55 protein-coding genes and 1 pseudogene (2 of these 56 cut by a window edge) are annotated in these 55,354 nt (G+C 70.2%); 19 read left to right on the plus strand and 37 right to left on the minus strand.

Features of this window, described 5'->3' with window-relative positions; genetic code table 11:
* A protein-coding gene (locus AB0K15_RS36350; RefSeq protein WP_364061189.1) for an aminotransferase class I/II-fold pyridoxal phosphate-dependent enzyme crosses the window boundary here: on the minus strand, positions 1 to 573 show its 5' portion. It extends 2,826 nt beyond the left edge of the window; only the first 573 of its 3,399 coding nucleotides appear in the window; it begins with the start codon at positions 571 to 573; the stop codon falls past the left edge of the window.
* Between the two features lie 109 nt (positions 574 to 682).
* Positions 683 to 1,624 carry an NAD-dependent epimerase/dehydratase family protein gene (locus tag AB0K15_RS36355; RefSeq protein ID WP_364061192.1) on the minus strand — a complete coding sequence of 314 codons (942 nt, stop codon included), beginning with the start codon at positions 1,622 to 1,624 and terminating at the stop codon, positions 683 to 685.
* Positions 1,625 to 1,909: 285 nt separating this feature from the next.
* On the opposite strand from AB0K15_RS36355, the gene AB0K15_RS36360 reads away from it, so the two are divergent.
* Entirely contained in the window at positions 1,910 to 2,620 is a 711-nt protein-coding gene (locus AB0K15_RS36360; RefSeq protein WP_364061195.1) for a TetR-like C-terminal domain-containing protein, read from the plus strand.
* A gap of 134 nt (positions 2,621 to 2,754) precedes the next feature.
* Positions 2,755 to 3,888 (plus strand): MAB_1171c family putative transporter, encoded by a 1,134-nt coding sequence (locus AB0K15_RS36365; protein ID WP_364061198.1) that lies wholly within the window; start codon positions 2,755 to 2,757, stop codon positions 3,886 to 3,888.
* A gap of 27 nt (positions 3,889 to 3,915) precedes the next feature.
* On the opposite strand, the gene AB0K15_RS36370 is transcribed toward AB0K15_RS36365, so the two are convergent.
* The 16 genes from AB0K15_RS36370 to AB0K15_RS36445 all read right to left on the minus strand — a co-directional run bounded on the left by AB0K15_RS36370 (position 3,916) and on the right by AB0K15_RS36445 (position 17,640).
* Positions 3,916 to 4,563 carry a DUF998 domain-containing protein gene (locus AB0K15_RS36370; protein ID WP_364061201.1) on the minus strand — a complete coding sequence of 216 codons (648 nt, stop codon included), beginning with the start codon at positions 4,561 to 4,563 and terminating at the stop codon, positions 3,916 to 3,918.
* A 53-nt stretch (positions 4,564 to 4,616) separates the two neighbouring features.
* Positions 4,617 to 4,946: a thioredoxin gene (trxA, locus tag AB0K15_RS36375; RefSeq protein WP_364061204.1), complete on the minus strand. Its 330-nt coding sequence runs from the start codon at positions 4,944 to 4,946 to the stop codon at positions 4,617 to 4,619.
* On the minus strand, positions 4,943 to 5,326 hold the full coding sequence (locus AB0K15_RS36380) for a MerR family transcriptional regulator (RefSeq protein ID WP_364061207.1): 384 nt from the start codon (positions 5,324 to 5,326) through the stop codon (positions 4,943 to 4,945). The genes trxA and AB0K15_RS36380 overlap by 4 nt, the downstream gene beginning before the upstream one ends.
* Positions 5,327 to 5,368: 42 nt before the next feature.
* Positions 5,369 to 6,556 (minus strand): FAD-dependent monooxygenase, encoded by a 1,188-nt coding sequence (locus tag AB0K15_RS36385; RefSeq protein WP_364061210.1) that lies wholly within the window; start codon positions 6,554 to 6,556, stop codon positions 5,369 to 5,371.
* Positions 6,557 to 6,656: 100 nt separating this feature from the next.
* A complete protein-coding gene (locus tag AB0K15_RS36390) occupies positions 6,657 to 7,307 on the minus strand; it encodes a TetR/AcrR family transcriptional regulator C-terminal domain-containing protein (protein ID WP_364061213.1) in 651 nt (216 codons plus the stop codon).
* 10 nt (positions 7,308 to 7,317) lie between these two features.
* Complete coding sequence (locus AB0K15_RS36395) at positions 7,318 to 7,800, minus strand: MarR family winged helix-turn-helix transcriptional regulator (protein WP_364061216.1); 483 nt, start codon at positions 7,798 to 7,800, stop codon at positions 7,318 to 7,320.
* A 40-nt stretch (positions 7,801 to 7,840) separates the two neighbouring features.
* On the minus strand, positions 7,841 to 8,185 hold the full coding sequence (locus AB0K15_RS36400) for a hypothetical protein (protein ID WP_364061219.1): 345 nt from the start codon (positions 8,183 to 8,185) through the stop codon (positions 7,841 to 7,843).
* Entirely contained in the window at positions 8,182 to 9,633 is a 1,452-nt protein-coding gene (locus AB0K15_RS36405) for an AMP-binding protein (RefSeq protein WP_364061222.1), read from the minus strand. Before AB0K15_RS36405 ends, AB0K15_RS36400 begins: the two co-directional genes overlap by 4 nt.
* Before the next feature lie 141 nt (positions 9,634 to 9,774).
* Complete coding sequence (locus AB0K15_RS36410; protein WP_364061225.1) at positions 9,775 to 10,251, minus strand: MarR family transcriptional regulator; 477 nt, start codon at positions 10,249 to 10,251, stop codon at positions 9,775 to 9,777.
* Between the two features lie 27 nt (positions 10,252 to 10,278).
* Positions 10,279 to 12,114 (minus strand): asparagine synthase (glutamine-hydrolyzing), encoded by a 1,836-nt coding sequence (asnB, locus tag AB0K15_RS36415; protein ID WP_364061228.1) that lies wholly within the window; start codon positions 12,112 to 12,114, stop codon positions 10,279 to 10,281.
* A 163-nt stretch (positions 12,115 to 12,277) separates the two neighbouring features.
* On the minus strand, positions 12,278 to 12,868 hold the full coding sequence (locus AB0K15_RS36420) for a TetR/AcrR family transcriptional regulator (RefSeq protein WP_360594985.1): 591 nt from the start codon (positions 12,866 to 12,868) through the stop codon (positions 12,278 to 12,280).
* 22 nt (positions 12,869 to 12,890) lie between these two features.
* On the minus strand, positions 12,891 to 14,195 hold the full coding sequence (locus AB0K15_RS36425; protein ID WP_364061231.1) for an ABC transporter substrate-binding protein: 1,305 nt from the start codon (positions 14,193 to 14,195) through the stop codon (positions 12,891 to 12,893).
* Positions 14,192 to 15,262 carry a branched-chain amino acid ABC transporter permease gene (locus AB0K15_RS36430; RefSeq protein WP_364061234.1) on the minus strand — a complete coding sequence of 357 codons (1,071 nt, stop codon included), beginning with the start codon at positions 15,260 to 15,262 and terminating at the stop codon, positions 14,192 to 14,194. Before AB0K15_RS36430 ends, AB0K15_RS36425 begins: the two co-directional genes overlap by 4 nt.
* The gene (locus tag AB0K15_RS36435; RefSeq protein WP_364061237.1) at positions 15,259 to 16,137 is read right to left on the minus strand and encodes a branched-chain amino acid ABC transporter permease; all 879 of its coding nucleotides are present in this window, start codon (positions 16,135 to 16,137) and stop codon (positions 15,259 to 15,261) included. The genes AB0K15_RS36430 and AB0K15_RS36435 overlap by 4 nt, the downstream gene beginning before the upstream one ends.
* Positions 16,137 to 16,844: an ABC transporter ATP-binding protein gene (locus AB0K15_RS36440; RefSeq protein ID WP_364061240.1), complete on the minus strand. Its 708-nt coding sequence runs from the start codon at positions 16,842 to 16,844 to the stop codon at positions 16,137 to 16,139. Before AB0K15_RS36440 ends, AB0K15_RS36435 begins: the two co-directional genes overlap by 1 nt.
* The gene (locus AB0K15_RS36445) at positions 16,837 to 17,640 is read right to left on the minus strand and encodes an ABC transporter ATP-binding protein (protein WP_364061243.1); all 804 of its coding nucleotides are present in this window, start codon (positions 17,638 to 17,640) and stop codon (positions 16,837 to 16,839) included. The genes AB0K15_RS36440 and AB0K15_RS36445 overlap by 8 nt, the downstream gene beginning before the upstream one ends.
* A 242-nt stretch (positions 17,641 to 17,882) precedes the next feature.
* Here AB0K15_RS36445 and AB0K15_RS36450 point away from each other — a divergent pair, with 242 nt between their 5' ends.
* Positions 17,883 to 19,985: a DUF6351 family protein gene (locus AB0K15_RS36450; protein ID WP_364061246.1), complete on the plus strand. Its 2,103-nt coding sequence runs from the start codon at positions 17,883 to 17,885 to the stop codon at positions 19,983 to 19,985.
* Positions 19,986 to 20,034: 49 nt separating this feature from the next.
* Here the strand turns inward: AB0K15_RS36450 and AB0K15_RS36455 are convergent, their stop codons facing one another.
* Together AB0K15_RS36455 and AB0K15_RS36460 are read right to left on the minus strand one after the other, a co-directional pair.
* Positions 20,035 to 21,117 carry a 5-aminoimidazole-4-carboxamide ribonucleotide transformylase gene (locus tag AB0K15_RS36455; RefSeq protein WP_364061249.1) on the minus strand — a complete coding sequence of 361 codons (1,083 nt, stop codon included), beginning with the start codon at positions 21,115 to 21,117 and terminating at the stop codon, positions 20,035 to 20,037.
* A gap of 222 nt (positions 21,118 to 21,339) precedes the next feature.
* Positions 21,340 to 22,869 carry an alpha/beta hydrolase domain-containing protein gene (locus AB0K15_RS36460; protein WP_364061252.1) on the minus strand — a complete coding sequence of 510 codons (1,530 nt, stop codon included), beginning with the start codon at positions 22,867 to 22,869 and terminating at the stop codon, positions 21,340 to 21,342.
* A gap of 264 nt (positions 22,870 to 23,133) precedes the next feature.
* On the opposite strand from AB0K15_RS36460, the gene AB0K15_RS36465 reads away from it, so the two are divergent.
* Positions 23,134 to 24,594: an alpha/beta hydrolase gene (locus AB0K15_RS36465; protein ID WP_364061255.1), complete on the plus strand. Its 1,461-nt coding sequence runs from the start codon at positions 23,134 to 23,136 to the stop codon at positions 24,592 to 24,594.
* A gap of 50 nt (positions 24,595 to 24,644) precedes the next feature.
* On the opposite strand, the gene AB0K15_RS36470 is transcribed toward AB0K15_RS36465, so the two are convergent.
* From AB0K15_RS36470 to AB0K15_RS36485, 4 genes are all read right to left on the minus strand, one after another.
* Positions 24,645 to 25,052, minus strand: coding sequence for a YbjN domain-containing protein (locus AB0K15_RS36470; RefSeq protein WP_220243591.1), 408 nt, complete (start codon positions 25,050 to 25,052; stop codon positions 24,645 to 24,647).
* Positions 25,053 to 25,136: 84 nt separating this feature from the next.
* A complete protein-coding gene (locus AB0K15_RS36475; RefSeq protein WP_364061260.1) occupies positions 25,137 to 25,679 on the minus strand; it encodes a dihydrofolate reductase family protein in 543 nt (180 codons plus the stop codon).
* Between the two features lie 232 nt (positions 25,680 to 25,911).
* Entirely contained in the window at positions 25,912 to 27,300 is a 1,389-nt protein-coding gene (locus AB0K15_RS36480; RefSeq protein WP_364061263.1) for an aspartate aminotransferase family protein, read from the minus strand.
* Between the two features lie 178 nt (positions 27,301 to 27,478).
* Complete coding sequence (locus AB0K15_RS36485; RefSeq protein ID WP_364061389.1) at positions 27,479 to 27,976, minus strand: Lrp/AsnC family transcriptional regulator; 498 nt, start codon at positions 27,974 to 27,976, stop codon at positions 27,479 to 27,481.
* 166 nt (positions 27,977 to 28,142) lie between these two features.
* Here AB0K15_RS36485 and AB0K15_RS36490 point away from each other — a divergent pair, with 166 nt between their 5' ends.
* A complete protein-coding gene (locus AB0K15_RS36490; protein ID WP_364061266.1) occupies positions 28,143 to 29,510 on the plus strand; it encodes an APC family permease in 1,368 nt (455 codons plus the stop codon).
* Here the strand turns inward: AB0K15_RS36490 and AB0K15_RS36495 are convergent.
* The 6 genes and pseudogenes from AB0K15_RS36495 to rho form a co-directional block, all read right to left on the minus strand.
* Positions 29,416 to 29,985, minus strand: a complete 570-nt coding sequence (locus AB0K15_RS36495) for an FAD-binding protein (protein ID WP_364061269.1) — start codon at positions 29,983 to 29,985, stop codon at positions 29,416 to 29,418. The two genes, AB0K15_RS36490 and AB0K15_RS36495, sit on opposite strands and share 95 nt — an antisense overlap.
* Before the next feature lies 1 nt (position 29,986).
* Positions 29,987 to 30,445, minus strand: a pseudogene (locus AB0K15_RS36500) (LLM class flavin-dependent oxidoreductase); the annotation flags it as partial.
* A 55-nt stretch (positions 30,446 to 30,500) separates the two neighbouring features.
* Positions 30,501 to 30,800 (minus strand): LLM class flavin-dependent oxidoreductase, encoded by a 300-nt coding sequence (locus tag AB0K15_RS36505; RefSeq protein ID WP_364061392.1) that lies wholly within the window; start codon positions 30,798 to 30,800, stop codon positions 30,501 to 30,503.
* A 19-nt stretch (positions 30,801 to 30,819) separates the two neighbouring features.
* Entirely contained in the window at positions 30,820 to 31,104 is a 285-nt protein-coding gene (locus AB0K15_RS36510; protein ID WP_364061272.1) for a hypothetical protein, read from the minus strand.
* Complete coding sequence (locus AB0K15_RS36515; RefSeq protein ID WP_364061275.1) at positions 31,101 to 31,328, minus strand: hypothetical protein; 228 nt, start codon at positions 31,326 to 31,328, stop codon at positions 31,101 to 31,103. The genes AB0K15_RS36510 and AB0K15_RS36515 overlap by 4 nt, the downstream gene beginning before the upstream one ends.
* A 9-nt stretch (positions 31,329 to 31,337) precedes the next feature.
* Positions 31,338 to 32,405, minus strand: coding sequence for a transcription termination factor Rho (gene rho, locus AB0K15_RS36520; RefSeq protein ID WP_364061278.1), 1,068 nt, complete (start codon positions 32,403 to 32,405; stop codon positions 31,338 to 31,340).
* Between the two features lie 208 nt (positions 32,406 to 32,613).
* Between rho and AB0K15_RS36525 the strand changes: the two genes are divergently transcribed.
* Both AB0K15_RS36525 and yidC read left to right on the plus strand, forming a co-directional pair.
* On the plus strand, positions 32,614 to 32,901 hold the full coding sequence (locus tag AB0K15_RS36525) for a DUF6412 domain-containing protein (RefSeq protein WP_364061281.1): 288 nt from the start codon (positions 32,614 to 32,616) through the stop codon (positions 32,899 to 32,901).
* An 81-nt stretch (positions 32,902 to 32,982) separates the two neighbouring features.
* A complete protein-coding gene (gene yidC, locus AB0K15_RS36530) occupies positions 32,983 to 33,648 on the plus strand; it encodes a membrane protein insertase YidC (RefSeq protein ID WP_364061284.1) in 666 nt (221 codons plus the stop codon).
* A 3-nt stretch (positions 33,649 to 33,651) separates the two neighbouring features.
* Here the strand turns inward: yidC and AB0K15_RS36535 are convergent, their stop codons facing one another.
* On the minus strand, positions 33,652 to 35,667 hold the full coding sequence (locus AB0K15_RS36535) for a glycogen debranching N-terminal domain-containing protein (protein WP_364061287.1): 2,016 nt from the start codon (positions 35,665 to 35,667) through the stop codon (positions 33,652 to 33,654).
* 174 nt (positions 35,668 to 35,841) lie between these two features.
* Between AB0K15_RS36535 and AB0K15_RS36540 the strand changes: the two genes are divergently transcribed.
* Genes AB0K15_RS36540 through AB0K15_RS36555 form a run of 4 tightly spaced genes read left to right on the plus strand, consistent with a single transcriptional unit; the run spans position 35,842 to position 40,046 of the window.
* Positions 35,842 to 36,843, plus strand: a complete 1,002-nt coding sequence (locus tag AB0K15_RS36540; RefSeq protein ID WP_364061290.1) for a LacI family DNA-binding transcriptional regulator — start codon at positions 35,842 to 35,844, stop codon at positions 36,841 to 36,843.
* A gap of 38 nt (positions 36,844 to 36,881) precedes the next feature.
* Complete coding sequence (locus AB0K15_RS36545) at positions 36,882 to 38,123, plus strand: sugar ABC transporter substrate-binding protein (protein WP_364061293.1); 1,242 nt, start codon at positions 36,882 to 36,884, stop codon at positions 38,121 to 38,123.
* Positions 38,124 to 38,130: 7 nt separating this feature from the next.
* Positions 38,131 to 39,222 carry a sugar ABC transporter permease gene (locus AB0K15_RS36550; protein WP_364061296.1) on the plus strand — a complete coding sequence of 364 codons (1,092 nt, stop codon included), beginning with the start codon at positions 38,131 to 38,133 and terminating at the stop codon, positions 39,220 to 39,222.
* Entirely contained in the window at positions 39,219 to 40,046 is an 828-nt protein-coding gene (locus tag AB0K15_RS36555) for a carbohydrate ABC transporter permease (protein ID WP_364061299.1), read from the plus strand. The genes AB0K15_RS36550 and AB0K15_RS36555 overlap by 4 nt, the downstream gene beginning before the upstream one ends.
* Before the next feature lie 15 nt (positions 40,047 to 40,061).
* Here AB0K15_RS36555 and AB0K15_RS36560 read toward each other — a convergent pair whose 3' ends face one another.
* The gene (locus tag AB0K15_RS36560) at positions 40,062 to 40,829 is read right to left on the minus strand and encodes a metalloregulator ArsR/SmtB family transcription factor (RefSeq protein WP_364061302.1); all 768 of its coding nucleotides are present in this window, start codon (positions 40,827 to 40,829) and stop codon (positions 40,062 to 40,064) included.
* Between the two features lie 56 nt (positions 40,830 to 40,885).
* Between AB0K15_RS36560 and AB0K15_RS36565 the strand changes: the two genes are divergently transcribed.
* Positions 40,886 to 41,377, plus strand: a complete 492-nt coding sequence (locus AB0K15_RS36565; RefSeq protein WP_364061305.1) for a hypothetical protein — start codon at positions 40,886 to 40,888, stop codon at positions 41,375 to 41,377.
* Here AB0K15_RS36565 and AB0K15_RS36570 read toward each other — a convergent pair.
* Both AB0K15_RS36570 and AB0K15_RS36575 read right to left on the minus strand, forming a co-directional pair.
* Positions 41,259 to 42,722 carry a M81 family metallopeptidase gene (locus tag AB0K15_RS36570; protein ID WP_364061308.1) on the minus strand — a complete coding sequence of 488 codons (1,464 nt, stop codon included), beginning with the start codon at positions 42,720 to 42,722 and terminating at the stop codon, positions 41,259 to 41,261. The genes AB0K15_RS36565 and AB0K15_RS36570 overlap by 119 nt on opposite strands.
* A complete protein-coding gene (locus AB0K15_RS36575; protein WP_364061311.1) occupies positions 42,719 to 43,867 on the minus strand; it encodes an ROK family protein in 1,149 nt (382 codons plus the stop codon). The genes AB0K15_RS36570 and AB0K15_RS36575 overlap by 4 nt, the downstream gene beginning before the upstream one ends.
* Positions 43,868 to 44,029: 162 nt before the next feature.
* Here AB0K15_RS36575 and AB0K15_RS36580 point away from each other — a divergent pair, with 162 nt between their 5' ends.
* Genes AB0K15_RS36580 through AB0K15_RS36600 form a run of 5 tightly spaced genes read left to right on the plus strand, consistent with a single transcriptional unit; the run spans position 44,030 to position 50,141 of the window.
* The gene (locus AB0K15_RS36580; RefSeq protein WP_364061314.1) at positions 44,030 to 45,841 is read left to right on the plus strand and encodes a peptide ABC transporter substrate-binding protein; all 1,812 of its coding nucleotides are present in this window, start codon (positions 44,030 to 44,032) and stop codon (positions 45,839 to 45,841) included.
* A gap of 4 nt (positions 45,842 to 45,845) precedes the next feature.
* On the plus strand, positions 45,846 to 46,805 hold the full coding sequence (locus tag AB0K15_RS36585; protein WP_364061317.1) for an ABC transporter permease: 960 nt from the start codon (positions 45,846 to 45,848) through the stop codon (positions 46,803 to 46,805).
* Positions 46,802 to 47,632, plus strand: coding sequence for an ABC transporter permease (locus AB0K15_RS36590; protein WP_364061320.1), 831 nt, complete (start codon positions 46,802 to 46,804; stop codon positions 47,630 to 47,632). Before AB0K15_RS36585 ends, AB0K15_RS36590 begins: the two co-directional genes overlap by 4 nt.
* Entirely contained in the window at positions 47,629 to 49,254 is a 1,626-nt protein-coding gene (locus tag AB0K15_RS36595; protein WP_364061323.1) for an ABC transporter ATP-binding protein, read from the plus strand. Before AB0K15_RS36590 ends, AB0K15_RS36595 begins: the two co-directional genes overlap by 4 nt.
* Positions 49,251 to 50,141 carry an ROK family protein gene (locus AB0K15_RS36600; RefSeq protein WP_364061326.1) on the plus strand — a complete coding sequence of 297 codons (891 nt, stop codon included), beginning with the start codon at positions 49,251 to 49,253 and terminating at the stop codon, positions 50,139 to 50,141. The genes AB0K15_RS36595 and AB0K15_RS36600 overlap by 4 nt, the downstream gene beginning before the upstream one ends.
* Here the strand turns inward: AB0K15_RS36600 and AB0K15_RS36605 are convergent.
* Positions 50,138 to 50,887: an MBL fold metallo-hydrolase gene (locus tag AB0K15_RS36605; RefSeq protein WP_364061328.1), complete on the minus strand. Its 750-nt coding sequence runs from the start codon at positions 50,885 to 50,887 to the stop codon at positions 50,138 to 50,140. The genes AB0K15_RS36600 and AB0K15_RS36605 overlap by 4 nt on opposite strands.
* An 86-nt stretch (positions 50,888 to 50,973) precedes the next feature.
* On the opposite strand from AB0K15_RS36605, the gene AB0K15_RS36610 reads away from it, so the two are divergent.
* Entirely contained in the window at positions 50,974 to 51,927 is a 954-nt protein-coding gene (locus AB0K15_RS36610; protein WP_364061331.1) for a helix-turn-helix domain-containing protein, read from the plus strand.
* Here the strand turns inward: AB0K15_RS36610 and AB0K15_RS36615 are convergent.
* On the minus strand, positions 51,905 to 53,950 hold the full coding sequence (locus tag AB0K15_RS36615; protein WP_364061334.1) for a glycoside hydrolase family 2 TIM barrel-domain containing protein: 2,046 nt from the start codon (positions 53,948 to 53,950) through the stop codon (positions 51,905 to 51,907). The genes AB0K15_RS36610 and AB0K15_RS36615 overlap by 23 nt on opposite strands.
* Positions 53,951 to 54,380: 430 nt before the next feature.
* On the opposite strand from AB0K15_RS36615, the gene AB0K15_RS36620 reads away from it, so the two are divergent.
* The gene (locus AB0K15_RS36620; protein WP_364061337.1) at positions 54,381 to 55,313 is read left to right on the plus strand and encodes an MBL fold metallo-hydrolase; all 933 of its coding nucleotides are present in this window, start codon (positions 54,381 to 54,383) and stop codon (positions 55,311 to 55,313) included.
* Between the two features lie 34 nt (positions 55,314 to 55,347).
* On the opposite strand, the gene AB0K15_RS36625 is transcribed toward AB0K15_RS36620, so the two are convergent.
* Positions 55,348 to 55,354, minus strand: the 3' portion of a protein-coding gene (locus AB0K15_RS36625) for a hypothetical protein (protein ID WP_364061340.1). 266 nt of this gene lie beyond the right edge of the window; 7 of the gene's 273 nt are visible here — the last part of the coding sequence; its start codon lies beyond the right edge, outside the window; it ends in the stop codon at positions 55,348 to 55,350.

Here is a 55,354-nt window from a genome sequence, read left to right on the forward strand (position 1 = left end):
GCTCGGGCCCATGTTGAGCAGCAGCCCGGCCATGGCCGTGGCGTGCAGGCCGCCGACGGCCGAACCCGCCTCGGCCAGCTCGGCACCCGCCGAGCGGCCGAACTCGCCGCCCGCGAGCTGCCGCAGGCGAAGGTGAAGCGTGCTCATCTCGCGGTAACCGCTGTCGGACAGCGACATGATCACCGACGTGTCTTCGCGCTCGAAGCCGCCAGCCTCCCAGCCGGCGTCCTGCAGCGCTTCGCGGGTGAGGTCGACCAGCAGCCGGTGCTGCGGGTCGAGCGACTTCGCGCGGCGCGGCGGGATGCCGTAGTGCCCGGCGTCGAAGTGGCCCACGTCGTCGAGCAGCGCCATCTTGTCGGAGTACGCGGCCGAGGTGTCCCGGAAATCGTCGTGGTAGAACGAGTCCCGGCGCCACCTCGAATCCGGGACGGTCCTGAACTGAGGTTTCGGCTCGCTGAGCAGATCCCAGTACTCGTTCACGTTCCGAGCGCCGGGAAAACGGCACCCGATACCGACAATAGCGATGTCCGGTCGATTTCCGATTTTGTGCGCAGCAGATCCCCAAGACGCCATGACAGAACTTCCTCGCGCCGATCGCCCACCCAGTAGGTGAGAGATTGCCCCGTGGCGATCGGATTTTCAAGAGCGTCCAGGAATTCGTGCGAAAATCCCCGACCGCGGGTCAACCCTCGGTAGCCGACCGATCACGCCACCAGTTGATCGTCGCCGCCGCCTGCTCGCGGAGCGGGGTGGCTTCCTCGCCCGAGAATTCCGTGAAGGCACGGGAATCCACCACGAACGGACGGTCGAACTGGTAGCGCACCTCCTGCAGTTCTCGCAGCAAGGGTGAAACAGCGGCGGCCAGTCGCAGCAACGGCGCCGGAAGCCGTTGTACGCCGACCGGCGGCACACTCGCCGCTTCGCACAGCACGCCGACCATCACGCGCGACGACCGAGCCGGCAGCGTCGGCACGTGCCAGGCGCGGCCCCACGCCTTCTCCTCCGCGGCGACGCGCACCAGCGTGCGCGCGACATCCGGGATGTAGGTCCAGCTGTGCGGCGCGTCCGGGTCGCCCATCACCTGGACCTTGCGCCCCTTGAGCACCGCCGGCACCACGCGCGAGCCCAGGTGCCCGCCGTCGGTCACGCCCGGGCCGAAGAAGTCCGACGCCCGCACCTCGGCAGCGCGAATCCGGCCCTGCTCGTGCAGATCGTGCAGCTGCTTCCACAGCTGCACGCGCACGCGGCCCTTGGGTCCCGTCGCCTCGAGCGGCAGGTCCTCGGTGATCGGACCTTCGACGGGCCCGTAGCCGTACAGGTTCCCCAGTGCCACGAGCACGGCGCCGGTCGCCTCGGCCGCCGCGGCGGTGGCGTCGGCCAGCGGCGGCCAGTCGCGCGTCCACCGGTGGTACGGCGGGCTCGCGCACTGGTAAATCGCGTCAGCACCTTCGGCTGCGGCGGTCAGCGCGGCGCTGTCGGTGGCGTCGAGCACTACGTGTTCGAGCCCCGGCTCCTCGGGCCGCGATGACCTGCCGATCACCTTCACCCGCTCGCCCCGTTCGGCGAGCAGCCTCGCCGTCGCCGCCCCCGCCGGGCCGAACCCGATCACCACGTGAAGACTCATGCGCCACACCATAGTCAGCCCGGTGAGCGGGATTCGCTTTTCAGGTATCCGTAACTCCGGGTTCACCGCGAACTTCTTCGGACAGTTGTCCGTAAACCTCTCGGACGCCTGGGAGCCCACCGTGAACGTGCCCGGAAAAGGCCCGCGATTAATCCGATTCACAGGGACTTCTCAGTGCTCTTCTCTCGAGTCTTCCCGGTGGCCGGAGCCGCTTTTCGGACCCTAGGCGGCCGACGGGCGTTGGTGTAGGGTCGCCGATCATGGACAGTTCCGACAAGGATGCCTATGTCTTCTGAAGATCTCCCCCGGCTCGTCAAGGACACGGCTCGCCGTCAGCTCGCCGAGACCGGTGCGACCGGCCTGACGCTGCAGACGGTGGCCGTCGGGAGTGGCGTGACCGTGGCCGAGGTGCAGCCGGTTTTCGGAGATCGTGACGATCTCCTGACCGCATTGATCATCGACGCTTACAACGCCTCGGGCGAGGCCATGGAACAGGCCGATCCCGGCGAGCGGGAAACGGATCCCGGCGCGCGCCTGCTGGCCGTCACCCGCGCATTGCGCGAATGGTCGCTCGCGAACCCGGCCGAGTTCGCCTTGCTCTACGGCTCGCCCGTGCCCGGCTACGCCGCGCCGGAGACCACAGTGGGCCCGGCGTCGCGCACGCCCGCCGCGCTCGCCGTGGTGCTGCGTTCCGCGCTGGCGGCCGGATCCCTCACGCCGCCGAGCCGGCCGTTGCCCGGTCCGACGCTCGTGACCGCCGAGGCCGTCGCGCTCTTCGGCGGACAGCCCGAGGCTCCGTACGGCGATCTGCTCGAACGCGGGATCGTGCTGTGGAGCAACCTGATCGGCCTGCTGGTGTTCCAGGTGTTCAGCCGCACGCACGACAGCGTTGCCGACCAGTCGGCCTTCTTCGACTACGCGGTGGCCGTGGCCGCGGAAGCCGTCGGTCTGGCCGTGCCGCTCGAAGGCAGCCGGCGCGAGGCCGTGAACGCCTGAATCTCGAGTTACTCATCCGGCCAGAAGTAGGCCGCCCCCCCACGCGGCGCGTAACCGTTGCTACGAAGCCATTCGGCCGTGACTGTGGTCGGATTAGTAACAATCGATACAGTACACAACTGGGGTGGTCTGGTGTGAACGCGCTGAAGATCGTGCTCTTCGCGTCGTCCGCGGTGTCGTCGTACGCCGCGTTCCTCTACAAGCTCGCGTCGATCCGGCGCGGCTGGGGTGACATCGGGTACGTCACGATGATGGTGACGCTGGTGCTGCAGTGCCTCACGTTCACGATGGGTGCGGTGTCGCTCAGCGTCGTGACGTTCTTCGGCGTGCAGAACCTGGCCATCCTCGTCCTGCACCTCTCGGCGGTCGCCTACTGCATCAGCGCGCAGATCCTGCTGATGCAGTGGGCGAACCCGCTCTCGGAGGTGCGGCGCGCGATCCGGGCGTGGATCATCGCCGGCGTCGTGCTGTGCGTGGTGCTCACGGTGCTGTTCTTCATCGGCAACCGACCCGGCACGCCGGCGTCGGCGTTCGGCACCGGCAGCAGCGATCCGGTCATCCTCGTCTACCTGTTGCTGTTCATCGTCTCGCAGGCCGTGCCGTGCGTGACGATCTACCGCCAGTGCATCCCGTACGCGCGAAGCACCACGAAACCGTGGCTGCGCCGCGCTTTGCGGATGCTCGCGGTCGGCGCGGTGGTGCTGTTCCTCTACTGCGCCGCGCGCACGGTGAACATCGTGAGCCCCATGTTCGGCCTGTCGGTCGGGCCGTGGGCGATCGCCGCGTCGTTGTTCAGCGCGCTCGGCATCGTGATCGTGTCGCTCGGGCTGACCATGCCGTCGTGGGGCGGGCACGTGTCGAACCTCCTTGCGTGGGGCCGGAACTACAGCTCCTACCGCGCGCTCTACCCGCTGTGGCACTCGCTCTACGAGTCGTCGCCGGGCATCGCGCTGGAGCCGCCGTCCAGCGCCGACCGCCAGTGGTCCGACCTGCACTACCGCCTGCACCGGCGCGTGATCGAGATCCGCGACGGCTGGCGGGCACTGCGGCCGTACATGGACCGCACCGAGTCCTCCCCGGCCGAAGCGGCGAACCAGGCGCTGGTCGAGGCCACGAAGATCAAGCACGCGCTCCGGGCGAAGAACTCGGGCGTCACCCCGGCGCACAGCCACGACAACGGCAGCTTCGACGACCACGACGCCAAGACGTTCGCCGCGGAAGTCGAGTGGCTGACCCAGGTTTCGGCCGCCTACGGCCGGCTGAACTGAACCACTTTCGTCCGAAGTGGACCGCGGTCAGGCCTGGACCAGTTCGCCGCGGTCGTGTGGCAGGTCGGCCAGCAGCGCCTCACCCTTCACCAGCCACGAGACGCCGAACGCGATCACCGCGAGGGATTCCAGCCACACCGTCGGGTGCAGTGAAGCCGTCGCCGCGCCGAAGAAGAGCGCGTCGATGACGATCAGCGCCAGCGCCACCAGCATCACGCCACCGCACACGCGGTAGACGACGTTGCGCACGGCTTTGCGTGAGGTCGGCGACGGATCGGCGGACTTGGTGAACAGGAAGAAGCAGAAGAACGCCAGCGTCAGGAAGAAGATCGCGGCGAACACGAGGTGCGCCATGCCGATCGCGCGCTCGGTGCCCGTCGGCGAGGCCGGGCTGGTCGGGAAGAGCGCGACGCCGATGGCCGCGACCGCCGCGACGTTGCCGGCGATGTCGTCGATCCGCCCGTAACCCCGGTAGGAGACGAGGAAAACGCCGATGGCGCACATCGTGCCGACGAAGACATTGCGCGTGTCGGTGTAGTAGTAGCCGCTGAGCGAACCCTGCAGGCCGCCGCCTTGCAGCAGCTGCTTGCCGAGGATCACCACGAACGGCAGCGCGAGGCCGAGCACGCCGATCGCGCGGCGGAGGAAGAGGAACGAGCGCACAAGGGTGTTCACGGTTGCCTCCCCGGTCTGGTCCACCACCATCTTCTACCGGGTCGGCGAGGTTTTCACAGTGCGACAGGCGTGGTTCCCAAAACGTTGTCGAGATCGGCGAGCAGCCGGGTTTTCGAACGGGCGCCGACAATGGTGTGCACCGGTTCGCCGCCGCGGAACAGGATGAGCGTGGGCAGCGACATGACCTGGTACTTCCGCGCCGTCTCAGGGTTGAGATCGGTGTCGATCTGGTGCACCGTCAGGGAATCCGCCCGCTCGGCCGCGATCTCGGCCAGCACCGGCGCGATCATCCGGCACGGCGGGCACCACTCGGCCCAGAAGTCCACGAGCACCGGCTTGTCGTGGTCGAGGACGTCGGCGGCGAAGGTCGCATCGGTGGTCATCGGGTCTCCTCGGCAACGCAGGGGTCGCGCCGGGCCGAAGCCTCGGCGAGCTTGTCCATCAGCGCGGTCCGCACGGCACCGAGGTCGGCCAGGCACTTCTCGACTTCCTCGAGCTTGCGCCGGTACACCTCGACCGAGGCCGGGCAGGCGTCGCCGGACTCGTGGCCGGTGCGCAGGCAGTCGACGAACGGGCGGGTGTCTTCGAGGGTGAACCCGACCGTGCGCAGCGTCTGGATCTCGCTGACCAGCCGCAGGTCGTCCTCGTCGTATTCCCGGTACCCGTTCGCCGACCGCCCCGCCGGCAGCAGCCCCTGCGCCTCGTAGAAGCGCAGCGCCCGTGGTGTCGTCCCCGCCCGCCGGGCGAGCTCGCCGATCCGCATGCGTCCGACGGTAGACCTTGCCGTGCGCGTCAAGGCAACCTCTCAGCCCGCGACCTTGCCGGTGTACTCCCGGTACTGCACCGCGTTCGCCGCCCGGGTGCTCATGTAGTCGAACACCTTGCTGAACAGGGGGCCGGTCAGCATGCGGTACATCCGGTTGCGGCTGCGCAGCTTCTTCTCGTTCTCCGGCACGAGGAACCCACCCGAGCCGGCCCCGTTCTTCTGGCCGATGTGCGCCGGCTTGCGCAGGCGCTGCTCGTACTTCTCGAACGCGGCCACGTGGTCGCCGTTCGCGGCCGCCAGCTCCCCTGCGAGGATCTGCGCGCCCATCATCGCCAGTCCCGTGCCGGAGCCGCCGGGGCCGGCGCACCACGCGGCGTCGCCGAGCAGCACCACGCGGCCCTTCGACCACTTGTCCATGCCGATCTGGCCGATGGTGTCGAAGTACAGGTCCGGCGCGGCGTCGATCGCGCTCAGCAGCCGCTGCATCTCCCAGCCCGCGCCGGCGAAGACGTCGGCCACGATCTCCTTCTGCCGTTCGGGGTCCGGTCGGCCGTAACCACGCGGGTCGCCGCGGAAGTAGAGGATGACGGTCACGGTGTCGCCGTCGCGGCCGCTGTAGACCATCGCGCCGCGGCCCGGCTCGTTGAAGATCAGGCCGCTGTGGTCGAGCCCGAGGTGGTTGGGCGCGCTGAACGCGGCGACGTGGTAACCGAGGTCCTTGCGGAACCGCGCCTCCGCGCCGAACGCGGCCGTACGCACCCCCGAGTGCACACCGTCGGCGCCGACCACGAGGTCGAACCGGCGGGGCGCGCCGTGGCGGAAGGTCACCTCGACGCCGTCGGCCGTCTCGGTGACCGACGTGACGCGGTCGCCGAACACGTACTCGGTGTAGTCCCGGGTGCGCTCGTAGAGGATGCGGGCGAGGTCGCCGCGCAGGATCTCGAGCTCGCCGCTGGCGAACGAGCTGGGCACGGTCACGATCGGCCGGCCCGCAGAGTTCAGCAGCAGCTGGTCGCCCATCGCGGTCTCGTACTTGCGCAGCTCCTCGGTGAGCCCCATCGCGTCGATCAGCTTCATCTGCTCGCCACGGAAGTCCACGGCCTGGCCACCGGGGCGCAGCTCGGGCGCCGCCTCGACGACGGTCACGGAGTAGCCGTGGTGGTGCAGCCAGAAAGCGGCCGACGGCCCTGCCACGCTGGCACCGGAAACGAGCACGGTCTTGGTCATCGCTGGAGTCCCTTCTCGGGTTCGGCTTTCGATGACGCAAGACTGCGGCGCGGCGCTGACCACGCCCGCACGGTGCGCTGACGATGGTGGTGCGCGCTCGTCAGCGCAGGCCGCGAACGCCCGCGACCAGCAGGTCGACGCCGCGGGCGAAGTACGAATCCTCGTCGCCACACGCGGCGAGCGCGTCAGCCGCGGCCGAGACGTTCGGGAAGCGCTCCGGCGACAAAGCGGCCAGCGCGACCCGCTTGCGCTCCACGGCCTCCTCGCGCGAAGCCGCGGGGTGGACGTCGGTGGCGCCGGGCTCGGCCGTCACGAGGGTGATGCTGGCGCACAGCAGGTAGCCGCCGAGCTCCGCGGCTTCTTCGGCCGTGAAGCCGGCTTCGCGCAGCAGGCCGAGCACGTGGTCGGCCACGGTGAGGCCGGCATCGGACTCGAGGATGCGCGGCGGGACGAGGTCCGCGACAGCGGGGTGCGGGCGCACGGCGGCCAGCACCGCCACGAGCGCGGCCCGCAGCCGCGCGTCCCAGGGACCGTCGGGATCCGGCAGCGAGACGTCCGCCAGCAGGCGTTCGGCCAGGCCGGCCACGAGCTCGTGCTTGTCCTTGAAGTGCCAGTACAGCGCCATCGGCGTGACGCCGTGGTCCTGCGCGAGGCGGCGGATCGTCAGCGCTTCGAGACCTTCGCGATCGGCCAGGGCGAGCGCGCCGTCGACGATCGTTTCGCGGCTGAGCTTCTCGCGCGTTTTGGCCACGAATCCGACTTTACCTCGTACAGGGGCCGTCTTCGTCGTCCGCATTCAGGCGCGAGACCATGCGGTCGAAGACGCGTTCCAGCACCTCGAGCTCGTCGGGTTCGACCTGCTCGAAGAAGTACCGCCGCACGGTCTCCACGTGCTCGGGCGCGGCCGCCTCGATGGCTTCGCGCCCGGCCGGCGTGAGGCGCACCATGGCGCCGCGCGCGTCGTCCGAGCAGTCTTCGCGCGTGACGAGGCCGCGTTTCTCCATCCGGCTCACGTGGTGCGACAGCCGGCTGCGGTCCCACCGGATCTGCATCCCGAGGTCGCGCATGCGCAGCACGTCACCGGGCGCCTCCGAGAGCGGCACCATCAGCGTGTAATCCGGGCCCGAAAGCCCCGCGTCGCGCACGAGCTGCCGGTCGATGGCACCGTTCAGGGACCGCTGGAGCTGGTGGAACACCTTCCAGACGTGCAACTCGCGCTCGTCGAGCCAGCGTGCGTCCCTCATGGCGGGAGTCTACCCAATTTGTTGACGTATCACCAAATGATCACCCCGCGACGATCACCGCGGCGTCCGCTTCACCAGCGTAAAGACGCTCGACGAACGCCACACGGCGGGCCAGCACTCGACGCTGGTTGAGGTAGCCCTTGTCCGTGATCTCGCCCGCGTCGAGGTCCGGTGGCTCGGCCAGCACCACGAGCCGCTCGACGCGGCCCGCCGACCCCGCCGCGGCGTTCATCGCCGCCAGCAGCTTCCCCACGTGCGCGCGCAGCTCGGCGTGCACCACGCAGCCGTCCGAGGCCTCGAGCGAACCCGCGAACAACGCCCGGGCTTCGGCCTGGTTGAGCCAGGCCAGCGCACTGACGTACGAGCGGTTCTCCCCCGCGATCACGGCGTCGGACAGCGGGGCACGGCCGAGAGCAACGCCGTGCGCAGCGCGCCGACGCGGACGAAGGTGCCCGTGTCGAGCTTGAAGTCCTCCGCGATACGGCCGCCGAACAGCAGCCCGGAGTCGGGGTCGTCCGAGGCCGGCACGGCGGCGTCGCCTGTGCGGTAGAAGCCTTCCTCGTCGAAGGCCGCGGCCGTGAGGTCGGGCCGGTGCAGGTAGCCGGGCGTCACGGAGGCGCCGCGCACGCGGATCTCGCGCGCCTCGCCGACGGGCGCGAGCTTGACCTCGAGCCCGGGCAACGGCACACCGATGCACCGCGAGTCGTCGAACGGGAAGTGCGCGCTCGTCACGGCGGGCGCGGTCTCGGTCGCGCCCCACGAGCTCGTCAGCGGCACGTCGGCACCGGCTGCCCTGGCCGCGTCCGCCAGGCGCGTGCGCAACGCCGCCGGCAACGCGGCCGCCGCGTTGAACAGCAACCGCAGCCGAGAGAAGAACACGCGCGCGAAGTCGGGATCCTGCTCCAGCACGGGCACCAGCTGCGCGTAGCCGGCGGGCACGTTGAAGTACAGCGTGGGCTGCGCCGAGCGCAGGTTCTCCAGGCTGCGGCCGAACAGCTGCGGCGCGGGTTTGCCGTCGTCCACGTAGAGCGTGCCGCCGTTGTGCAGCACCAGATCCACGTTGTGGTTGCCGCCGAAGGTGTGGCTCCACGGCAGCCAGTCGACGAGCACGGGCCGCTCCTCGCCCAGGAACGGCCACGCCTGCCGGATCGACTGCTGGTTCGCGCACAGCATCCGGTGCGTGTTCAGCACGCCCTTCGGCGAACCGGTGGAGCCGGACGTGAAGAGGACCTTCGCGAGCGTGTCCGGTCCGGTCGCGGCGTACGCGGCTTCGAGCTCCGGGCCCGGCGAAGTCGTCAGCAGATCGTCGAGGGATTCCGCGCCCGGCACGGCGTCGGTCTCGCGAGCCAGGACTACCGCAGGCCCCTCGACGGCGGCGAGCGCCTTCGCGAACGGACCACCGTCCTCGGCGAACACCAGGCCCGGCTTCAGCACCTTCGCGATCTCGCGGATCCGCGCGTGGTCGCCGCTGAGCAGGGAGTACGCGACACTGATCGGCGCCACCGGCACACCGGCCGTCAGCGCGCCGAGCGTGAGCACGAGGTGCGCGACGGAGTTGCCCGACAGGATCATCACCGGCCGGTCCGGCCCCAGGCCGCGGTCGAGCAGCGCCTGCCCGAGCGCGTCGGCGCGGCGGCGGACCTCGCCGTAGGTCAGCGCCGCCCAGCCCTCGCCGTCGCGTTCGGCCACCAGCGGGTGATCGGGGCCCACGCGCGCCCAGTCCCGCAGCATCGTGGCCACGCTGCGCGGATAGGCGCCCAACGGATCACGCGAGCGGAAGACGACGCTCCCGTCCGGCCGGTCCTCGCGTTCGACGTCGGGTTCAGCGAACATTCGACCGTCTCCTCCTCGAGACCGCGCTGCATCTCACGCTGGTCTGCCGCCGGCTACGAACCGACCACAGCCACGGCGGGAACGGTTGCCAGACGAGGCGACCGCCGGTGAGTACCCGCCTGCTTTTGATCGGCTTCGTAACTATTGCGGCTCGCGAGGAATTTGTCGAACATCAGTTTCCGCGCCGTCGGTCATCCGGCGCAGCACCGCGCCCGCCTTGAGCAGCAGCTCGACCTCGTCCTGTTCGAGGTCGCCGAACCGCTCCACGAGCACCCGTGACTCATCGCGCACCACGGCGCCGAGCCGCCGCCGGCCCTGCTCGGTGAGGTGCACGTAGCTCACGCGCTTGTCGCCCGCGTCGGCCGCGCGCGCGACGAAGCCGGCCTCCTCCATGGCGTGCACGACCTTGGTGGCCGTGGGCTGGGAACAGCCGACCTCCTCGGCGAGCGTCCCGATGCGCAGGGGTCCGGAGCGGGCCAGCTTGGCGAGCACCAGCAGCTGCGTGCGCGGCAGGTTGTCGGGCGGCGCGGCCCGGTGCAGCTCGCGCAGCAGCCGGTACAGCGACAGCACGAACTGGAACGCCTCGTCGGCGTCGACGTCCGGCGACTCGCCCGCCATGGCCCGCTCCTCACCCTCGTGGTCACCTCACCGGATGCGCAGCTCCGGTGAGTACAGATCGAACCAGGTCGCGAAGTTCAGCACACGCTCCACGAGTGGCCGGAGGAAGGGCACGGTGTCCTCCCGGGCAAGCAGCCTCGTCACCAGGCCGCGGTCGAACAGGTCGAACACGGGGTGCGCCGGCGCGGCCAGCAGGTCGCCGACCTGGTCGCGCAGGGCTTCGAGGTACTTCGGGTCCTGGGTCGACGGGTACGGGCTCTTGACCCGTTCGGCCACCGACACCGGCAGGACGTCGCGGGCCGCCGCGCGGAGCAGGCTCTTCTCGCGGCCGTCGAACGTCTTCGCCGTCCACGGCGTGTTGTAGACGTACTCCACGAGCCGGTGGTCGCAGAACGGCACGCGCACCTCGAGGCCGGTCGCCATGCTCAGGCGGTCCTTGCGGTCGAGCAGGATGCGCACGAACCGCGTGAGGTGCAGGTAGCCGATCACGCGCATGCGACGCTCGTGCTCGGTCTCGCCGGGCCGCGTGCCGGCCTCCGCGACCGCCGCCGAGTACGAGTCGCGCAGGTGGGTGGCAAGGTCCAAAGAGGACCGCACGCCCTCGGCGAAGATCTGGCTCACCCCGCGTTCGCCCGACTGCAGCCGCCGCGCGAGCCACGGGAAGGTGTCGGCCTGCTGCACCTTCGGGTCGTGGAACCACGCGTAACCACCGAAGACCTCGTCGGCCGACTCACCGGACAACGCGACAGTGGAGCGCTCGCGGATCGCGCGGAACAGCAGGTACAGGGAGCCGTCCATGTCCCCGAGCCCCGTCGGCAGGTCGCGAGCCCGCACCACGGTCCGGCGCACGGCCGGGTCGGCGAGCTCGGCCGAGTCGAGCACGATGTCCTGGTGCATCGAGCCCACGTGCTCGTGCACGTCACGCACATACGGCGCGTCCGGAGTGGACCGCAACGCGTCCGGCACGAAGTTGTCCTCCTGCCCCACGAAGTCCACCGCGAAACTGCGCACCCGCTCGTCCTGGTCGGCCAGCTGCCGCGCCGCCAGCGCGGTGATGACGCTGGAGTCGAGGCCTCCCGAGAGCAGCACGCAGCGCGGCACGTCGGCCACGAGCTGGCGGCGCACGATGTCGTCGAGCAGCTCGCGCACATGCTGCACGGTCACGCCGATGTCGTCGGGGTGCTCGGCCGGCTGGAGCTGCCAGTAGCGGCGCACCTTCAGGCCGGTGCGGTCCAGCGTCACGACGGTGCCGGGCTCGACCTCGCGCATACCCGCCCACACCGCCTGGCCGGGGTTCTTGGTGAACGACAGGACCTCGCGCAGGCCGTCGGTCTCCACGACGGGCCGGATCTCGGGGTGCGCGAGGATCGCCTTGGGCTCGGAGCCGAACAGCAGCCCGTCGCCGTGCAGCGAGTAGTACAGCGGCTTGATGCCCATCCGGTCGCGGATCAGGACCAGGCGCTCCTCGCGCGGGTCCCAGATCCCGAACGCGTACATGCCGTTGAGGCGTTCGGCCAGGCCGGTGCCCCATTCCAGGTAGCCGCGCAGCACCACCTCGGTGTCGCTGCCGGTGGTGAACCGGTGCCCGCGCGCCTGCAGCTCCGCGCGCAGTTCGGCGAAGTTGTAGACCTCACCGCTGTAGGTCAGCGCGACCGTGCCGCCGGCCTCGGCCGTCATCGGCTGCGTGCCCAGCTCGAGGTCGATGATGGCCAGGCGCCGGTGGCCGAACGCCGCGTGGCGGTCGAACCACATCCCGCTCGCGTCCGGCCCGCGGCACGCCATGGTGGCCGTCATGGCCGCCACCGTCTCCCGCTCGGCCTCCAGGTCGCGGCCGTAGTCCACCCATCCCGTGATCCCGCACATGTCCAGCCCCCGGACTGCTCAGAGAGAAACATTCATAGGGAATGAAACTGGTGTACGAGCGCGAGCGCCACCCGGACGAACCGGACGGGCGCGTGCCGATCCGGCCGGGGCGCGGGGGTTTGCGCTGCTGGGGAGAGCTCGACAGTGACTTGGGTGACCTGCGTCACGAGGTGGGGTAGAGCCGGCCCATCAGTTCGAGGACCTCCTCGATCATCTGCCCCGCCTTCGCCTTCGAAGGAGCGGCCGCGACCTCGCGCCCGGCCTCCGTCGACATCGCGGTGAGGGAGAGCACGAGCATGTCCGAAAGCGGCCGGGTGTGGCCATTGACCAGCGTGGCGTTGGCCGTGAGCCACTCCCGGAACCGCTCGCGGGTGAGCAGGCCGAAGCCCGCCGGGCCGTTCCCGGACAGGAACAGCCGGGCGAGCTTGCGCTCCTGCCAGCACCCTTCGAGGTAGGCGCGCGCTCCGGAGATGTAGAGCCGGAGCGCGTCCTCCTCGCCCTGCGCCAGCGCCGTGCGGAACGCCTTGGCGGACCGGTGCTGCTGGCGGCGGTTGTATTCGTTGTAGAGCGTGATGTACAGATCGGACTTCGCGACGAAGTGGTGGTACAGGCTGCCGATGCTGGCGCCGGCCCGTTCGGCGATGGCGGCCATGCTCGCCTGGTCGTAGCCCGAAGCGGTGAAGACCTCACCGGCCGCCTCGAGCAGCGCCGCGCGGGTCGCTTGCGCCCGCTTGCTCCCTGTCGCCTCCGTCATGGCGTGATTGTGCCGGACGGACTCACGCCGCGGGGATGCCGTTGGCCGGAGCCTGAGGTTGCGGTTGTGTGTAGGGGGTCACGGGACCGTCGCCGTCGTCGGTCGTGAGCGGCGTTCCGGACGACACCTGCTTGCCGTCCTTGATGGTCGCGATCTGCCCGCCGGTGTAGCCCGCGTGCGAGTCGGCGCCGTAGCGGAACGGCACCAGGCCCGGCCCGGTGAGCCCGCCCTTCTTCAGCGCGTCGATCACGCCCTGGCGCGTCGGGTTCTGCCCGGCGCGGGCGAGCGCCTGCGTGAACGTGTAGGCGTAGGCCATGGCGTAGTAGACGTTGCCGTCGAAGGGGACGTTCGGGATGTACTGGTCATGGATCTTCTTGAACAGTGCGGTCCACGAGTTGCTCGTGTCGTCCAGCGGCGGCAGGTAGGCCGACGTCACCAGTCCTTCGATGAGGTCCTGGCCCTTCACCGACGAACCCGCCTGCTTGGCGAAGTTCTCCAGCAGCCCCGACACCGTGATCGGGTCGGCGCCCACACTGGACGCGACGAGCGTCGGCGAGTAACCGAGCTTCAACGACGTCAGCTTGAACAACGCGGTGTAAGCCGGGATCGCCTCGAGCACCACGACGTCGGCCTTCGACGCCGCGATCGCCGACACCTGCGCGGCCACGTCGGTGTTGCCCGGCTGGTACGGCTGGCGCGAGACGACGAGGCTCTGGTCGATGTACTTGTCGAGGCCCTTCATGCCGTCGCGGCCGAAGTCGTCGTCCTGGTAGAAGTACGCGACCTTCTTGCCGGCCAGGTTCTTCTTCACGTAGTCGCCGAGGATCTTGCCCTCCACCGTGTAGTCCGGCTGCCAGCCGAACGTGTAGGGATTCTTCTCCGGCTGGTCCCAGCAGGTGCAGCCGGACGCGACGAACAGGTCGGGCACGCGCGAGGAGTTGAGGAAGTCCACGACCTTGGTGTGCGTCGGCGTGCCGAGCGAGCCGACGATCGCGAACACCTTGTCCTGCAACACGAGCTGTTTGGTCAGCGTGACGGTCTGGGCCGGGTTGTAGGCGTCGTCGAGGTACTTGAGGGTGATCTTGCGGCCGTTGATCCCGCCGTTGGCGTTTACGTAGTCGAAGAACGCCTTCGCGGCCGGGCCCTGCTCGCTGTACCCCGGCGCGGCCGTGCCCGTGAGCGGGATGGTGGACCCGATGGTGACGCTGTCGGCGGTGATCCCGGGCGTGGACTCCGCGGCGTCGCCACCCGAGGCGCAGGCACCGGCGGTGAGGGCGACCACCGCGGCCAGGGCGACCACGACGGATGCTGGTCGGCGTACGGTCATCTTCTCGTCTCCTGACGGGTCTGGAGTGGACGGACGAAACGAGCCTTGAGCAAAGCGCCGAGTTTGCGGACCCCGGACTGGATGCCGCCGGGGAACGCGATGATCACCACGATCAGCACCAGCCCGTAGAGCACGAGCGGGATGTTCGCGTAGATCGCCCGGGGCAGGTCGGCCTGCTGCGCGAGGTCGGCGGTCCAGTTGGGCAGCAGAGTCACGATCACCGCGCCGTACACCGCGCCGGCGAGGCTGCCGAGCCCGCCGAGCACCGCCGCGGTGAGCAGGGACAGGGAAAGCGCCAGCGTGAACGCGCCGGGCGCGGCCAGGCTGTTGACGATCGCGAACAGCCCGCCCGCCAGGCCCGCGAACGCCGCGCTGATGCCGAACGTGACGATCTGCGTGCGGGCCACGTGCACGCCCGACAGGGCGGCGGCCTGCTCGTCTTCGCGCACCAACCGCATGTCGCGGCCGATCCGGCTGCGCGTGAGGTTGGCGAGCAGGAACAACGTGACCACCAGGCAGAAGCCGCAGATCCAGGCCTGCCAGCGTTCGAGCGGGAAGGTCTCGCCGAGGGAAAGCGGAGGCGGGTCGGAGGTAACGATGAGGCCGTTGGCGCCGCCGAGGAGCTCGCGCAGGCCGTGGTAGTCGGCCAGCGAAGGCAGGCCGACGGCGAGCGCGAGCGTCGCACCCGCCAGGTACGGGCCACGAAGCCGCGCCGCCGCCACGCCGACCAGCGAACCCAGCGCGCCACCGACGACCACCGAGCCGAGCAGCACGAGCACGAGCGGCCAGTCGAGGTGTTCCAGCAGCAACGCCGTGGTGTAGGCGCCGACGGCCACGAACGCACCGTGGCCGAGGGAGATCTGGCCGGACAGTCCGGAGAGGACAGTCAGGCCCGCCGTCGCGATGGCGGTGTAGCAGATCTGGGCGAACTGGAGGTTCGCGAACGAGTCGAGCGAGGTCGTCACGAAGTACAGCACGATCAGGCCCAGCACCGAGAGCGTGAGGTGGCGGACCAGCGTGGACCGCTGCCAGACGCGGACCGGTGCCGCCGCGGCGAGCGCCGTCATACCCGCCTTCCCTTCGTCGAACCGAACAGCCCTTGCGGACGCAGCATCAGCACCCCGATGAGGACGACGAGCGAGGCCAGCGTGACGATGTCGGACCCGAGGTAGCCGGCCACGTAGCTGAGCACGATGCCGAGCGCGAGCCCGCCGACGACGGCGCCCGGCGGGCTGTCGAGGCCGCCGATCACCGCCGCGGTGAAGCCGAACACCAGCACCGCGTCGAACGCCGTGGGGCTCACGAACGTGCTGGGCGCGACGAGCACCCCGGCGATCGCGCCGACCGCCGCCGCCAGGGCCCAGCCGACGGTGAGCATCCGCCCGACGCGCACGCCGAGCAGGCGCGCGACTTCCGGCGCGAACGCCGAGGCCCGCATCCGCAGGCCGAGGTTCGTCTTGCGGAACACCAGCGCCAGCACCGCCATCACGACCAGGACCACGAGCACGATCCACAGGTCGTTGGGCGCGAACAGCAACTGCCGGTCACCCGCCTTGAACCCGGCGATGCCGAACGCCGGCGGGTACGAGCGCGGGGTGCCGCCGAAGAGCATCCCGGCCACACCCTGCAGCAGCACGAGCAGGCCGAAGGTGACCACCACCGCGTCGAGCGGTGATCTCTTCTCCACCGGCCGCACGAGCACGCGTTCCACCACGGCGCCGAGGATCAGTCCACTGAGGACGGCCACGATCAGCGCCAGCCAGTAGGAGCCGCCGTGGGAGACGATGGTGTAGGCGATGAACGTGGTGATCATCAGCATGCCGCCCTGCGCGAAGTTCACGATCCGCGTGGAGCGCCAGATCAGCACGAGCGCCAGCGCGACGGCCGAGTACACGGCCCCGCTGGTGAGCCCGGCGAGGGTCAGGTCGAGGAAGCGGCCCATCACACCTCCAGGTAGGCGCGGCGCACGCGGTCGTCGGCCGCGAGGGTGTCGGCGGTGTCGTCGGCGACCTTGCGGCCGAGGTGCAGGACGACGGCCCGGTCGGCGACCGACAGCGCGGTCGCCGCGTTCTGTTCCACCAGGAGCAGCGTGAGGCCGTTCTCCTCGCGCAGCGTCCGCAGCACGGCCACGATCCGGGCCGAAACCCGTGGTGCGAGGCCGAGTGAGGGTTCGTCGAGCAGGAGCAGCTCGGGCCGGCTCATCAGCGCGCGGCCGATGGCGAGCATCTGGCGTTCACCGCCGGAAAGCGCTTCCGCACGCTGGTGGCGGCGTTCGGCCAACGGGGGGAACAGGTCGTACATCTCGCCGGTGCCCGCTTTGAGCCACTGGCGCTCGCGCCGCCACAGGCCGCCGAGGCGCAGGTTTTCCTCCACCGTCAGCTCGGCGATCACGCCGCGGCCCTCGGGCACGTGGGCGACGCCGAGGCGGACGAGGTCCTCCGGGGCCAGGCGGGTGATGTCGTGGCCGTCGAGCAGCACGGCGCCGTCACGCGGGCGGTGCAGACCACTGAGTGCCCGCAGCAGCGTGGTCTTGCCGGCGCCGTTCGAGCCCAGCACCGCGGTGATGGATCCCCGCTCCACCACCAGGTCCACGTGGTCGAGCGCCCGCACCGGGCCGTAGTCGACGACGAGGCCGCTGACGTCAAGCATGCGCACCGCCTTGTGCGGCTGTCACCGGGTCGCCGAGATACGCCCGCTGCACCTGCGCGTCGGCCCGCACCTGCGCCGGCGTACCGCGGGCGATGACCTCACCGAAGTCGAGCACCACGAGCCGGTCGCACAGGTTCATCACGAAGTCCATGTGGTGCTCGACGAGCATCACGGTCGTCGCCGGCGCCAGGCCGCGGACGAGGTCGGCCAGCTCGCCGACCTCCGTCGCCGACAGGCCGGCCGCCGGTTCGTCGAGCAGCAGCAACCGGGGCTCGCTCACCAGGGCGCGGGCGAGAGCGACGCGTTTGCGCACCCCGTAGGGCAAGCCGGCGCAGATCCGCTTCGCGTCACCGTCGATCCCGAGCTCGCGCAGCACCTCCAGCGCGCGGGCGGCGAGGGCGCGTTCGTCGCGGTCGGCCCAGGGCGACGCGAGGAGCGCGCCGCCAATGCTCGTGCGGGAGCGGTGCGTAGCGCCCGCGACCACGTTGTCCAGCACCGTCAATCCGGCGAACAGACCGAGTCCTTGCAACGTGCGGGCGATGCCGTGGCGCGTGAGCCGCTCGGGTCGTGGGCGCTCGAGGGCTTCACCGGCGAAGGTGATCGTGCCGGAGTCGGGCCGGACGAACCCGCAGATCGTGTTGAACAGCGTGGTCTTGCCCGCGCCGTTCGGGCCGATGACGCCGAGTACACACCCGGCGTGGACCTCCAGCGAAACTTGCCTGAGCACTTCGAGCCCGCCGAAGGAGACGCAGAGCCCCTCCGCGCGCAGGAGTACAGGATCCTCGACCACGCTCACCCCACCGCCTCGTTGCAGTGACACCGGCAAAGCAGAATCCGATTCGGACGCGACGAACAGTACAGACATCTCCCTGGCTTGCCCAGACCTGTTATCGGGCCGAGTTCGCGGTTACCGAAGCTTGATCCAGCGGGGATGATCAACGGGGTGGCCGAATGTTGTTCTGGCTAAGTAATGCGTGCTATACCCGGCACTTGCGTGGCACCGCACCCGAGCGGTGCCGTGAGCAACGAGGTGCGAAGTTGAGAAACCGTACTTGGCGCTCGACCGCGGTAGTGGCCGCTCTGGCCGTGCCGGTCCTCCTCACCACAGCGGCGACCTCGGCCGTCGCGCAACCGGGCGGGCATGCTCGGTTGGCCATCACGACCGTCTCCAACCCGCGGCCCGATCTGGTCAGCGGAGGTCAGGTCCTGGTCAGAGTCACGCCGCCGGACACGCGCTCCACTGTTCGTGTCTCGGCGGGCGGCCATGACGTCACGCGGGCCTTCCACGCGTCGCGGGACGGCAGCCTGCTCGGTCTCGTCACCGGACTGCGCAACGGGCCGACGGACCTGGTCGCGACGACCGGGCACGATCGCGCGAGCGTGCGCGTGGTGAACCACTCGATCACCGGCCCGGTGTTCTCCGGGGCGCAGCAGAAGCCGTTCTACTGCGAGACCACGGCGTTCGGCCTGCCGCCCGCGACCATGCCGCTGTGCAGCGCGCCGACTCAGGTTACCTACCAGTACAAGAACACCGCGGGCAAGTTCGTCGCGCTGGCCGATCCCGCCGGCCGCCCGGCCGACCTCGCCACGGCGACCAACGGCGCGCCCTACATCGTGCGGATCGAACGCGGCACGATCGACCGCGCGGTGTACGAGATCGCCGCGCTGGCGTCCGGGCCGGCCACGCCGTCACCGTTCGTCGCCACTCCGGGCTGGAACGGCAAACTGGTCTACACCTTCGGCGGCGGCTGCAACTCCGGCTACCACCAGGGCAACGGAACCGGCGGCGTGGTCAACGACCTGTTCCTCTCGCAGGGCTACGCGGTCGCGTCGTCGAGCCTGAACGTGCTCGACAACAACTGCAGCCCGATCATCTCGGCCGAAGCCGCGATGATGGTGAAGGAACACTTCATCGAGACGTATGGTCCCGTGCAGCACACCATCGGCTGGGGCGGCTCCGGCGGGGCCATCCAGCAGTACGACATCGCCGAGAACTACCCCGGCATCGTCGACGGCATCATCCCCGGCGTGTCCTTTCCGGACCCGATCACCACGGCCGGTCCGGTGGCGGACTGCCGGTTGCTGAACCGGTACTTCGCGACGGCTTCCTTTACAGACGCCCAAAAGCTCGCCGTGGCCGGCTGGAACTCGTACTCTTCGTGCCTTTCGTGGGACGCCACCTTCGCCAGCCGCGCGACGGCCACGGACAGCTGCAACTCGGCGATCCCGGTTTCCGTTCGCTGGGACCCGGTGACGAATCCGCACGGCGTGATCTGCAACTCGAACGAGCAGTTCGCGAACCAGCTGGGCCGCGACCCGCGCACCGGTTTCGTGCGGAACACGCTGGACAACGTCGGGGTGCAGTACGGGTTGGACGCGTTGAAGTCGGGAGCGATCTCGGCCGCGCAGTTCGTGTCCCTGAACGCCTCGATCGGCGGCTTGGACTACACGGGCAAGCCGGTGGCCGCCCGGTCCTCGGCCGACCCGAAGGCCCTGGACGCGCTGTACCGCGACGACATCTTCAACTCCGCGTCGCAGGGCTTGGCTTCAACGCCGATCATCGATCAGCGGACGGACCTCGACCTGGCCGGCGCGGGTAACGACATCCACACTTCGGAGTGGTCCTTCGTGCTGCGGCAGCGGTTGCTCGCGGCCAATGGCACCGCGGCCAACCAGGTGATCATCGCCAACCACCCGACTGCCGGCGAGCAGGCAGCGGCGAGCGCTTACGAGCTGAACGCGATGGACCGCTGGCTGACGGCGATTTCCGCTGACCACTCGGGCCGCAGTGCCGCTGCTCGCGTTATTGCCAACCGACCTCGGGACCTCTCGGACGGCTGCTACCTCTCCGCAACCCAGCGCGTGCAGGAGAAGCTGACCGACCCGTCGTCAGGCCAGTGCGGTGCGCTTTACCCGGTCGCGGAGAACACCCGGATGGCGGCTGGTGAAGGGTTGGCCATGGACGTGCTGAAGTGCCAGACGAAGCCGCTGGACTTCAACTCCTACCCGGTTCGCTTCACCGCGGCGGAGAAGGCTTCTCTGAAGAAGACCTTCCCGACGGGCGTCTGCGACTACCGCCGCGACGGCGTCGGCGAGCGCCAGCCCGCCGGCGTGTGGCGGAACTACGGCAGCCGCGCATAGGTACTGCTCGAAGACGGCTCCCCGCTCTGTTGCGGGGAGCCGTCTTTCGTCAGTGGTGGAACAGGCGCAAGCCGGTGTGGGTCAGGCTGATGCCGTGCTGCGTGCACGCGGCGGTGACGTCCGCGGAGCGCGTGGAGCCACCGGGTTCCACGACGTGGCTGATGCCGATGGTGGCGGCGTGCTCGATGTTGTCGCGGAAGGGCAGGAAGCCGTCGGAGGCGAGGGTCGCGTGGCTGGACCATGGGCCGGGGTCGGGGAGAACTGGTGAGACGCCGGGGAAAAGCTCGGTGAACTCGGCTTCCTGGGCCGCCGTGAGGCTGCCCTCGGCGAGGCGGATCTGCCAGTTGAGGCGGTCCTGGCGGGGCATGCCGTCGACGCGGGGCAGGGTGCGCACCGTGGGGTGCCGGCGCAGCCACCAGGTGCGAGCCTTGCCGACGGCGAGGCGGACGCAGTCGACGCGGTTCTGTTGCCCGGCGCCGATGCCGAGGGTCATGCCGCCGCCCACAATGGCGACGGAGTTGGACTGCGTGTGGCGAACCGTGGTGAGGCCGAGGAGGGCGTCGCGCGGGAGCCCGGGCGGGAACGGGGCCCGGTCGCGGCGCTGCTCGACGACGACGCCGTGGACGTCGCGGCGTTCCCACTCGGGCGGCTCGTACGCCGGATCTGCCTCCAGGACCAGGAAAGTGCCGGATTTCTTGCGGGCGAGCACTTCGAGCGTGCCGGGCTCGAACCCGGGCGCGATCACGGCGTCGGAGATCACCTGTGACAGCAGGTCGGCCAGCTCCGCGTCGACGGGCGCGGAAACCGCCACGACGTCACCGAAGCTGGACTTCGGATCGGCATCGCGGGCGCGCACGTAGGCGGCGGTGAGCGGGCCGGGCTCGGTGACGCGCCAGGTTTCCCGCATCACGTCGTCCAGCGGGCCGGCCGCGGCCACCCCCGCCGGCGACACGTGTTTGAACGACGCCGCGACCGCGGTCCCGGTGGCGGCCGCGGCCGTGCGGACGAGCTGCCACGCGTTGAGCGCGTCGAGCAGGTTGATGTAGGACGGGGTGCCGGCGAGGACCCGCAGGGGTCCGTCGTCGAGCACCCGGGCGGGCTGGTGGGGGTTCATGCCGTAACGCAGGTCCATCACGCGAAGCGCTCCTCAGTGCCGGACACCGAGGAGCCCCCAGGCGGACGACGCTCCCGTTGCTCGCGCTCCCCGGTGGTGGCCCACCCTCGCCAGTCGCGCGGGGCCAGGCTACCACCGGGGAACGACGATCAGGAGAGCTTGCGGTTGTTCGCCTGGGCCGGCCAGCGACGGCCCGCACTCGAGCGGCGCGAGTGCGGGCCTGGCCACAAGACCACCGGATCAGAAGAGCTTGTGCTTCGCCGCCTCCTTGATCAGTGTGCGGCCGTCCTCCGGGAGGAGGAACCGTTGGGTCTCCAAGCGTTGCACGACGTCGGCGACCTGTTGCCGGTAATCGGCAGTGCTGTAGTACAGCGAATGAAGCTGCGCGGCGTCGAAATCCCGATGCGTGCCGTAGAGAACGCAGAAGGAGCTGAGCGGGTTGTCGAGGTTGGCGGGTGAGTTGATGCCGTCGTTGAGGCCCGTGGGGACCTCCACGTCGGGCAGGCGGATGCCGCCCTGGGCGAGGCCGAGGGAGTCGCGCGCCAGGACAGCGGGCGGGCCCGGGTCGAGCAGTGCCAACGGCGCGGCGCGGCGGGGCGCGATGCCGCGGTTGACCCACTTGTCGAGCGCGTCGTAGGCGGCGTGGAAGACCGTCCAGGACTCGACCTGGCTCGGGCCGGGGTTGGTGCAGGCGAAGGGCGCCTGCGCGCCGAACTCGCGGGTCTGGATGGCGCCGAGCGTGGTGCGGAAGTCGGTCGGGTCGGTGCCGGTGGAGTAGGCGGGCACGTGGGAAGCTCCGGCGATTTCCCAGGTGCGCAGCGAATCGCTGTCGGGGGCGGTTTTGCTCGGGACGCCGGCGCCGCGATAAACGTCGTTCTCGGTGTAGACGCGGATGGCCTTGGTGCCGACGCCCTCGCGCGGCGGCAGGGAGCTGTCGGAGAGGGCGAAGAGGAAGCCGTCGTAGACGTGGCGCAGCGGCTGCACGGTGTTGTAGTACACGCCGAGGTAGCGGCCGGACTGCGAGGCGCCGCCGGCGTACACGCGGTCGATGCCGAGGTCGGCCAGCGGGTTCTTCTTGCCGCGGCCCTTGAGCAGCTGCGCGATCTGCGTGTAGATGTCGAAGGATTGCGAGTCGTCGAGGACGGCGCCGCCGTCGGTGACGTCGAGCGAGCCGTAGCGCTGCGGGCTCCACTGCGTGAGGCCGAGGCCGGCGGTCCCGCCCGTGGTGGCGCCGTTGACGCCGACGTGCTGCACCGAAGCGCCCACCCACGTCCAGCCGTTGCGGACGTAGTAGTCGGCGCTCGTGCCCCACTCGGTGTCGATGTCGTGCCCGGCGGTCACGTTCTGCCAGTCGACCACCGCGACGCCCGCCGACTTCGCGGGCTTCACCGGGCGCCGCACCACGATCCGGGTCGTGTACGGCGTGGTGCCCAGCGGAGTGGCGACCTGCTTCTGCTCGTCGACGGTCGGGTTCGGGTCGTACCGGGTGGCGGTGCCCGAGATGAAGAACTCCTCTTCCTCGTAGCCGGCCTTCTTCAGGTCGTACGGCGTCGAGTAGAAGACGTAGTCGTGCGCAGGATCCCCGGGTTTGCCCTGCGCCGGGACGGGGCCGGTGATCTTCGCCGGGCCGTTGCCCGGGGCGGAGGTCGGCGACGCCTTCGCGGCGGGAGCGGCGGGAGCGGCGAGTGCCGGCGTCGCGGCGAGCAAGAGGGTGAGCGGTGCCAGGAGGATGGTGGTTCGCAGTCTTCGTCGAGTGCGGTTTCCGGACATGTACGTCCCTTCACGAGGGTGACAGCCTCTTTCCGGCGCCGCCAGTGAACGCCCGCTTAGTGAGTCATGTCAAGAATCTCATTCGGTTCTGGCCGGTGGCCACCACCCGGATTAGCCCGAACGTACGACAACGAAAACCGAACTCTGTTCTATTTCCGGGAAGTCCACATCAGACGGCGCCAGGCCTTCACCGGGCCGGGGCGACGTTCTTCTGGCAAGATCCACGCCCGAACGGTTGATCTTCACCACCGGAAGGCGTGGCGCATGGCCCTGGGCAGGAAGCTGACCGTCGTCACCGCGGCGGCCACCACACTCGCGGCTCTGCTCGCCGCCCCGGCCGACGCCGCGCGCGAGACCGTCGACTGGAAACCGTGTCCCACCGCCGCCGGCGTCGACTGCGGCACGGTCACCGTTCCGATCGACTGGGCCCATCCGGGTGACGGCACGATCCGGCTCGCCCTCGCGCGGCGCAAGGCCACGGACCCCGCCCACCGCATCGGCTCCATTCTCATGGACCCCGGCGGCCCGGGCGGCGAAGGCGCGGGCGAGGTCCAGGACGGCTGGACCCTGTCGCCCGCCATCACGGCCCGCTTCGACACCGTGGGCTTCGACCCGCGCGGCGTCGGGCAGAGCAGCCCCGTGCGCTGCGGCCTCACCGAGGTTACGGCCCCGAACCCGCAGCTGCCGAAGAGCGTCGCCGAGTTCCGCCAGCTCACCGCGCGCAACGAGGCCCTCGGCACGAGCTGCGCGAAGACCACCGGACCGCTCGCCTCGCACGTCGACACCACGAGCGTGGCCCACGACATCGACGCCATCCGCGCGGCGCTCGGCGAAAGCAAGCTGACGTACTACGGCACTTCCTACGGCACGCTCATGGGCCAGGAGTACGCCGAGGCCTACCCGGACCGCGTGCGCGCACTGGTGCTCGACGGGACGATGGACCACTCCGTGCGCAGCACGTGGGAGTTCCTGAGCTCACAAACCCGGGCCACGCAGGAGATGTTCGGCCAGTTCGTCCACTGGTGCGCCACGACTCCGTCCTGCGCCCTGCACGGCCAGGACGTCCGCTCGGTCATGGCCCAGCTCTACACCCGCGCCGAACACGGCACCCTCGGCACCCCCGACGATCCGCTCGACCCCGTGGCGCTGATGGGCATGATCACCCACGCCTTCTACGGCCCCGACTGGTCCGGCCTCGCCACGAGCATGGTCAACCTGCGCGACGGCAAACCCGCCGAGTCCGCGTTCGGCGACATCACGGTGCCCACGTCGTTCAGCAGCATCTTCTGCTCCGACTGGCGCCTGCCCGTCAGCGGCTACGGCGAGCTCGAAACCTTCCGCCGCTCGCTGGGCGCGATCGCCCCGGACATCCGGTTCTCACCCCTGGCCTGGACTTCCGCCACCGGTTGCCTCGGCTGGCCCGGCACCGTCCGCGACCCGCAGCGCGCGCCGGGCTTCCTGGGCAACCTGCCCGTGCTCCTGCTCAACAGCCGTTACGACCCCGCCACGCCGTACTCCTGGGCCCAGCACGTCTCCCGCCAAACCGGCGCCCCGCTGCTGACCTACGACGGCTGGGGCCACAGCGCGTACTTCAAGAACAGCGACTGCATGGTGTCCACCACGGACAAGTTCCTGATCGACGGCGTGCTCCCCGCCCGCGGAACCCACTGCGCCGCCGTGACTCCTGGCACCTCGAAGTCCAGAATGGACGGACCCGGCTACTGACCGAAGAAGGGCCTCCCAGGAAACCTGGGAGGCCCTTCTCGCGTCGCGGATCAGTAATCGTCACGTCCGGTGAACTGCTGCTCCAGCAACTCCGCCGACCCGGCCACCAGCTCCAGCGGGTCGGTGAACTCGTTGATGTCGAGGTTCACCAACGGCAACGAATGCCGCAGGACCACGTGCTCCCCCATCACCACGATCCCACCGACCACGAGCGTGTGCCCCACCTCGGTCAGCACGTCGAGCAGATCCACCTCGTCCACCCGCGCGAACGGCGTCGCGATCTGCACCCAGTCTTCCTTCTTGTCGAAGACCTCGTGCGCGACCACCACCACCTGCGCGCGCCCGGTCGTCTCCGCATCCTCCCCGAACGCCATGCGAATCCGCACCTCGTCGGGCTCCTCCCGGATCACCCGGTACTCCTGCCTCATGAACGCGACCAGATCAGCCCATCCCGCCACGCGGCTTCCTCCGTTTCGTGAGCGAACACGGGGAAGCGTAGTGAAGGTCTGACCGACTGGCTGGGCGTGTCGCCAATGTCCGCTTCAGCGCCTCGGCTCGTACTTCATCGCGACCGCGCCGGACTCGAACTCCATCCGGTCCACCAGCCGCAGATCGAGGTACTGCGGCAACCCGGCGAACAACGCCGGCCCATGCCCCACCACCCGAGGATGCACCACGAACTCGTACTCGTCGATCAACCCCAGCTCGGCCAACGCCATCGGCAGCTGCACGCCCCCGACGTACAGCCCTTCACCCGGCTCCTCCTTGAGCCGCCGCACCGCCTCACCCAGATCCCCCCGCACCAGCTCGGCATTCCAATCCACCCGCCCGAGCGTGCTCGACACCACGTACTTCCGCGCCGCATCGATCGTCGCCGCGAACGGCAGCATCCACTCCGGCATCGCCGGATCCGGCGCCCGCCAGGCCGCCTCCATCATCTCGTACGTCACCCGCCCGAAGAGGAGCGCATCCGCCTGGGCAATCACCCCAGCCGCATGCCGATGCAACTCCTCGGAGGGCGTGATCGTCCGATGATCACAACACCCGTCCAACGTGACATTGATCGAATACCTCAGCGGCCGCATCGACCCACCCTACGTCCGCCGACAACGCCCAACCCCTACTACACGCAAGAGACCGCCACCGTGCAGCAGCCAGCCGGCAACCGAACACAAGATCTCCCCAACCACCCCCGACCTTCCTCCGGCCGGCCCCCGACAAAAGGTGACGACGCGGTGACAATCGAAATTCGGGGAGCGCATAGTGGTTCTTCTTTTGCCCGAAGGGCAAATATTTCCGCCGAGCAGATGGTGAGCTTTAAAGAAGTTTCCACGCACCGGTAAGAGTCTCGCGGAGAATCTGTTCCATCTCGTCGAATTCCTTCTGGCCGCAGATCAGCGGCGGCGAGAGCTGGATGACCGGCTCTGCGCGGTCGTCGGCGCGGCAGTACAGGCCGGCTTCGAAGAGGGCGTCGGAGAGGTAGCCGCGCAGGACCCGTTCGGATTCCTCCGGCGTGAAGGTTTCCTTCGTGGACTTGTCCTTGACCAGTTCGATCCCGTAGAAGAACCCAGCGCCTCGGACGTCGCCGACGATCGGGAGGTCGAGGAGCCGGTCGAGGGTCGAGCGGAAGGCCGATTCCTGAGCGAGGACGTGACCGTAAATGCCCTCACGTTCGATCAGGTCCAGGTTGGCCAAGGCGACAGCGCACGAAACCGGATGACCACCATAAGTAGAGCCGTGCATGAACGTCGTCGACCCGGCTTCGAACGGTTCCATCAGGCGGTCGCTCGCCAGCACGGCACCCAGGGGAGCGTAACCGGAGGTGAGGCCCTTGGCCGTGGTGATGATGTCCGGCTGATACCCGTACCGCTTGGCCGCGAAGTCGTACCCGACCCGGCCGAACGCACAAATCACCTCGTCCGAAACCAGCAGCACATCGTGCCGGTCGCAGATCTCCCGAACCCGTTCGAAATACCCGGGCGGCGGTACAAAACACCCACCCGTGTTCTGCACCGGCTCGAGGAACACCGCAGCAACCGTGTCCGCACCTTCGAACTCGATGGCCTGCTCGATCTGGTCAGCAGCCCACCGACCGTAAGCCTCGTAGTCATCCGCGTGCTCAGGAGCACGGTAGAAGTTCGTGTTCGGCACGCGCAACGTGCTCGGCACCAGCGGCTCGAAATCCGCCTTCGCACCGGGGATCCCGGTGATGGACAGCGCCCCCTGGGAAGTGCCGTGATACGCGAGGGCGCGGCTGATCACCTTGTGCTTGGTCGGTTTGCCGACGAGCTTGAAGTACTGCTTGGCCAGCTTCCAAGCCGTCTCCACCGACTCACCACCGCTGACGGTGAAGAAAACCCGGTTCAGGTCCCCGGGAGCGGCAGCCGTGAGACGTTCGGCCAGCTCGATGGCCGGCGGGTGGGCGTGGCCCCACAGCGGGAAGTACGCCAGCTGCTTCGTCTGGCGAGCGGCCGCCTCCGCAAGCTCGTCGCGACCGTGGCCGACCTGCACAGCGAAGAGACCGGCGAGCCCGTCGAGGTAACGTTTGCCGCGGGAGTCCCAGATGTAGGCGCCTTCACCACGCACGATCACGGGGACCTCCGAGGACTCGAAGCCCGAGTGGCGCGTGAAGTGCAGCCAGAGGTTGTCGCGCGCGGACTCGGCCAAGCCGGTCGCGGCGGCGTTGGGGTCGGCGGTGGTGGTCATGGCTCCTCGCAAGCGGACCTCGAAGTGCCGGGCACGCGTGGCGGCGCGAACCGGCCGGACCACTTCGTTATCGCACGAGTCGACCGTCCGACGCAAGCGGATCAGTCGCCGAATGGACCAATGCCGACTAATTCTAAACCCTCTAGCACGCGCAGCCTTCGGATTTAGTCGCGCGAGATCAGCGGGTGCCCCATTGGTACGACTGCTTGCGCAGCTTGAGGTACACGAGCGTCTCCGCGGTGCGGACGCCGGGCAGAGTGCGGATGCGGTTGGAGATCAAGTCCAGCAGGGCCTCATCGTCGGCGCACACGGCTTCGCACAGCACGTCGAAGCGGCCGGCGCAGAGCACGACGTAGTCGATTTCCGCCATCTCCGCGAGGGCGTCCGCGACCGGCTCCAGCGGGCCGTCCACGGTGATCGCCACCATCGCCTGCCGCAAAAGCCCTACCTGCAAGGGATCCGACACCGCGACGATCTGGATCACGCCGGAATCGGACAGGCGCTGCACACGCTGGCGCACGGCGGCCTCGGAGAGCCCGACGGCCTTGCCGATCGTCGCGTAGGCGCGGCGGCCGTCCTCCTGCAGCTGGGCGATGATCTTCTTCGAGATGTCGTCGATCACCGGCGGCGCGGGCCGGGGGTGGCTCGGTTCCTGGCTGGTCACCCCCGGGATCATCCCCGACCCGCCCGAGGCCCGGCAAGCCAGCGGGTCAGCCACTGAACGCGACCGTCCACAGCGCGACAGGCGACGGATTTAGTCGTCTTGATGGCGTTGACAACACCGAATCAGTGCTGTTCCATCCGTCGAAACATTGCGCCGCCGACGGAGGGACATCGCCCCAATGCCCCCTAATCCGGCTCTCGCCGACACCACCACGACAGGCACCTCGGCACCCCGCGAGCTGACGCGCTCCATCGGCGTCACGGGCGGAACACTGCTGACGCTGAGCTGCGTGACGCCCGCGTCGTCACTGTTCGTGCTCGTGCCCCCGCTGTTCGCCGACCTCGGCACGGGCACGGCGCCGGCCATCGCGCTGGCCGTGCTGCTGTGCGTGGGCATCGCGTTCTGCTATTCGGAGCTGGGCACGCTCGTGCCCAGCGCGGGCGGCGAGTACGCCATGGTCACCACGGTGCTCAACCGCTTCGCCGGCTGGATCACGTTCGTGCTGTCGTTCATCGTGATCCTGGTCGTGCCGCCGATCATCGCGATCGGCGTGGCCGACTACCTCGCCCCCGTCGTGCACCTCGACCCGTCACTGGCCGGTGCGGCGGTGATGCTGGCGTCGACCGTGATGGGGCTGGCGAACCTGCGCTCCAACGCGTGGCTCACCGGGGTGTTCCTGGCCATCGAGCTCATCGCGGTGGTGGTCGTGTCGGTGCTCGGGTTCGCACACGCCGACCGCTCGCCGGCGGTGCTTCTGCGCCCGAGCCTCGACGGCGTGAGCGGCGTCGGCCTCGTCACCGTGATCGCCGGGCTCGCCGTGGCTCTCTTTGTGGTGCAAGGGTTTTCGACGGCCGTGTACCTGGCCGAGGAAATGCGCGAGCCACATCGGACGGTGTCGCGCACGGTCCTGTGGACGCTCGGCATCAGCGCGCTCGTCATCCTCGTCCCCGTCGTCGCCATCACGCTCGCCGACACCGGCTCCCTGGGCGAGGTCGACCTCACCGCCCTCGTCGTGAGCTGGAGCGGCTCGACGCTGGGCACGATCATCAGCCTCTGCATCGCCGCCGCGATCGTGAACGCGGTGATCGTGATGGTCATCCAGAACTCGCGCGTGCTCTACGCGTCGGGCCGCGACCGCGCCTGGCCGGACCCGGTGAACCGCGCCCTGAGCGTGGTCAGCTCCCGCTTCGGTTCGCCGTGGGTCGCGACGCTCGTGGTCGGCCTGTCGGAGGCCGTGCTGTGTTTCGTCCCGGTCGAGACGCTGAGCGGTGTCACGGGTGTCGCCGTGGTCGCGCTCTACCTGGCCATCGGGATCACCGTGCTCGGCGCCCGCCGCGCCGCCCACCGCGGCCCGCACGTCTGGCGCATGCCGGGCTGGCCCGTGATCCCGGCCGTCGTGGTGCTGGCGCTGGGCTACGTGCTCGTCGAGCAGACCGCGCTGGACCTGGGCATCACGACCGCGGTGCTCGTGGTGTCGGGCGGGTACTGGTTCTTCTACCTGCGCCGGCGAACCGACCGGTGGCTGGTGACGGTCCCGGGCCACTGACCCGGCGGAACCGGACCATGAGGAGGCCGCCGGAAGCCAGGAGATCGGCGACGGCGTGCGCGGCCGCCGGAGTCACGTGCGTGAGCCGGCCGCTGCGGGTGTCGGACCGGCCTTGGCCGTGGTGGGCCACCATGATCGCCGAGTACGGCACGAGCTGCGCCTGCGACGACGTGGTCGATGGTGAGCCCGTGCTTCCGCGCCAGGTACCCGAGACCGTCGGCGGTGGCGATCCCGCCGCCCCGACGTCGCCGTGGTCACCGGAGTTCATCGCGAGGCCTTCCTGCGCCAGCACCTGCGCGACGTCGCCCCGACGCGCGCCCGGTTCGAGGCGCACCAGGCGTTTCGCGCGATCCAGGATCTCGACGGAGTTCATCCGGCCCAGGTCGAGCACGACCCCGTGGCCGAGCGTCGACCGGCCGCTGATGCCGTGGCCACCGCTGCGCACGGCCAACGGCAAGGTTGTGCTCGCGGGCATACGCCAGCGCATCGACAACGTCCTGTGTGGACCGCGCACGCACCACCAGCCTCGGCGACCCCGTGCGCGCAGCCGCTGTACCGGCGCCGGGTCGCGCCCGGCTTCGGCGGCGGTGTGGTCGATGCGCTTCATCGCCTCGGTAAGCCCGGGGTTCTGGAGGTATTCGTAGCTGGGCCAGCCAGCCGTCGGCCGCGCGGCCGGTGAGGGCGAGTATGCGCGGTTGGTAGGCGCCGAGCCAGATGCCGATGTCGTGCGCCGGCCGTGGGCCGCGCTTGAGCCCTGGCACCCGGTAGTGCTTGCCCTCGTGGCGCAGCGGGCCGGACGCGTCGGTGTCCCAGATGCCACGCAGGATGTCGATGGCTTCGCCCAGCGCCTCGATCCCGGCCCGCACTGGGGCGCCTACGACAACCTCGCGCTCGGCAGCGACGGGTTCTACCACGAGACGACGCAGCCGCAGCACCTCGCGGTGTCGAACTACTTCGTCGCCCGGTCCGGTTTGGACGGTGACCACAAGGTCAACCTGCTGAACCTGGGCCCGGACGGGACTCGCCCGTGGTGCGGCGCGCGCCGGTCATGCGATACGCGGCCTTCGCCAGCACCTGCGGCGGGCGCGGCGGCAGGTTGGTGACGTTCGCCGCCACCCGCAGCTTCGTCCTCCGCGCCGCGAGCCAGCTCAGCAGCGTCTGCGGGTCCAGGTGGCCGGCGTTGTCCGGGTGGTCCTGCACGGTCACCAGGTCGAGCCCCGCGCGCTCGGTCTCGATCGCCAGGTCGACGACGCGCTCGGGATGGTGCGCGTCGGGACACGCGTCATCCAGCCAAGGAGGGCGTGAAGGATCAGCGCAGAGCTTCGGAGACGGTGCGGCACGAGTCCGCGACCGGGTCTTGCTCGTGGATCAGGCACGCGGCCTGATAAGTGAGGTTCTGGAACAGCGCGCGCTGCTCAGCGGTCAGCCCACCCAGCACGGCTTCCTCCACGGCGGCGACGCGGCGCTCGGCGTCGGCCAGTGCTTCGCGGCCCTGGGCCGTGGCGACGATGCGGCGCACCCGGCGGTCTTCCGGCGCGGGCTTGCGTTCGACGAGATCCGCGTCGACGAGCTCGTCGACGAGGTAGGTCATCACCGTGCGGTCGATGCCGAGGTGCCCGGCGAGCGCGGCCTGGGTCGGATGTCCGCGTGGACGACGGCGCCGAGGACCTGGAAGCCGCGTGGGCCCTGGGGCAGGCCGGCGAGGACGTGGTCGACCTCGGCGTTCCAGCTGCGCAGCACCGTGCCCAGCGCCCAGCCCAGGTTGGGTTGCCGGCCGGCCGGTTTTCGGGCTCGGTTGTCGCCATGTTCCGAGATCACCTCCCCCGATCACGCGGCGAGCGCCGCCGGCGTGCCGAGCGAGGCGGCGACCCGGGCGATGAACTCGGCGTTGGACTTCGTGGTGCGGACCTGGTCGAGGAACTGCTCGGTCGCGCGCTTGGGGTCCTGGCCGGACAGGGCGCGGCGGACCTCGTTCATGACCTGGAGTTCCGCCGCCGGCACGAGCAGCTCGTCGCGGCGGGTGCCGGAGCCGAAGAGCTCCACGGCGGGGAACACGCGGTTGTCGGCCAGCACGCGGTCGAGGCGCAGCTCGGAGTTGCCGGTGCTCTTGAGCTCCTCGAAGAACACGGTGTCGGCCAGCGAGCCGGTGCCGACGAGCGCCGTGGCGATGATCGTGAGCGAGCCGCCGCCCTCGATGTTGCGCGCGGCGCCGAGGATCTTCTTCATCGGGTGCAGCGCACTGGCGTCGACACCGCCCGAAAGGACACGTCCCGACGTGCGTGCGGCGAGGTTGTAGGCGCGGCCGAGGCGGGTCAGCGAATCGAGCAACAGCACGACGTCGCGGCCGCTTTCCACGAGCCGCTTGGCGCGCTCGACGGCCAGCTCCGCCACGGCCACGTGCTCGGAGGGCTTGCGATCGAACGTCGAAGAAACGACCTCGCCGCGCACCGACCGCGCCATGTCGGTGACCTCTTCGGGCCGCTCGTCGGCGAGCAGCACCATGAGGTGCACGTCGGGGTGGTTCACGGCCACCGCTTGCGCGATCGCCTGCAGCACCGACGTTTTCCCGGTCCGGGGCGGCGCCACGATCAGCGCGCGCTGCCCCTTGCCGACGGGCGCGACGAGGTCGAGCACGCGGGTGGTGAGCTGGTGGCGGGTGGTTTCGAGGACGAGGCGCTGGTCGGGGTGCACCGGCGTGAGCCGTTCGAACTCCGGGCGGCTCTGCTCCGGAGGCGCGCCGTTGACCGAGACGACCTGCTCGCCGTCGACGACGATCTCGTCGCCGCGGCGCAGGTTGTGCTTGCGGACCAGTCCAAAGGGGACGGTCGGACCGCCCGGCGTGTAGCCGAGGGTGGCGGCCTTGCCGTGGATGTCGAGAATTCCTTGGTATGACATGGTTTTGACTCCTTGAAGGATGAAAGGCGCGATCAGTGGGATCGCAAAACGATCGAACGCCACATCGAGAGCGAAGCGGCTTTCGCGAGAGTGAGAACTCCCCCGGGCGGCAGGGCCGGCATCCATGGGGATCGAGCCGAGCATAGCGCAAGGGCACCGAGGACCACAACAGGCTACAATCGCGGCGACGGAGAAAGGGGGACGTCACATGCACACGCTGCTGAACCTCGCGTTCCCCGCCGTGCACGTCTTCGGCCAAGCCGGCCCGGCGGAGATCCTCGCGTTCGCCTCCGTCGTCGCCGCGAGCCTGCTCGTGGTCCTGGTCGTCGGCAACGCCAACCGCGGTGAGCTGGCCGCGTGGACCGTCCCGGTCCGCGCCCGCCGCACCGCGCTGAACCAACGTTCCCGTCGCGCGGCTTTCCTGCGGCTGCGCGATCCCGGCGCCCCCGGCCGAAGCCGGCCTCGCGCACCCGGACGGCACTCCCCGGCTGCGTAACCCCCTTCCAGGTCAGTCCGATCAGGACGGTCCACAGCCGGTTCCGCCTGCCCTGAAACGACTTTCCCCTGGAGTGCTGTCATGCCCGAAATCTTCGACGTGCCCGTCGCCGGCGCGTACCACCTCGTCCACTGGCTCGCCTCGGCGACCGAACCGCTCACCGGCTCGTTCGCGACCGCCGCCGCGATCGTGCTGTTCACCGTCGCCGTGCGGCTGCTGCTCCTGCCGTTCGCCCGAGCCGCGGCGCGCGGTCAGCAGGCCCGCACGGCCCTGGCCCCGGAAATCCGCAAACTGCAGGAGAAGCACGGCAAGAACCGTGAGAAGCTCGCGGCGGAGATGGCGAAACTGCAGCAGGAGTCGGGCACGTCGATGTTCGTCGGGTGCCTGCCGATGCTCGCGCAGCTGCCGTTCTTCTGGGTGATGTACCACCTCTTCAGCACCGCCGTGATCGCCGGGGCACCCAACGCCCTGCTCGGCAGCACGGTGTTCGGCATCACCCTCGGAGCCCACGGACTGGCGGCGGCACCGGTCGTGTTCGTCGTGGCCGGCCTGCTCGCCGTGGTGGCGTGGTTCTCGATCCGGTGGCAGGACCGCCAACGCGATCTCACCGCTCCCGGCGCTCGGTTCCTGCGCCTCCTCCCTTATGGAACAGTCGCGGTCACCGCTTTTGTTCCCTTGGCCGCGTCGCTGTACCTGCTGACGACCACGACGTGGACGGTCGTGGAGCGGGTGATCCTCAACCGGTGAGCTTCAGCCCAGCCGCAGGCCCGGCGGCAGTCGCAGGTCCGTCACCGTCCCGTCCGCGGCGACGGTGACGTCCAGGGTGCCGCCGGCCAGTGGCAGGCCCGTCACGCGCAGCGCGCCCACCGGGCTGGGGCGCGGCGGGTCCAGGGTGACCACACCGGCGGGCACGTCGACGCGCAGACCCAGGAAGGTGACCAGCAGCGTCACCGCGGACGCCGCCGCCCAGGCCTGCGGGCGGCACGACGCGGGGTACGGCAGCGGCGACGACACGTCGTCCGAGCCGTAGCCCGAGAACAGTTCCGGCAGGCGGTTGTCGAACCCGCCGGCCGCGCGCACGAGCTGCAACCCCAGCGAAGCGGCGCGCGACGACTGGCCCGCCGCGTGCAGGCCGCGGACGACCACGGCCGTGTCGTGGGGCCAGACGGAGCCGCAGTGGTAGCTCAGCGGCGAGAAGCCGCCCGCGGTCGAGGACATCGTGCGCAGGCCGAAGCCGGCGGTCATCGACGGGCCGAGCAGCAGCTCGCCGACCGAAGCGCTCTCGGCCGGGTCCAGGATGCCGGTACCCAGCAGGTGCCCGATGTTGCTCGTCAAGGAATCCACGGGCTGCTTGGCGCCGTCCAGGGCCAGGGCCGGGAAGTGACCGTCCGCAGTGGACACCCAGAACCGGGAGCGGAACCGGTCGCGCAGGGTCGCGGCCCACTCGAGCAGCCCGTCGGCGGTTTCGCCGAGCGCGGCGAGCAGCTCGGCGGCGCGGACGGCGGCCTCGTACTGGTAACCCTGCACCTCGGCGAGCGCGACGGGCGGCTTGGCGATCGTGCCGTCGGCGAAGCGCACGGCGTCGCCCGAGTCCTTCCAGCCCTGGTTGGCCAGGCCGCGGCCGCTTTCGTCGAGGTACTCCGCGAAACCGTCGCCGTCGGTGTCGGACAGGCCGGTGATCCAGAACAACGCGGCGCGCAGGTTCGGCAGCAGTGCGCGGACCTCGGCCTCGGGCAAGCCCCAGCGCCAGGCGTCGTACAGCAGGCCGACCCACAGGGCAGTCGCGTCGACGGTGCCGTAGTAGCGCGCGGGCAGTGACATGCCGTGGACCTCGAAGCCGGCACGACGGCGTTCGTGCAGGATCTTGCCGGGCGCCTCACCGGTCGCCGGGTCGTGACGTTCGCCCTGGGCTCGCGCGAGTGTGCGCAGCGTGCCGCCCGCCAGCTCCAGCGACAGCGGCAACGCCAGGCGCGCGGCCCACAGGCTGTCGCGGCCGAACAGCGTGAAGAACCACGGCGCGCCGGCGCCCGCGAACACGTCGCCGGGATGCTCGCGTTCGGCCAGCAGCAACGCGTCGAGGTCGGCGAGCGAACGGTTGAGCAACGCCGTGAACCGCCGGTCGTCGGCCTCCACCACGGGCGTCGGCAGCCGCGCGGCCGAGCCGGGCACGAAGGGCGCCTCCGGGTCCGTGGCGGTGAGCGTCCAGTGCAGCTCCACGCGATCCTCGACGCGCACCCGCCACTTCACCAGCACGCGCGCACCGTCCACCGTGTTTCCGCCGTCGGTGGCGACCACCGCCTTGACCAGGCCTTGCTCCCACCGCACACCACCCTCGATGCGCACCGGCTCCAGCGGGACCACCGAGCCGCCGGACTTGATCACCTCGATCGACGCGAAGTCCGCCGCCAGCGCGAGCTCGACCACGCACTCCACGGCCTCGTCCGCCGATGACACCAGCTCCAGTTGCTCGGTCACCCCGCTCGCCGTGACGCGGCGGTGGCGGCGCAGCCACACCGTCGGGTCCGGGCCCGGGTTGCCGAGGTGGCGCACCAGCCCGGTGAAGGTGCCGCGGTCCGCCGCCGGCTCCTCGAAGCCGATCGGCTCGGGCTCGTGTCCGTCGACGGTCACCACCGCTTCGCTCACCAACCGCAGGTCACCGTGCAGCAGACCCTGCGCGCCGTTGCCGCGGATCTGCCCGTCGCGACCGGAGAGGACGACGGTCGGCGCGCGCAGGGCGATCGCGAGGTCGTGGAGCAGCGGCTGCATGGAAACGTCCTCCGGTGGGGTTGGGTGTCCCCGATTGGATCGATCAAACCGGGTTCGTGTCAAGTTCGATCGAAGTCTTGACAGGTCAGTGGCCAGCGTTCAGAGTAGCCGCCAGATTGAACGTTCAAATCGGCACCTCGGTCGAGGTGCTGGACGAGGTCACCAGGAGGCGGGATGGCTCAGCGGGCCACGCTGAACTCGGTCGCGGAGGCCGCTTCCGTCTCCCGCCAGACCGTGTCGAACGTGATCAACTCGCCCGAGCTCGTGAGCCCGGAAACCCGCGAACGCGTGCTCGAGGCCATCGACCGCCTCGGCTACCGCCCGCACACCGCCGCCCGCCAGCTGCGCACCACGCGCTCGCAGATCATCGGGATGCGCATCGCCCCGGTCGGCAACGGCGTGAGCGGCGTGGTCCTCGACCAGTTCCTGCACTCGCTCACGGCCACGGCCGAGGAGTACGACCACCGGATCATGCTCTTCACCGCCGCCGACGACGAAGCCGAGACGCGCGCGTACGCCGATCTCATCGCGTCGGTCGGCGTCGACGGCTTCGTGCTCACCCACACTCACCACGACGACCTGCGCACCCGCTGGCTCAAGGAGCGCGAGCTGCCGTTCGTCACCTTCGGCCGGCCGTGGGGCGACGAGCAGGCGCACGGCTGGGTCGACGTCGACGGTGCCCGCGGCACCCGCCTGGCCACCGAGCACCTCGTGCGCCAGGGCCACCGCCGCATCGCGTTCGTCGGCTGGCCCGCGGGCTCCGAGACCGGTGACGACCGGCGCGCCGGCTGGGAGGCCGGGCTCGCCGCCGCCGGGCTGGCGGACCGGCCGCAGATTCCCGTGTTCGACGGTGTGGAGGGCGGGCGCTCGGCCGCCGCCCGGCTGCTCGACGAACCCGCCGCCCCCACCGCGTTCGTCTGCGCCAGCGACTCCCTCGCGCTCGGTGTGGTCGGCGAGCTGCGCGAGCGCGGCCTGCGCCTGGGCGCCGACGCGTCCGTGATCGGCTTCGACGACACCCCGACCGCCGCCGTCCTCGGCCTCAGCTCGGTGGCGCAGCCCATCGCCGAAGTAGCCGCCGAATGCGTGCGCCAGCTGCGCGCGACCCTGCGCGGCACCGCCGGCCCCGAACCCGTCTCGACCCTGCTCGCCCCCCGGCTCGTGCTGCGCACGACCTGACATCCCCCCACCTGCACCTGCACGATCAAGGAGGATCGATGCGTCACCCCCGTTCCCTCCCGCGCACGGCTGTCGCCGCTGCCGGCCTGCTCCTCACGCTCACCGCGTGCGGCAGCGGCTTCGACGACTCGACGGCGCCCGCCACCCAGCAGTCCGGCCCCGCCCAGCTCAAGCTGATGATCGCCTCCAGCGGCGGCGCCGAGCTCACGGCGGTGCAGGACGCGGCCGCGAAGTGGGCGGCCGGCTCCGGCGGCTCAAAGGTGCAGGTGATCGGCGCCAACGATCTGCCGCAGCAGCTGAGCCAGGGCTTCGCCGCGGGCAGCCCGCCCGACGTGTTCGCCGTGGACGCCACGAAGTTCCAGGGCTACGCCGACGAGATGCTGCCCTACGGCGACTCGGTGTCCTACAAGGACGATCTCTACCCGACGCTGCGCACCACGTTCACCAAGGACGGCAAGCTCTACTGCGTCCCCAAGGACTTCTCCACGCTGGCGCTGGCGATCAACACCGACCAGTGGACCGCCGCGGGCCTGACCGACAACGACATCCCGAAGAACTGGGACCAGCTCAAGACCGTCGCGCAGAAGCTGACGACCGGCGGGCACACCGGGCTCGTGTTCAACGACACCCGCGACCGCGTCGGCGCGTTCCTGGTGCAGGCGGGCGGCTGGCCGCTCGACGCGGACCAGAAGAAGGCCACCGCCGACACCCCGCAGAACTTGCAGGCGCTCACGTTCGTGCGTGACCTGCTCGCCTCCGGCGTCGCGAAGTACCCGAAGCAGATCGGCGCGGGCGACTCGGGTGAGGCGTTCGGCCAAGGCAAGGCCGCGATGAGCATCGACGGCAACTGGATGGTCGGCGGGATGACCAAGGACTACCCCGACGTGAAGTACAAGGTGGTGCCGCTGCCGGCCGGCCCGGCGGGCGCGGGCACGCTCTCGTTCACGCAGTGCTGGGGCATCGCCGCGAAGAGCAAGTTCCAGGACCAGGCCAAGCAGCTCGTGGCCGCGCTGATGCAGCCGCAGCAGGAGCTGGCGTTCGCGAAGACGTTCGGCGTGATGCCCTCGCGGCAGTCGGTGCGCGCGCAGTACCAGCAGGAGTTCCCGCAGCAGGCGGCGTTCCTCGCCGGGGCCGACTCGGCGCACGGCCCGGTGACACTCACGAAGATGGACCCGGTGCTCACCGACTTCGACGCCCAGATCCAGCAGCTGCCGGGCGCGGACCCGAAGCACATCCTGCAGCAGCTGCAGACCAACACCACCGCCGCGCTGGGTCAGTGAGCTGGGCATGACCACCCTGCTCACCACGACGAGCACCCCCGCCGCGCCACCGTCCCCGGCGCGGCGGGGGAAGGGCCCGAGCCGGCGCGAAGGCCGGGTGGGCTGGCTCTTCCTCGCGCCGACGCTGGTGGTGCTCGGCCTGTTCTTCGTGCTGCCCATCGGGATGGCGCTGTGGGTGAGCGTGAGCGACTGGACCGGCAACGGCAGCCCGTTCTCGTCGCGCGTGCACTTCGTCGGCGGCGAGAACTACGCCGCACTGCTCACCGAACCCGGCCTCACGCAACGCAACTTCGCCACGAGCATCCGCAACAACGGCTACTTCGTGCTGTTCGTGGTCCCGCTGCAGACGGCACTCGCGTTGTTCCTCGCGATGGTGCTGAACCAGCGCCGGCTCAAGGGCAAGCAGTTCTTCCGCACGGCGTTCTACTTCCCCACCGTGACCAGCTCCGTCGCGATCTCGGTGGTGTTCCTGTTCCTCTTCTCCAGCACCGGCACGGTGAACGCAGCGCTCAAACTGTTCGGAGTGGACGGTCCCAGCTGGTTCGCGGACCCGCGTGGCCTCTTCCAGATCGTCCTCAACGGACTGGGCGTGCCGCAGAACCCGGCCGCGCTGACGGCACACGGGTTCCTCGGGCTGTCCTGGTGGGACTGGCTCTCGGGCCCGAGCGTGGCGATGTGCTCGATCATCGTGCTCGTGGTGTGGACGACCACCGGCGGCTTCATGCTGATGTTCTACGCGGCACTGCAGAACCTGCCGCCTGCCGTCGACGAGGCCGCGGTGATCGACGGCGCCAACGGGTGGCAGCGCTTCTGGCGGGTGACGCTGCCGCAGCTGCGCCCCACGTTGTTCCTCGTGCTCACCCTCGGCCTGATCGGCACGTGGCAGGTCTTCGACCAGATCTACGTGCTCAGCCGCGGCGCCCCCGCCAACACCACGCTCACCCCGGCGTACCTCTCGTACTCGACGTCGTTCATCGGCAAGGAATGGGGCCAGGGCTCGGCGATCGCTTTCCTGCTGTTCGTGGTGATCGTGGTGCTCACGTTGGTGCAGCGCTGGCTGCTGAAGGAGAAAGACGGAAAACGGAGGAGCCGGCGGTGAAGCGACGCGGACACCTGCGCTGGGTCGGCTTCGGCGTGCTGCTGCTGGTCGCGGTGGCCTACATCTACCCGTTCCTGATCCAGCTGGCCACGGCGTTCAAGACCGACGCCGACGCCACGGCCCACCCGCTCACGCCCTGGCCGCACGAGTGGTCCGTGGCCGTGTTCAGCACCCTCGCCCAGCAGGACTTCCCGCGCTGGGCGCTGAACTCGATCTTCGTGTCGGTCACGATCACCGTCGGCCGGGTCGTGTTCAACTCGATGGCCGGCTACGCGCTGGCGCGGCTGCGCTTCCGCGGCCGGAGCGCGGTGTTCGGCGCGATCGTGGCCGTGCTCGCCGTGCCGAGCGTGGTCCTGCTCATCCCGAAGTTCCTGGTGCTCAACCAGTTCGGCATGTACGACACCTACGCGGCGATGATCATCCCGCTGCTGGCCGACGCGTCGGGCGTGTTCATCATGAAGCAGTTCTTCGAGAGCGTGCCGCTGAGTGTGGAAGAGGCGGCTCGCATCGACGGCGCCGGGCCGCTGCGCACGTTCTGGTCCGTGGTGCTGCCGATGTCGAAGCCGGCACTGATCACCATGACGATCCTGGCGTTCCAGGGTTCCTGGAACGAGCTGCCGCACTACATCGTGTCGCGCCAGGACCCGGCGCTGAACACGCTCACCACCGGCGTCGCCTCGCTCGTGTCCGGCGAGCTCGGGCAGGGCAACCAGTTCCCGCTCAAGCTCGCCGCCGCGCTGCTGATGACGGTGCCGGTGGCGATCGTGTACTTCGTCTTCTCGAAGCGCTTCACGCGAGGCACCTACGAGGGTGTCGACAAGTAGCCGAGGCCTGAAAAATCAGGGCATGGTCCACGGCTGCTGCGGCAGCACGTGGCCGGTCTCCAGCAGCGACTTGAGGTTCGCGAGCACGGCCGGCCAGCCGCGGCCGACGTCGCGCTTGGCCTGCTCGTCGGGCAGGTCCTCGTGGGTCACGGTGAGCCGCACGATCGCGTCGTACTGCTCGATGTCGTACGTCGCGCGGGACGGCGGGACCTCCGGGTTGCCCACGTCGTACCAGCTGGTCACGAGGCGCTTCGGCGGCACGGCCTCCAGCACCTCGCCGTACACGTCGGCGATGCCGGAGCCGTCGAGGCGCACGTGCTCCCAGCGGGAGCCGGGCTGCCAGTCGGACTCGTTGCGGTGCCCCCAGTACTGCCCGCTCAGCTCGGCGTCGGTGAGCGCCTGCCACACCTTCTCCGGTGTGCTCTCGATGTAGGTGACGTAGACGTAACTCGGCTTGTCGGTCATGGCTTCCTCTGCTCGGCGTTTGACGGCGCTCAGCGCGCGCAGCCGGGGGCGCTCGAACTTGTCCACCCAGCGTTCCTGCATCTCTTGCAACGGGACCGGATTCAGGTAGTGCAGCTTCTCCCGCCCACGGCGCACCGTGCTGACCAGGTTCGCCGCTTCGAGGACGGACAGGTGCTGCGTGACCGTCTGGCGCGTCATGTCCAGACGGGCGCACAGCTCGCCCAGCGTCTGCCCGTTGTCCTCGTGCAGCTGGTCGAGCAGGTAGCGCCTGGTCGGGTCGGCCAGCGCTTTGAAGACCTTGTCCAGCTCCGGTTGCACACACACAGTAAGGCAGGCAAATGACTGCATGTCAAGCCCTGCGGCATACTGGCCTGGTGAAGAGGGTAGTCAAGGCTTGGACAGTGGCAGCGACCGGCAGCGGGCTGCCGTCGACCTTGCACGCGGTGATCACGCGTGGTGATCCGCTGGCAGCGACGCGCGCGGCGGGCACGCTCGCGCCCGGCGGCAAGGCCGGGCTGGTGCGGGGCGCGCTGGTCCACGGGCTGGTGTCCGCCGGCTGGACGGCCGGGCTCGCCTACGTGGACCGCCGCCGGCCGCTCTCGGTCGCCGACGGGGTGGCCGCGGGCGCGGCCATCGCGGTGCTGGACCTGGAGATCGTCGGGCGGCGCAACCCGGCGATCCGGGCGTTGCCGCGCGGCGCGCAGTGGCTCGACCACCTGGCCTTCGGCGCGCTGACGGCCGTGGCGCTCAGAGCAGCTCGGGCAACAGCGGCGGGTCCGCCATCTCGGCGTCGAACGGGAACATCGGCCGTTCGATCCCGGCGTGCCCGAGGCGCAGCAAGTCTTGGTCGACGCCCCCGGGCGTGAGGGCGAGCAGCCAGTCGGCGGCCAGGTCGTACAGCTCCGGTTCCAGGTAGCCGATTTTCACGATCACCACGTCGGCTTCACGCGGGCGCAGGCCGAGGGCCAGGAAGTCGGACTCCAGGTGGTACGGCTTGCGCCGCGCGGTGACGATCACGCGCAGGCCGCCGACGGCGAACACCACGGCCGTGCCGGCGACCGGGTCCGCGGCGTCGATCGCCTCGACGCGCGCGGTCACGGGCACCGGGCCGTGCGGACCGGAGTCGACTTTTCCGCCCAGCTCCACCGAAACCGTGGCACCCGGCCCGGCCGACACCGCCGTCGCGACGGCTTCCGGGTCCACGATCGCCGCGTACAGCGTGGTCAGCTCGGAGTCCACAATGGCCGGAGTGCGCAGGAGGACGTCCAGGCTCCAGGACGTGTCCCCGGCGCCACCGGCGGTCGGGTTGTCGCCGGAGTCGCTGACGAAGAACGGCCGCGCGGTCGACGCGACGGCCTGCTCCAGGCATTCGGCCAGGGTTCCCGTCGGGGCGACGAAGGCGAAGTCGCGCCGGGCGTCCCAATAGGACTTCGCGAGCCGTCCGGCCTGCCGCAGGAGGACGTCTTCGTCGTCACCGGACACGACCACGGCGGCCTGGCAACGCGGTTCGTCGGCCCAGGCGTAACCGACCCAGATGGCGGCGTCGAGCACACCGTCGAGCGCCTCGACCTCGTCGACGGCGGCGTAGACGCTCTTGGCGGGTTCGAGGCGGGTGCTGGTCTTCTCGCCCGGCAGCAGCACCGGCACCTGCACCCACGCCTTCTTGGGCTTGCCCCCGTGCCGCAGGCGAGCCGCGAGGTTGCGGGCCGCGCGCTCGCGCGTGTCCCACGCGTCGGTGTGCGGGGCCTTGCGGTAGCAGGTGATCAGGTCAAGCGCCGTCGCCAGCTCGCGCGAGACGTTGCCGTGCAGGTCCATCGACGCCGAGATGAGCACCGAAGGCCCGAGGATCGAGCGGATCCGGGTGGCCAGTGCGGCTTCGACGTCCGTCCGGCCGACCACGCTCATCGCACCGTGGATGTCGAAGAACAACCCGTCGAGACGCTCCGCCGCGCGCACCCGCTCCAGGATCTCCCCCGACAGCTCCGCGTACGCCTCTTCGGTCACCGCGCCGCCGGGCAGCGAACGGGCGTGCACCAGCGGCACCCATTCGACGTCTTCCGTCCACGAAGGACGGTCCTCGCGCAGGAACGGATAGCGCGCCAGCAGTTCGTCGCCGCGCGTCACGTGGAAGTCGGCCACGGTGGAGCGGTGCGGGGAGAACGTGCTCGATTCGATGGCGATCCCCGTGATCCCGATCCGCACCTTCGTCATCGTCCGCTCCGTATCGCTTCGTCGAAGACCTCGTCCAGCACCAGCGCGCCCGCGCCGTACAGCCCGGCGTCCGGGCCGAAGCGCACCCGATCGATGCGCAGCTCCCTGGTGGCCAGGGGAAGACAGCGTTCGTAGAGCGCACCGCGCACGGCCGCCACGAACGCCTCCGAACCCGACAGCGCGCCGCCGAGCAGCACTTCGTCGGGGTTGCCGAAGTTCACCACCGTGGCCAGCACCTCGCCGAGCTGCAGGCCCGCGCGTCGCACGGCCGTGGTCGCGTCGGGGTGCCCGTCCTCCGCCGTCGCCATGACCTGCGCGGTGCTGCCGACGTCCACGCCTTGCTCGCGCAGCTGCGCCACGAGGGCCGCGCCGCTGGCCACGGTCTCCAGGCAGCCCCGGTTCCCGCAGGTACACGGGCGATCCCCGGCCGCGGGCACGCGCACGTGGCTGATGTCGCCCGCGACGCCGGCGCGGCCACGGTACAGCCGGCCGGTCACGACCAGCCCCGAGCCGATGCCCGTGCCCGCCTTCACCACGAGCAACGTGCGTCCGGGCGGCCCGGCGACGCTTTCGCCCAGCGCTTGCAGGTTCGCGTCATTGTCCACAGCTACCGGTAGGTCGAAGTGCTCACGCAACGCGTCGCGCACCGCGAACCCGCGCCAGCCCGGCATGCGCGAGGGCAGCGTGATCGTGCCCGCTCCGACGTCGACCGGTCCGGGGAACGCGACGCCGATGCCGAGCTGCCGGCCCGGGCACCGCGCCTCGGCCGCGACTTCCCGCACGGTGTCGGCGAAAGCCGCGACGACCTGCGCCGGTTCGCGGTTGATGTCCAGCGGCCGCTCGGTCACGTGCAGCAGGTTCCCCGCGATGTCGAGCGCGCCGATGCGCACGTGGCGCGAACCGACGTCGGCGGCCCAGACGTGGCCGAACCCCGCGTGGACGGACAACAGCTTCGGTCGCCGGCCGCCGGCGGAGCTGCCCTCGCCGGCCTCGACGAGCACTCCGGCGGAGATCAGCGCCTGCGTCCGGACGGACACCGTCGACTGCGGCAGACCGAGCACGCGCGCGAGGTCCATGCGCGAGACGGCGTGCTCGTGGGCGACGAGCCAGAGCAGCCGCAGCAGACCGGCGGGATCCTGGGCCACGGCTGTCACCTACTTACTTCATGCCTGATGTAACTGTCCGGAAACTTGCCCCCGAAATCGCCTCTTGGCAATTTCCAACACGCGTGCGACATTACACGGCAACCAAGAACATGCCCAGTTCCTCGACATCGACTTACACCAAGGATGTTGGAAGTGATGCGGATGGCTCGACACCGGTGGCGCGCCGCGCTCGGGGTCACGCTCGCCGCCGCGCTGGCGCTCGCCGGCTGCGCGACGAGCCGCGAGCAGCACGGCGGTGGCACGGGCAAGCCGGTGACCGGCGGCAGCGCGCGGTTCGCGATGCCCCCGTCGGCGACCCCGAACTGGATCCTGCCGATCTCGATCCCCGGCTACGGCGCGAGCTACAACGGCGCCATCCGGAACGAGCTGTACACCCCGCTCTACAACTACGACGGCAGCTCCGGCTCGGTCACGCTCGACGATCCTTCCAGCGCCGCCAACGCGCCGAGCTACTCCGCCGACGGCAGGACCGTGACGATCACGCTCAAGCCGCTCACGTGGTCGAACGGTGAGCCCCTGACCAGCCGCGACTTCGAATTCTGGCTCAACCTGGTACGCGCGGGCAAGGACAACTGGGGCAAGTACTCCGAAGGCCTGATGCCCGACAACATCAAGGCCTTCCACGCCGTCGACGACCACACGTTCACCCTCACCCTCGACAAGCCCTACAACGCCGACTGGTTCACCGCCAACCAGCTCAGCCTCGTCGTGCCGATGCCGCAGAAGGCGTGGGACCGCACCAGCGCGTCCGGTCCGGTCGGCGACTTCGACCGCGACCCCGCCGGTGCCAAGAAGGTGTTCGACTTCCTGGTGGCGCAGGCGAAGCAGCTCGGCACGTACTCGACGAATCCTCTGTGGAAGGTCGTGAACGGGCCGTTCACGCTCGCCGGCTTCACCGCGTCGGGCCAGGTGACGCTGGCCAAGAACCCGAAGTACACCGGCCCCGACCCGGCGAAGCTCGACACCGTGCAGTTCCTGACCTTCACGAGCTCGTCGGCCGAGTACAACGTGCTGCGCGCCGGCGGCGTCGACTACGGCTACGTGCCGACGTCGAACCTCGGCCAGCGCCCGAAACTCGAGGCGCAGGGCTACCGGATCGAACCGTGGAACGGCTGGTCGATCACGTACTCGCCGTTCAACTTCAACAACCCGCAGCTCGGCGCGGCGTTCAAGCAGCTGTACGTGCGCCAGGCCCTGCAGCACGCCGTGGACCAGGACAGCATCACGAAGGTGATCTGGCGCGGCACCGCTCGCGTGGACTACGGCCCCGTGCCGCAGGACAACGACGTGAAGTACCTGTCGGCGCGGCAGAAGACCAACCCGTATCCGTTCGACCTCGACGCCGCACGGAAGCTGCTCACCGGCCACGGCTGGAAACCCGGCTCCGACGGCGTTCTCGAATGCGCGTCGCCCGGCAGCGGACCTACTCAGTGCGGTGAGGGCGTCGAAGCCGGCACCCGGCTGTCGCTCACCATGCTGACCGAGTCGGGCTCCGACGAGACCGACGGGACGATGCAGGAGCTGCGCTCGGAGCTGTCGAAGATCGGCGTGGAGATGAAGATCAACGCGCAGCCGCTGAACACCGTGCTGGCCAACGGAACCGCGTGCAAGCCGGAAGAGGCGTCGTGCTCGTGGCAGCTGTCGTACTTCGGCACGCAGGGCAGCTGGTACTTCCCGGCCAACCCGAGCGGTGAGGACCTCTTCGCCACGGACGCCGGGACGAACTTCGGCAGCTACACCGACCAGCACGCCGACGACCTGATCACCGCGACCAACCTGGCCACGGGCGACCAGCCGATGCTCGACTACAGCGCCTATCTGGCCGAGCAGCTGCCCGTGCTCTGGCTGCCGAACCCGCCGTACCAGGTGTCGGCGATCGACACCGCGCTGCGCGGGGTGAACCAGGATCCGCTGGCCGGGCTGCAGCCGCAGCGCTGGTACTGGACGAGGTGAGGACATGACCCGCTACCTCCTCAAGCGGCTCGTGCTGGCCGTGGTCGTGGTGCTGCTGGTCACCGTGGTCACGTTCGTGCTGCTGCACCTGCTGCCCGGTGGCCCGGCGCGCGGCGTGCTCGGCGTGAAGGCCACGCAGGAGCAGATCGACGCGTTCAACAAGGCCCAGGGCTTCGACCAGCCGCTGCCCGTGCAGTACTGGGAGTACCTGGTGCGCCTGCTGCACGGCGACCTGGGCGACTCGTACACGCAGAACTCCCCCGTCTCGACGCTGCTGGCAGAGCGCGTGCCGAAGACGCTGCTGCTCACCGCGATCTCGACGTTGCTCGCGATCGTGGTGGCGCTGCCGGTGGGCGTGTGGCAGGCGGTGCGGCGCGGGAAGGCCGCGGACCACGTGACCACCGGGGTCACGTTCCTGCTCTACGCGACGCCGGTGTTCTTCTTGTCGCTGGTGCTGATCATCGTGTTCGCGCAGGTGCTGCCGTTGTTCCCGGCGCAGGCCGCGCAGGGCGAGACGATCGGTGAGCTGCTCTCGCAACCGGGCTCGCTGGTGCTGCCGGTGGTCGCGGGCATGGGGGCGGCGCTGGCCGCGTTCAGCCGGTACATGCGAGCGTCCACTCTGGACAACCTCGCCGAGGACTACGTGCGCACCGCCCGCGCGAAGGGCACGCCGGAGCGCACGATCATCTGGCGGCACGTCTGGCCCAACTCGCTGACGTCGGTCGTGTCGATGCTCGGCTACTACGTGCCGGTGGTGTTCAGCGGCTCGCTGGTGGTGGAGTCGATGTTCAACTACCCCGGCGTCGGCCTGCTGTTCTGGACGGCCGCGCGCAACGCCGACTTCCCCGTGCTGCTCGGGGTGGTGCTGGTGATCGCCGTGGCGACCGTGATCGGCTCGCTGCTCGCGGACGTCGTGCAGCTCGTGATCGACCCGCGCGTGCGGGTGAAGGGGGTGCGGTCGTGACCGTCCTTTCGCGGGTCTTCGGGCGGCGCACGGCGCTCGCCGGCGCGATCCTGCTGCTGCTGGTGATCCTCTTCTGCTTCTTCGGCCCGTTGCTCTACGGCACGGACCAGTCGCACACCGACCTCTCCGCCGCGCGGCTCGGGCCCGGCAGCGGGCATCCGCTGGGCACCGACGACCTCGGCTACGACGTGCTCGGCCGGCTGATGGTGGCCGGGCGGACGTCGCTGATCATCGGCGTGCTGGCCGGGCTCATCGCCACCGCGATCGGCGCGGTGTGGGGCGCGCTCGCCGGCTACACCGGCGGCTGGCTCGACACGGTGCTGATGCGCGTGGTCGACACCGGCGTCGCGATCCCCGCGTTGTTCCTGCTGCTGGTGGCGGCCACGCTGGTCACCCCCAGCGTCGGAGTGCTGGCGCTGATCATCGGCTGCGTGTCGTGGCTGGTACCGGCGCGGCTGATGCGCGCGGAGACGGTGAGCCTGCGCGAACGCGACTACATCCGCGCGATCACGGTGCTCGGCGCGAGCCGCACGCGCGTGGTGTTCCGGCACGTGATCCCCAACGCCATCGGCACGGTGGTGGTGAACGCGACGTTCCAGATCGCCGACGCCATCCTGCTCGTGGCGTACGTGAGCTTCCTCGGCCTCGGCGTGCCCGCGCCGGACACCGACTGGGGCGCGATGCTGTCGAAGGGCATCACCTACACGTTCGACGGCGCGTGGTGGCTGATCCTGCCGCCGGGCATCGCGATCGTGCTCGTGGTGTGCGCGATCAACTTCCTGGGCGACGGACTGCGCGACGCGTTCGCGGTGAAGGGACGGCGATGAGCGAGCCGGTACTCGACATCCGCGACCTGCGGGTGTCCTATGGGGACGGTGACCCGGCCGTCGACGGGCTGTCGCTGACGGTCGAGCCGGGCGAGATCGTGGCGGTGGTCGGCGAATCCGGCTCGGGCAAGAGCACGGCCGCGCTCGCCGTGCTGGGGCTGCTGCCCGCGTCGGCTTCGGTGTCGGGGGCGATCGAGCTGGCTGGGCGGAACGTGCTCGAGCTGAACGGCGAAGAGCTGCGGCACCTGCGCGGGCAGGGCGCGGGGATGGTGTTCCAGGAGCCGATGACGGCGCTGAACCCCTTGCTGCGCATCGGCTTCCAGCTCGCGGAGGCGATCCGCAACCACGACCGCCGGCGACGGCGGCACAAGCACTACTTCCCGCGGTGCGTGGAGCTGCTGGCACGCGTGGGGGTGCCGGAGCCCGAGGCGCGGCTGAAGCAGTATCCGCACGAGCTTTCCGGTGGGTTGCGCCAGCGCGTGATGATCGCGATCGCACTGGCCGCGCGACCGAAGCTGATTATCGCGGACGAGCCGACGACGGCGCTGGACGTCACCGTTCAGCAGCAGATCCTCGACCTGCTGAGGGACATCCGGGAGACCGAGGGCACGGCGACGCTGCTGATCACGCACAACATGGGCGTGGTGGCGGATGTCGCCGACCGGGTGCTCGTGCTGCGCTCCGGACGGCTCGTGGAAGAGGCTCCGACGGCCGAGCTGTTCTCCACCCCGCAGGTCGCCTACACGCGTGAGCTGCTGGCCGCCGTGCCGCGGCTGGGCGCGGGCGAGCACGCCGACGCCGCGCCGGCGCCGGACAAGCCGGTGCTGGCGTTGACGGACATCGTGGTGGAGTACGGCGGGAAGCGGGCCGTGGACTCGGTGTCGCTGAGCGTCGGGCCGGGCGAGATCGTGGGGCTGGTCGGCGAATCGGGCTCGGGCAAGACGACGCTGGGCAACTGCGCGCTGGGCCTGATCACGCCGAAGTCGGGTCGCGTCGAGGTGCTCGGCGGACCGTTGCCACGCGGCACGGGACGCTCGGCGCGGGGGGTGCGGCGCCAGATCGGCGCGGTGTTCCAGGATCCGGCGTCTTCGCTGGACCCGCGGATGACCGTGGGCCAGACCGTGGCCGAGCCGCTGGTCATGCACACGTCCGCCGGACGCCCCGAGCGGCGGCGCCGCGTGCGCGAGCTGCTCGACGCCGTGGAGCTGCCGGAGTCGCTGATGGAGCGCTACGGCCACGAGCTGTCCGGTGGGCAGCGCCAGCGCGTGAGCCTCGCGCGGGCGCTCGTGCTGGGGCCGAAGCTGCTGATCGCCGACGAGCCGACGAGCGCGCTCGACGTGTCCGTGCAGGCCGTGGTGCTGGACGTGTTCAAGCGGCTGCACGAGGAGTTCGGGTTCGGCTGCCTGTTCGTGAGCCACGACCTCGCGGTGGTCGACAGCCTGTGCGACCGCGTCGCCGTGCTGCGCGGCGGCGAGCTGGTGGAGCAGGGGCCGGCCGCGCGGGTGCTGCGGGAGCCGTCGCACACCTACACGCAGGCGTTGCTGCTGTCCTCGCCCGTGCCGGACCCCGCGGTGCAGCGGAGCCGCCGGGACGCGCTGACGGACGTGGATCCCGCGGCGTGAGCGGAGCGTGGGCCGGGGTCGACATCGGCGGGTCGAAAACGCTCGTGGTCGTGTGTGACGCCGACGGCCGGGAGCTGGCGTCGGCGGCGGCGGATTCGGGTGCGCACCTGGGTGGCGCGGCGATCCTGGACCGGGCGGCCGCGCTGGTTCTGTCCCTGGCGCACGGCGAGCTGGCCGGGGTCGGCGTCGGCGCGGCCGGCGTGGTGGAGCCGGAGACCGGGACGATCGTGGTCACCGGCGACTCGTTCACGGGCTGGGCGGGCACGGCCGTCAACGCGGGCCTTTCCGCTCGGTTGGGCGGGGTACCGGTGGTGACGGAGAACGACGTGAACGCGTTCCTCCTCGGCGAACTGTCCACAACGGACCGGCACGTGCTCGGCGTCGCGCTGGGCACGGGTGTCGGCGGCGCGCTGTACGTGGACGGCACCCTCCTGCACGGCGGCGGCACGGGGGCCGGCGAGATCGGCCACGTCGGCACCTACGGCCCGGCGCCGTGCACCTGCGGGCAGACCGGGCACCTGGAGGCCTACGCGTCCGGCCGCTCCCTGGCCCGCCGCTACGCGGAGGCGACGGGCGTGTCCCTGCGCGCCGAGGCCGTCGCGGCCGCCGCGCTGGACGGTGACGAGGCCGCGTTGACGGTGTTCACCGACGCCGGGCGCTTCCTCGGCGAGGCGATCACGCACGCGTGCGGCCTGCTCGGCATCGCGACGGCCGTGGTCGGCGGTTCCGTGACGAACTCGTGGGCGCTGCTGGAGAAGCCGATGCAGGAGGCACTGGCCGAGCACCCCCTGCTGTCGGGTTCTCCGGTGGACGTGCGGCTGGCCAGGGGTGGTGCGAAGGCCGTGGCGCTGGGTGCGGTCGCGCTCGTCCGGTCCCCGCGGCCCTAGCCGACCTCGGCTTCCTCGCCCGGCTTGAGCAGGTGCAGCCTTGCCGCCTTGCCGGCGAACGCCTCCTCCAGCGTGTCGGCGCCCTGCGTGAAGTGGCCCCAGCCCTGGAAGTGCAGCGGCACCACGTCGACGGCCCCCAGGATCTCCGCGGCCTCGGCGGCCGACGGGCTCGGCAGCGTGAGGAAGCCGTCGACGAGCGGCGTGCGCGCCCCGCCCGCGAACAGCACGGCGATCGGCACCGGCCCGACGCGGCCGGCGATCTCGCGCACCAGCGTCAGCGACGCGTTGTCGCCGCTCACGTACACCGCCGGCAGGCCTTCGGCGGACAGCAGGAAGCCGGTAACCTCGCCGACCTTGGGCTCGGAGCCCTCCGGTCCGTGCAGCGCGGGCATCCCGGTCACGCGCACGCCCCCGACCTCCACGTGCTCCCAGTTCGGCAGCGCCCGGGCCGTCCCGCCGAGGCGTTCGGCCCCGGAGGTCGTGGTGAGCACGAGCGGCGCCGTCTCGAGGTACGCGCGGCCACCACGGTCGAGGTTGTCCGGATGCTGGTCGTGCGACAGCAGCACGGCGTCCACGGCGCCGACCTCGGCAGGACTCGCCACGGGCCCGGTCGTCTTCACGAGCGCGCGGTTGCCGATCGGGTACTCCCCCGGCTGGTCGAACGTCGGGTCGGTCAGGAACCGCACCCCGCCGTAGGTGATCAACGACGTCGGACCGCCGAGATGGCGCAGCGAGAAAGTGGTCATGCCGCCATCCTGCCTCGTTCGGCCGGCCATCGGTGAGTGGCAGTGAAGTCGTTCATCGATGAGATCCTGCCAGCTATCCTCTAGGGGTGCAGAAGATCGCGTTGGTGCTGTTCGAGGGGGCTCGGCTGTTCGACACGGCCGTGGTCGACGAGGTGTGGGGCGCGCGCAGCGGGCCGGGGGCCGAGTTGCGCAAGTGCGCGGCCACGAAGGACCCCGTGCGGCTGACGGGAGGCGCCACCATCACCCCGGAACGGACGTTGGCCTGGGTGCGCACCGCGGACGTCGTCGTGGTGCCGGGCCTGGCGAACCTCGACGCGAAGCCCGCGCCCGAGCTGCTCACCGCGTTGCGGGCGGCCCATCGGGCGGGCGCGCAGGTCGCCGGCTTGTGCCTGGGCGCGTTCGTGCTGGGCGCGGCCGGGCTGCTGGACGGGCGATCGGCCGCCACGCACTGGCGCTTCACGACCGAGCTCGCGCGGCGGCATCCGTCCGCCCAGGTCGACGCCGGCGTGCTGTACGCCGGCGGCGACGGGGTGTGGACGTCGGCGGGCGTCGCCGCCGGCATCGACCTCTGCCTGCACCTCGTGCGGCTCACCCAGGGCGCGGACGCCGCGGCGGCGATCGCCCGGTCCATGGTCACGGCGCCGTTCCGCTCGGGCGGGCAGGCGCAGTTCATCACCGTTCCCACGCCGCCCCGAGACGAGGAACCACTGGCCGCCGTGCGGGAACGCGCGTTGCGGGAGCTGCGGCGGCCGTTGACGGTCGCCGAACTGGCGGGCTGGGCGTCGATGTCCGAGCGCACGTTCGCGCGCCGGTTCGTGGCCGAGACCGGCACCACGCCCGTGCGCTGGCTGCTGGACCAGCGCATCGCCCGGGCGCAGCAGCTGCTGGAGAGCTCCGACCTGCCGGTCGCCGAGATCGCCGGGTGTTGCGGCTTCGGCTCACCAGTGTCGTTCCGGCAGCACTTCACCCGCCACGTCGGGGTCGCGCCCAGCCGCTACCGCACGGACTTCCGGCCGGCTACGGCGTCAGCGTCCAGGTGACGGTGTCCGTGTAGGAGTGTCCATTACGGACACCGGTCACCGTGACCACGTTCTTGCCGGGCTTGAGCGTGACCGGCCAGGTGTAGATGTGGTCGGGTGACGCGGCGGGCGCGCCGACCGGGGTTCCGTTCAGGGTGAGCGCGACCGTGTCCACCCCGTTGCCGTACGCCTTCACCGTGGTGGTCGCGGTCGTGCGGTCGGTCCAGCGGCGGCTGGTGAGGTAGACGAACGGCGTGGTCGTCCAGTTGGCCTTGTACCAGTAGAACGCGTCCTTGCGGACCTGGCGGTCGTAGGTGACCAGGCCCTTGTCGTTGCGGCCGAGGGTGTCGCCTTCGGTGCGGCCGTCGGAGGCGAAGTCGAACATGTTCCACACGAACGTGCCCCACAGGTAGGGCCGTGTTTCGATCTGCTTCCACGAGTTCTCGTGCACGAAGCTCTCGTACTCCTCGGGGTGCACGCGCGACGGGATCACCGGCGGTTTCACCGTGGAGATCTCGACGTGGTCGTGGATGCTGCCGCCGGCGCCGTACTCGCTGATCGCGATCTTGCGCGCGGGGTCGGCCGCGTGCAGCTGGTCGGTCCACGGGCCGGGGCCGGGCGCGGACAGGTCGTACCAACCGTAGTACTTGTTGTAGGCCGCGAGGTCCGCGTGGCCGGACACGGCGTCCTGGCCGCCCTTGTGGTTGGCGTACACGGAAAGCCGTGTCGGGTCCTCGGCCTTCACCTGGTCGGCGAGGGTTTGCAGGATGCCGTTGGCGACGTCGTCGTTCTTGGCCTGCTCGTTGCCGATGCCCCAGAACGCGATGGACGGGTGGTGGCAGTTCTGGCGGATGAGCTCCGACATCTGCTGCGTCGCGTTGGCGCGGAACGCGGCGCTGTCGGTGATGCCGTTGACGAGCGGGATCTCCGCCCACACCACGTACCCGCGCTGGTCGGCGAGGTCGTAGACGTGCTGGGACTGCTGGTAGTGCGCGGTCCGCAGCGCGTTGACGCCCATCTCGTCCATGAGGTCGAAGTCCTGGTCGCGCTGCCGGTCGGCCACGGCCCAGCCCTCGTCGAGGCGGTCCTGGTGCGCGTTGACGCCGTGGAGGGCGACGTGCTTTCCGTTGAGGAACAACCCTTCGTCGGGGTCCACCGTGGATTCCCGGAGCCCCAGGGTTTGCGTCACGGTGTCGGTGACGCGGCCGGTGCGCGCGTCGAGGACGTCGACGGTCGCGTCGTAGAGGTACGGGTCGGCTTTGCCCTGCCAGAGGTGCGGCTCGGCGATGCCCAGCTGCTGCTTGATGTCGGCGTCGCCGGCCAGCTGCCGCGGCTCCGACGTGGCCTGCGCGACGACGTGCCCCCGGGCGTCGGCGACGGTCGTGCGCACGGCTGCCGCACGGGCGGCGCCGGAACTGTTGCGCACCTTGGTGACCACGTCGATGCTCGCCGACTCCGCCGTCACCGCGCGCGGTGTCAGGTAGAAGCCCGGGCCGCCGAAATCGTCCATCCGCACGGCGAGCGGGTCCACGGCCACCAGCGAGACGTCGCGGTAGATGCCGCCGAAGAACGTGTAGTCGGCGCTGAGCGGGACGACGTCGGCCTGCGCCGAGTTGTCCACGCGCACCGCGATCACGTTGTCGCGCCCCGGTTTCAGGGCGTCGGTCGCGTCGAAGCGGAACGTCGCGTAGCCCCCGCGGTGCTGTCCGAGGTGCACCCCGTCGACCCACACGTCGGCGACGCTGTCGACGCCGTCGAACTGCAGCCACAGCCGTTTGCCCGGTGCGGTTCGCGGCGGCGTGACGTGCTTGCGGTACCAGCCGGCGCCGCGGTAGTAGTTGCCGCCGCCGTCCTGGCCGTCGAGCGCGTTCCACGTGTGCGGCACGCTCGTGCGCTCCCACGACCCGTCGGCGAACCCGGGCTGCTCGGCTCCGGGCACGTCGGCCCGCACGAACCGCCACCCCGCGTCGAGGTCCGTCTGGACCCGGCCCGCACTTTTCGCGGCGCTCGAACCCGCCGGTGCGAACGCCAAACTCAGGGCCACGGCCAACACCACGGGCAACCAGCGCCGCACGACACACCTCGTCATTCACAGATATGAACGGGGTTCAACAGATTGAACGGACAGTAGGCGGCTGGTCACCGAGGAGTCAACGCGTAAACCGGACAAAGGCGGGTCAAGCGCCGGAAGCAGTACTAAAGTTCCGAACCACACCCGCGACCTGGTCCGGACAACCCTTCACCTGAAGTGATCACGACGTCACCGCAAGTCGCCGACCTGAGGGAACTCCGAACCGGAGGTAGGGTCTGCCCGTCGGCGTAGGGAGGTATCCGCGTGGACTGTGCGACGTAGCACACGGTGGGCTCGCAGCCTGCTGACATACGCCCGCTTGGTCTATACCATTCACAGGTCAGTGATCCACTACCATGCAGTGGTCCGGGATCACGGCGGCGCAGCCCACGAGGGGGACCCCATGCCCGCCATCAGGCGAAACATCGTGCCGCTCAGGTACTCCGACCCGAGCGTGGTCGCCTACGTCCGCAGCCCGACCGACTGGCTCGTGTCCAACTGCGGCTGGATCCGCGGCCGGTCCGGCGTGATGCTGGTCGACACGTGCGGCACCGAGCGGGACACGCTCGACCTGGTCAAGGACGTCCGCAAGTACTCGACCGTCGAAATGCCGCTCACGCTGGTGCTCACCCACGCCCACGGCGCGCACCACAACGGCGCCGGCGTGGCGCTGCGCAACGGCGGGCGCATCCTCGCCGCCGAGTCGGCCGTGTCCGCTGTGCGGGCGGGGCCGCAGCGGTACGAGGACACGTTCGACTGCACGAACTGGGGCACGCTCGAAGCGCCGAAACCCGAGGCCGTGCACGCCGTCACCACGCCGCGTGAGGTCGACCTCGGCGGGGTGGTCGTGGAGGTCGTGCCGTTCCCCGGCGTCGCGCACACCGACGGCGACCTGGTGGTGTTCGAGCCCAAGACCGGCACGCTGTTCACGGGCGACCTGCTCTCCGTCGGCTCCACGCCGATGGCGCTGCACGGCTCGATCCCCGGCTGGCTCGACGCGCTCTACTGGCTGGACAAGACTTTCCCGACCGTCCGCACGTTCGTGCCCGGCCACGGCGCGCTCAGCCACCCGGGCAGCTTCCCCGTCGCCGTGCTGCGCACCTACCTCAACTGGCTGCTCGACGCGACCACCCCGGAAACCCCCGACTTCGCCGAGCTGGCCACGATCGCGCGCCGCCGCTGGCCGAACTGGAGCAACCCCGAGCGCCACGTCGGCAACCTCATGCGCGCGCACGCCGACCAGCACGGCCGGCCGCTGCAGGAGAAAACCGCGCTGCGCGCGATCCTCGACGCGGTGGGCGGGAAGATCGACCTCGACGCGCGGCTGGGCCTCTAAGACCCGGTCATCCGCCGCCGCAGGCCCGAAGGCGTCACCCT

Origin of the sequence: Amycolatopsis sp. NPDC049253 (assembly GCF_040678995.1) — a bacterium.
GTDB lineage: Bacteria > Actinomycetota > Actinomycetes > Mycobacteriales > Pseudonocardiaceae > Amycolatopsis.

Bases quoted from the DNA above. Each gene is read 5' to 3' on its own strand.
- trxA (WP_364061204.1), bottom strand. From the start codon at position 4,946: ATGACCACCGATGCGACCTTCGCCGCCGACGTCCTCGACCACGACAAG.
- AB0K15_RS36435 (WP_364061237.1), bottom strand. From the start codon at position 16,137: ATGGGCCGCTTCCTCGACCTGACCCTCGCCGGGCTCACCAGCGGGGCC.
- rho (WP_364061278.1), bottom strand. From the start codon at position 32,405: ATGTCATACCAAGGAATTCTCGACATCCACGGCAAGGCCGCCACCCTC.
- AB0K15_RS36410 (WP_364061225.1), bottom strand. From the start codon at position 10,251: ATGGCGGGCGAGTCGCCGGACGTCGACGCCGACGAGGCGTTCCAGTTC.
- AB0K15_RS36460 (WP_364061252.1), bottom strand. From the start codon at position 22,869: ATGTCCGGAAACCGCACTCGACGAAGACTGCGAACCACCATCCTCCTG.
- AB0K15_RS36540 (WP_364061290.1), top strand. From the start codon at position 35,842: ATGGCTCAGCGGGCCACGCTGAACTCGGTCGCGGAGGCCGCTTCCGTC.
- AB0K15_RS36580 (WP_364061314.1), top strand. From the start codon at position 44,030: ATGGCTCGACACCGGTGGCGCGCCGCGCTCGGGGTCACGCTCGCCGCC.
- AB0K15_RS36355 (WP_364061192.1), bottom strand. From the start codon at position 1,624: ATGAGTCTTCACGTGGTGATCGGGTTCGGCCCGGCGGGGGCGGCGACG.
- AB0K15_RS36585 (WP_364061317.1), top strand. From the start codon at position 45,846: ATGACCCGCTACCTCCTCAAGCGGCTCGTGCTGGCCGTGGTCGTGGTG.
- AB0K15_RS36380 (WP_364061207.1), bottom strand. From the start codon at position 5,326: ATGCGGATCGGCGAGCTCGCCCGGCGGGCGGGGACGACACCACGGGCG.
- AB0K15_RS36545 (WP_364061293.1), top strand. From the start codon at position 36,882: ATGCGTCACCCCCGTTCCCTCCCGCGCACGGCTGTCGCCGCTGCCGGC.
- AB0K15_RS36490 (WP_364061266.1), top strand. From the start codon at position 28,143: ATGCCCCCTAATCCGGCTCTCGCCGACACCACCACGACAGGCACCTCG.
- AB0K15_RS36385 (WP_364061210.1), bottom strand. From the start codon at position 6,556: ATGACCAAGACCGTGCTCGTTTCCGGTGCCAGCGTGGCAGGGCCGTCG.
- AB0K15_RS36480 (WP_364061263.1), bottom strand. From the start codon at position 27,300: ATGACCACCACCGCCGACCCCAACGCCGCCGCGACCGGCTTGGCCGAG.
- AB0K15_RS36430 (WP_364061234.1), bottom strand. From the start codon at position 15,262: ATGACGGCGCTCGCCGCGGCGGCACCGGTCCGCGTCTGGCAGCGGTCC.
- AB0K15_RS36620 (WP_364061337.1), top strand. From the start codon at position 54,381: ATGCCCGCCATCAGGCGAAACATCGTGCCGCTCAGGTACTCCGACCCG.
- AB0K15_RS36455 (WP_364061249.1), bottom strand. From the start codon at position 21,117: ATGGACCTGCGTTACGGCATGAACCCCCACCAGCCCGCCCGGGTGCTC.
- AB0K15_RS36475 (WP_364061260.1), bottom strand. From the start codon at position 25,679: ATGCGGCCGCTGAGGTATTCGATCAATGTCACGTTGGACGGGTGTTGT.
- AB0K15_RS36420 (WP_360594985.1), bottom strand. From the start codon at position 12,868: ATGACGGAGGCGACAGGGAGCAAGCGGGCGCAAGCGACCCGCGCGGCG.
- AB0K15_RS36525 (WP_364061281.1), top strand. From the start codon at position 32,614: ATGCACACGCTGCTGAACCTCGCGTTCCCCGCCGTGCACGTCTTCGGC.
- AB0K15_RS36485 (WP_364061389.1), bottom strand. From the start codon at position 27,976: ATGATCCCGGGGGTGACCAGCCAGGAACCGAGCCACCCCCGGCCCGCG.
- AB0K15_RS36465 (WP_364061255.1), top strand. From the start codon at position 23,134: ATGGCCCTGGGCAGGAAGCTGACCGTCGTCACCGCGGCGGCCACCACA.
- AB0K15_RS36550 (WP_364061296.1), top strand. From the start codon at position 38,131: ATGACCACCCTGCTCACCACGACGAGCACCCCCGCCGCGCCACCGTCC.
- yidC (WP_364061284.1), top strand. From the start codon at position 32,983: ATGCCCGAAATCTTCGACGTGCCCGTCGCCGGCGCGTACCACCTCGTC.
- AB0K15_RS36425 (WP_364061231.1), bottom strand. From the start codon at position 14,195: ATGACCGTACGCCGACCAGCATCCGTCGTGGTCGCCCTGGCCGCGGTG.
- AB0K15_RS36570 (WP_364061308.1), bottom strand. From the start codon at position 42,722: ATGACGAAGGTGCGGATCGGGATCACGGGGATCGCCATCGAATCGAGC.
- asnB (WP_364061228.1), bottom strand. From the start codon at position 12,114: ATGTGCGGGATCACGGGATGGGTGGACTACGGCCGCGACCTGGAGGCC.
- AB0K15_RS36440 (WP_364061240.1), bottom strand. From the start codon at position 16,844: ATGCTTGACGTCAGCGGCCTCGTCGTCGACTACGGCCCGGTGCGGGCG.
- AB0K15_RS36535 (WP_364061287.1), bottom strand. From the start codon at position 35,667: ATGCAGCCGCTGCTCCACGACCTCGCGATCGCCCTGCGCGCGCCGACC.
- AB0K15_RS36595 (WP_364061323.1), top strand. From the start codon at position 47,629: ATGAGCGAGCCGGTACTCGACATCCGCGACCTGCGGGTGTCCTATGGG.
- AB0K15_RS36495 (WP_364061269.1), bottom strand. From the start codon at position 29,985: ATGCCCGCGAGCACAACCTTGCCGTTGGCCGTGCGCAGCGGTGGCCAC.
- AB0K15_RS36405 (WP_364061222.1), bottom strand. From the start codon at position 9,633: ATGTTCGCTGAACCCGACGTCGAACGCGAGGACCGGCCGGACGGGAGC.
- AB0K15_RS36395 (WP_364061216.1), bottom strand. From the start codon at position 7,800: ATGAGGGACGCACGCTGGCTCGACGAGCGCGAGTTGCACGTCTGGAAG.
- AB0K15_RS36605 (WP_364061328.1), bottom strand. From the start codon at position 50,887: ATGACCACTTTCTCGCTGCGCCATCTCGGCGGTCCGACGTCGTTGATC.
- AB0K15_RS36360 (WP_364061195.1), top strand. From the start codon at position 1,910: ATGTCTTCTGAAGATCTCCCCCGGCTCGTCAAGGACACGGCTCGCCGT.